At 72.6% G+C, this 55,226-nt stretch carries 51 protein-coding genes, 1 tRNA gene, 1 pseudogene and 1 riboswitch (2 of these 54 cut by a window edge); of the genes and pseudogenes, 29 read left to right on the top strand and 24 right to left on the bottom strand.

All coding sequences use genetic code 11. The annotated features are described in order from the left end of the window. The 3 genes from uxaC to ABCS02_RS04640 all read left to right on the top strand — a co-directional run. Positions 1-1,022, top strand: partial view of a glucuronate isomerase gene (uxaC, locus tag ABCS02_RS04650; RefSeq protein ID WP_345834426.1) — the 3' portion only. It extends 394 nt beyond the left edge of the window; only the last 1,022 of its 1,416 coding nucleotides appear in the window; its start codon lies beyond the left edge, outside the window; the stop codon is at positions 1,020-1,022. 111 nt (positions 1,023-1,133) lie between these two features. Then, complete coding sequence (gene gndA, locus ABCS02_RS04645) at positions 1,134-2,594, top strand: NADP-dependent phosphogluconate dehydrogenase (RefSeq protein WP_345834425.1); 1,461 nt, start codon at positions 1,134-1,136, stop codon at positions 2,592-2,594. Between the two features lie 117 nt (positions 2,595-2,711). Continuing rightward, positions 2,712-3,059, top strand: coding sequence for a hypothetical protein (locus ABCS02_RS04640; RefSeq protein ID WP_345834424.1), 348 nt, complete (start codon positions 2,712-2,714; stop codon positions 3,057-3,059). Between the two features lie 71 nt (positions 3,060-3,130). On the opposite strand, the gene ABCS02_RS04635 is transcribed toward ABCS02_RS04640, so the two are convergent. The 3 genes from ABCS02_RS04635 to ABCS02_RS04625 form a co-directional block, all read right to left on the bottom strand. Next, complete coding sequence (locus ABCS02_RS04635) at positions 3,131-4,108, bottom strand: ribose-phosphate diphosphokinase (RefSeq protein ID WP_345834423.1); 978 nt, start codon at positions 4,106-4,108, stop codon at positions 3,131-3,133. Beyond that, the gene (gene glmU / locus ABCS02_RS04630; protein ID WP_345834422.1) at positions 4,109-5,551 is read right to left on the bottom strand and encodes a bifunctional UDP-N-acetylglucosamine diphosphorylase/glucosamine-1-phosphate N-acetyltransferase GlmU; all 1,443 of its coding nucleotides are present in this window, start codon (positions 5,549-5,551) and stop codon (positions 4,109-4,111) included. It abuts the gene before it with no gap. 44 nt (positions 5,552-5,595) lie between these two features. Continuing rightward, positions 5,596-5,667: transfer RNA gene (locus ABCS02_RS04625), tRNA-Gln, on the bottom strand. 81 nt (positions 5,668-5,748) lie between these two features. Here ABCS02_RS04625 and ABCS02_RS04620 point away from each other — a divergent pair. The 3 genes from ABCS02_RS04620 (at position 5,749) to ABCS02_RS04610 (ending at position 10,060) form a co-directional block, all read left to right on the top strand. Next, on the top strand, positions 5,749-6,279 hold the full coding sequence (locus ABCS02_RS04620) for a MarR family transcriptional regulator (RefSeq protein WP_345834421.1): 531 nt from the start codon (positions 5,749-5,751) through the stop codon (positions 6,277-6,279). A 73-nt stretch (positions 6,280-6,352) separates the two neighbouring features. After that, on the top strand, positions 6,353-8,959 hold the full coding sequence (locus ABCS02_RS04615) for a glycosyltransferase (protein WP_345834420.1): 2,607 nt from the start codon (positions 6,353-6,355) through the stop codon (positions 8,957-8,959). Positions 8,960-9,016: 57 nt separating this feature from the next. After that, complete coding sequence (locus ABCS02_RS04610) at positions 9,017-10,060, top strand: hypothetical protein (protein ID WP_345834419.1); 1,044 nt, start codon at positions 9,017-9,019, stop codon at positions 10,058-10,060. 3 nt (positions 10,061-10,063) lie between these two features. On the opposite strand, the gene ABCS02_RS04605 is transcribed toward ABCS02_RS04610, so the two are convergent. Beyond that, positions 10,064-11,689, bottom strand: a complete 1,626-nt coding sequence (locus ABCS02_RS04605) for an acyl-CoA dehydrogenase family protein (protein WP_345834418.1) — start codon at positions 11,687-11,689, stop codon at positions 10,064-10,066. A gap of 47 nt (positions 11,690-11,736) precedes the next feature. Between ABCS02_RS04605 and ABCS02_RS04600 the strand changes: the two genes are divergently transcribed. Beyond that, complete coding sequence (locus tag ABCS02_RS04600) at positions 11,737-12,303, top strand: GNAT family N-acetyltransferase (RefSeq protein WP_345834417.1); 567 nt, start codon at positions 11,737-11,739, stop codon at positions 12,301-12,303. Positions 12,304-12,466: 163 nt separating this feature from the next. Here the strand turns inward: ABCS02_RS04600 and ABCS02_RS04595 are convergent, their stop codons facing one another. Next, complete coding sequence (locus ABCS02_RS04595; RefSeq protein ID WP_345834416.1) at positions 12,467-14,254, bottom strand: ABC-F family ATP-binding cassette domain-containing protein; 1,788 nt, start codon at positions 14,252-14,254, stop codon at positions 12,467-12,469. Positions 14,255-14,407: 153 nt separating this feature from the next. Here ABCS02_RS04595 and ABCS02_RS04590 point away from each other — a divergent pair, with 153 nt between their 5' ends. Then, complete coding sequence (locus ABCS02_RS04590; protein ID WP_345834415.1) at positions 14,408-17,263, top strand: LuxR C-terminal-related transcriptional regulator; 2,856 nt, start codon at positions 14,408-14,410, stop codon at positions 17,261-17,263. A gap of 267 nt (positions 17,264-17,530) precedes the next feature. On the opposite strand, the gene ABCS02_RS04585 is transcribed toward ABCS02_RS04590, so the two are convergent. The 4 genes from ABCS02_RS04585 to metG are packed head-to-tail and all read right to left on the bottom strand — an operon-like array spanning position 17,531 to position 21,877. Then, on the bottom strand, positions 17,531-18,475 hold the full coding sequence (locus ABCS02_RS04585) for a 4-(cytidine 5'-diphospho)-2-C-methyl-D-erythritol kinase (protein WP_345834414.1): 945 nt from the start codon (positions 18,473-18,475) through the stop codon (positions 17,531-17,533). Between the two features lie 44 nt (positions 18,476-18,519). After that, positions 18,520-19,365, bottom strand: a complete 846-nt coding sequence (rsmA, locus tag ABCS02_RS04580) for a 16S rRNA (adenine(1518)-N(6)/adenine(1519)-N(6))-dimethyltransferase RsmA (RefSeq protein WP_345834413.1) — start codon at positions 19,363-19,365, stop codon at positions 18,520-18,522. Then, entirely contained in the window at positions 19,362-20,291 is a 930-nt protein-coding gene (locus ABCS02_RS04575; protein WP_345834412.1) for a TatD family hydrolase, read from the bottom strand. Before ABCS02_RS04575 ends, rsmA begins: the two co-directional genes overlap by 4 nt. Next, positions 20,288-21,877, bottom strand: a complete 1,590-nt coding sequence (gene metG / locus ABCS02_RS04570; protein WP_345834411.1) for a methionine--tRNA ligase — start codon at positions 21,875-21,877, stop codon at positions 20,288-20,290. Before metG ends, ABCS02_RS04575 begins: the two co-directional genes overlap by 4 nt. A 134-nt stretch (positions 21,878-22,011) precedes the next feature. Between metG and ABCS02_RS04565 the strand changes: the two genes are divergently transcribed. After that, positions 22,012-22,305, top strand: a complete 294-nt coding sequence (locus ABCS02_RS04565; RefSeq protein ID WP_345834410.1) for a hypothetical protein — start codon at positions 22,012-22,014, stop codon at positions 22,303-22,305. Beyond that, entirely contained in the window at positions 22,302-22,697 is a 396-nt protein-coding gene (locus ABCS02_RS04560; RefSeq protein ID WP_345834409.1) for a PIN domain-containing protein, read from the top strand. The genes ABCS02_RS04565 and ABCS02_RS04560 overlap by 4 nt, the downstream gene beginning before the upstream one ends. A 50-nt stretch (positions 22,698-22,747) precedes the next feature. Here ABCS02_RS04560 and rsmI read toward each other — a convergent pair whose 3' ends face one another. After that, positions 22,748-23,569 carry a 16S rRNA (cytidine(1402)-2'-O)-methyltransferase gene (gene rsmI / locus ABCS02_RS04555; RefSeq protein ID WP_345834408.1) on the bottom strand — a complete coding sequence of 274 codons (822 nt, stop codon included), beginning with the start codon at positions 23,567-23,569 and terminating at the stop codon, positions 22,748-22,750. 25 nt (positions 23,570-23,594) lie between these two features. Between rsmI and ABCS02_RS04550 the strand changes: the two genes are divergently transcribed. The 3 genes from ABCS02_RS04550 to ABCS02_RS04540 all read left to right on the top strand — a co-directional run bounded on the left by ABCS02_RS04550 (position 23,595) and on the right by ABCS02_RS04540 (position 28,414). Then, a complete protein-coding gene (locus ABCS02_RS04550) occupies positions 23,595-25,220 on the top strand; it encodes a phospholipid carrier-dependent glycosyltransferase (RefSeq protein WP_345834407.1) in 1,626 nt (541 codons plus the stop codon). Between the two features lie 58 nt (positions 25,221-25,278). Then, positions 25,279-26,901 carry a S53 family peptidase gene (locus ABCS02_RS04545; protein WP_345834406.1) on the top strand — a complete coding sequence of 541 codons (1,623 nt, stop codon included), beginning with the start codon at positions 25,279-25,281 and terminating at the stop codon, positions 26,899-26,901. 472 nt (positions 26,902-27,373) lie between these two features. Further along, on the top strand, positions 27,374-28,414 hold the full coding sequence (locus tag ABCS02_RS04540) for a putative sulfate exporter family transporter (protein WP_345834405.1): 1,041 nt from the start codon (positions 27,374-27,376) through the stop codon (positions 28,412-28,414). 16 nt (positions 28,415-28,430) lie between these two features. Here the strand turns inward: ABCS02_RS04540 and ABCS02_RS04535 are convergent, their stop codons facing one another. Beyond that, complete coding sequence (locus ABCS02_RS04535) at positions 28,431-28,745, bottom strand: multidrug efflux SMR transporter (protein WP_345834404.1); 315 nt, start codon at positions 28,743-28,745, stop codon at positions 28,431-28,433. Between the two features lie 11 nt (positions 28,746-28,756). Continuing rightward, a riboswitch (guanidine-III (ykkC-III) riboswitch) is annotated at positions 28,757-28,821 on the bottom strand. 122 nt (positions 28,822-28,943) lie between these two features. Here ABCS02_RS04535 and ABCS02_RS04530 point away from each other — a divergent pair. Both ABCS02_RS04530 and ABCS02_RS04525 read left to right on the top strand, forming a co-directional pair. Next, positions 28,944-30,242 carry an O-acetylhomoserine aminocarboxypropyltransferase/cysteine synthase family protein gene (locus ABCS02_RS04530; RefSeq protein WP_345834403.1) on the top strand — a complete coding sequence of 433 codons (1,299 nt, stop codon included), beginning with the start codon at positions 28,944-28,946 and terminating at the stop codon, positions 30,240-30,242. After that, complete coding sequence (locus ABCS02_RS04525) at positions 30,239-30,856, top strand: CoA-binding protein (protein ID WP_345834402.1); 618 nt, start codon at positions 30,239-30,241, stop codon at positions 30,854-30,856. Before ABCS02_RS04530 ends, ABCS02_RS04525 begins: the two co-directional genes overlap by 4 nt. A 1-nt stretch (position 30,857) precedes the next feature. Here the strand turns inward: ABCS02_RS04525 and ABCS02_RS04520 are convergent, their stop codons facing one another. The 3 genes from ABCS02_RS04520 to ABCS02_RS04510 all read right to left on the bottom strand — a co-directional run bounded on the left by ABCS02_RS04520 (position 30,858) and on the right by ABCS02_RS04510 (position 32,354). After that, complete coding sequence (locus ABCS02_RS04520; RefSeq protein WP_345834401.1) at positions 30,858-31,370, bottom strand: type II toxin-antitoxin system VapC family toxin; 513 nt, start codon at positions 31,368-31,370, stop codon at positions 30,858-30,860. Then, on the bottom strand, positions 31,367-31,600 hold the full coding sequence (locus ABCS02_RS04515) for a hypothetical protein (protein ID WP_345834400.1): 234 nt from the start codon (positions 31,598-31,600) through the stop codon (positions 31,367-31,369). The genes ABCS02_RS04520 and ABCS02_RS04515 overlap by 4 nt, the downstream gene beginning before the upstream one ends. Positions 31,601-31,772: 172 nt before the next feature. Then, the gene (locus tag ABCS02_RS04510) at positions 31,773-32,354 is read right to left on the bottom strand and encodes a class I SAM-dependent methyltransferase (protein ID WP_345834399.1); all 582 of its coding nucleotides are present in this window, start codon (positions 32,352-32,354) and stop codon (positions 31,773-31,775) included. Between the two features lie 57 nt (positions 32,355-32,411). On the opposite strand from ABCS02_RS04510, the gene ABCS02_RS04505 reads away from it, so the two are divergent. Next, positions 32,412-35,702, top strand: a complete 3,291-nt coding sequence (locus ABCS02_RS04505; protein WP_345834398.1) for a BTAD domain-containing putative transcriptional regulator — start codon at positions 32,412-32,414, stop codon at positions 35,700-35,702. Between the two features lie 77 nt (positions 35,703-35,779). Here the strand turns inward: ABCS02_RS04505 and ABCS02_RS04500 are convergent, their stop codons facing one another. The 4 genes from ABCS02_RS04500 to ABCS02_RS04485 all read right to left on the bottom strand — a co-directional run bounded on the left by ABCS02_RS04500 (position 35,780) and on the right by ABCS02_RS04485 (position 38,562). Beyond that, positions 35,780-36,598 (bottom strand): ABC transporter permease, encoded by an 819-nt coding sequence (locus tag ABCS02_RS04500; protein ID WP_345834397.1) that lies wholly within the window; start codon positions 36,596-36,598, stop codon positions 35,780-35,782. Next, positions 36,595-37,608, bottom strand: coding sequence for an ATP-binding cassette domain-containing protein (locus tag ABCS02_RS04495; RefSeq protein ID WP_345834396.1), 1,014 nt, complete (start codon positions 37,606-37,608; stop codon positions 36,595-36,597). Before ABCS02_RS04495 ends, ABCS02_RS04500 begins: the two co-directional genes overlap by 4 nt. 209 nt (positions 37,609-37,817) lie before the next feature. Next, on the bottom strand, positions 37,818-38,327 hold the full coding sequence (locus ABCS02_RS04490) for a Clp protease N-terminal domain-containing protein (protein WP_345834395.1): 510 nt from the start codon (positions 38,325-38,327) through the stop codon (positions 37,818-37,820). Then, the gene (locus ABCS02_RS04485; RefSeq protein ID WP_345834394.1) at positions 38,320-38,562 is read right to left on the bottom strand and encodes a helix-turn-helix domain-containing protein; all 243 of its coding nucleotides are present in this window, start codon (positions 38,560-38,562) and stop codon (positions 38,320-38,322) included. Before ABCS02_RS04485 ends, ABCS02_RS04490 begins: the two co-directional genes overlap by 8 nt. Before the next feature lie 298 nt (positions 38,563-38,860). Here ABCS02_RS04485 and ABCS02_RS04480 point away from each other — a divergent pair, with 298 nt between their 5' ends. From ABCS02_RS04480 to ABCS02_RS04465, 4 genes are all read left to right on the top strand, one after another. Further along, positions 38,861-39,031: a hypothetical protein gene (locus ABCS02_RS04480; RefSeq protein WP_345834393.1), complete on the top strand. Its 171-nt coding sequence runs from the start codon at positions 38,861-38,863 to the stop codon at positions 39,029-39,031. Positions 39,032-39,107: 76 nt separating this feature from the next. Further along, complete coding sequence (locus ABCS02_RS04475; protein WP_345834392.1) at positions 39,108-40,493, top strand: L-serine ammonia-lyase; 1,386 nt, start codon at positions 39,108-39,110, stop codon at positions 40,491-40,493. A 68-nt stretch (positions 40,494-40,561) separates the two neighbouring features. After that, positions 40,562-41,524, top strand: coding sequence for a rhodanese-like domain-containing protein (locus ABCS02_RS04470; RefSeq protein ID WP_345834391.1), 963 nt, complete (start codon positions 40,562-40,564; stop codon positions 41,522-41,524). A gap of 75 nt (positions 41,525-41,599) precedes the next feature. Continuing rightward, the gene (locus ABCS02_RS04465; protein ID WP_345834390.1) at positions 41,600-42,088 is read left to right on the top strand and encodes a glutathione peroxidase; all 489 of its coding nucleotides are present in this window, start codon (positions 41,600-41,602) and stop codon (positions 42,086-42,088) included. A gap of 9 nt (positions 42,089-42,097) precedes the next feature. Here ABCS02_RS04465 and ABCS02_RS04460 read toward each other — a convergent pair whose 3' ends face one another. Then, the gene (locus tag ABCS02_RS04460) at positions 42,098-42,388 is read right to left on the bottom strand and encodes a hypothetical protein (RefSeq protein WP_345834389.1); all 291 of its coding nucleotides are present in this window, start codon (positions 42,386-42,388) and stop codon (positions 42,098-42,100) included. A gap of 72 nt (positions 42,389-42,460) precedes the next feature. Here ABCS02_RS04460 and ABCS02_RS04455 point away from each other — a divergent pair, with 72 nt between their 5' ends. Then, positions 42,461-42,877 carry a TraR/DksA C4-type zinc finger protein gene (locus ABCS02_RS04455; RefSeq protein ID WP_345834388.1) on the top strand — a complete coding sequence of 139 codons (417 nt, stop codon included), beginning with the start codon at positions 42,461-42,463 and terminating at the stop codon, positions 42,875-42,877. A 96-nt stretch (positions 42,878-42,973) separates the two neighbouring features. Here the strand turns inward: ABCS02_RS04455 and ABCS02_RS04450 are convergent, their stop codons facing one another. Further along, the gene (locus ABCS02_RS04450; RefSeq protein WP_345834387.1) at positions 42,974-45,937 is read right to left on the bottom strand and encodes an AAA family ATPase; all 2,964 of its coding nucleotides are present in this window, start codon (positions 45,935-45,937) and stop codon (positions 42,974-42,976) included. A 73-nt stretch (positions 45,938-46,010) separates the two neighbouring features. Continuing rightward, the gene (locus ABCS02_RS04445) at positions 46,011-46,280 is read right to left on the bottom strand and encodes a hypothetical protein (RefSeq protein WP_345834386.1); all 270 of its coding nucleotides are present in this window, start codon (positions 46,278-46,280) and stop codon (positions 46,011-46,013) included. Between the two features lie 174 nt (positions 46,281-46,454). Between ABCS02_RS04445 and ABCS02_RS04440 the strand changes: the two are divergent. Continuing rightward, positions 46,455-47,049, top strand: a pseudogene (locus tag ABCS02_RS04440) (NADPH-dependent FMN reductase). 5 nt (positions 47,050-47,054) lie between these two features. Then, entirely contained in the window at positions 47,055-47,480 is a 426-nt protein-coding gene (locus tag ABCS02_RS04435; protein ID WP_345834385.1) for a hypothetical protein, read from the top strand. Positions 47,481-47,486: 6 nt separating this feature from the next. Here the strand turns inward: ABCS02_RS04435 and ABCS02_RS04430 are convergent, their stop codons facing one another. Next, positions 47,487-48,518, bottom strand: a complete 1,032-nt coding sequence (locus ABCS02_RS04430; protein WP_345834384.1) for an aldo/keto reductase — start codon at positions 48,516-48,518, stop codon at positions 47,487-47,489. Between the two features lie 59 nt (positions 48,519-48,577). Here ABCS02_RS04430 and ABCS02_RS04425 point away from each other — a divergent pair, with 59 nt between their 5' ends. Next, positions 48,578-49,066 carry a metallophosphoesterase gene (locus ABCS02_RS04425; RefSeq protein ID WP_345835166.1) on the top strand — a complete coding sequence of 163 codons (489 nt, stop codon included), beginning with the start codon at positions 48,578-48,580 and terminating at the stop codon, positions 49,064-49,066. On the opposite strand, the gene ABCS02_RS04420 is transcribed toward ABCS02_RS04425, so the two are convergent. Further along, positions 49,063-50,568 (bottom strand): methyltransferase, encoded by a 1,506-nt coding sequence (locus ABCS02_RS04420; protein WP_345834383.1) that lies wholly within the window; start codon positions 50,566-50,568, stop codon positions 49,063-49,065. The two genes, ABCS02_RS04425 and ABCS02_RS04420, sit on opposite strands and share 4 nt — an antisense overlap. Positions 50,569-50,600: 32 nt before the next feature. Here ABCS02_RS04420 and ABCS02_RS04415 point away from each other — a divergent pair, with 32 nt between their 5' ends. The 4 genes from ABCS02_RS04415 (at position 50,601) to ABCS02_RS04400 (ending at position 53,170) form a co-directional block, all read left to right on the top strand. After that, on the top strand, positions 50,601-50,894 hold the full coding sequence (locus ABCS02_RS04415; RefSeq protein ID WP_345834382.1) for an acylphosphatase: 294 nt from the start codon (positions 50,601-50,603) through the stop codon (positions 50,892-50,894). 53 nt (positions 50,895-50,947) lie between these two features. After that, entirely contained in the window at positions 50,948-51,838 is an 891-nt protein-coding gene (locus ABCS02_RS04410) for an aminodeoxychorismate lyase (RefSeq protein WP_345834381.1), read from the top strand. A gap of 368 nt (positions 51,839-52,206) precedes the next feature. Continuing rightward, positions 52,207-52,542 (top strand): hypothetical protein, encoded by a 336-nt coding sequence (locus ABCS02_RS04405; RefSeq protein ID WP_345834380.1) that lies wholly within the window; start codon positions 52,207-52,209, stop codon positions 52,540-52,542. A gap of 13 nt (positions 52,543-52,555) precedes the next feature. Next, complete coding sequence (locus tag ABCS02_RS04400) at positions 52,556-53,170, top strand: dihydrofolate reductase family protein (RefSeq protein WP_345834379.1); 615 nt, start codon at positions 52,556-52,558, stop codon at positions 53,168-53,170. A 6-nt stretch (positions 53,171-53,176) separates the two neighbouring features. Here ABCS02_RS04400 and ABCS02_RS04395 read toward each other — a convergent pair whose 3' ends face one another. After that, positions 53,177-55,036, bottom strand: coding sequence for a thioredoxin domain-containing protein (locus ABCS02_RS04395; protein WP_345834378.1), 1,860 nt, complete (start codon positions 55,034-55,036; stop codon positions 53,177-53,179). 63 nt (positions 55,037-55,099) lie between these two features. Between ABCS02_RS04395 and ABCS02_RS04390 the strand changes: the two genes are divergently transcribed. Then, positions 55,100-55,226, top strand: the 5' portion of a protein-coding gene (locus ABCS02_RS04390) for an aldo/keto reductase (RefSeq protein ID WP_345834377.1). 707 nt of this gene lie beyond the right edge of the window; 127 of the gene's 834 nt are visible here — the first part of the coding sequence; it begins with the start codon at positions 55,100-55,102; the stop codon falls past the right edge of the window.

Below are 55,226 nucleotides of genomic sequence, written 5' to 3'. Positions count from 1 at the left end.
CGCAGAACGCCGACGCGCTCTACGACCAGCTGGCCGCCACCCTGGCGACGCCGGAGTTCCGCCCGCGCGCGCTGTTCGACCGGTTCCGGATCGCGGTGCTCGCGACCACGGACGATCCGGCGGATGATCTGGAGGCGCACGCGCGCCTCGCCGCCGACCCGACCTTCACCGGCCGGGTCGTCCCGACCTTCCGCGCCGACCGGTACATGCATCCGGACGAGCCCGGCTGGGCGGATCGGCTCGACCGCCTGGCCGCCCGCGCCGACGTCGACACGTCGAGCTACGCGGGGCTGCTGGAAGCGCTCCGCGTCCGTCGGGCCGCGTTCGCCGCCGCGGGCGGCACCGCCACCGACACCGGCGTGATCGACACCGGCAGCGAGCCGCTGGCCGAGGCGGAGGCCGCGCGCATCCACAGCGCCGCACTCGACGGCTCGGTCACCGCCGCCGAGGCCGTCGCCTACCGCCGCAATATGCTCTACCGGCTGGCCGAGATGGCCGCCGACGACGGCCTGGTCATGCAGCTCCACCCGGGAGTGCACCGCAACCACCACCGGCCCACGTTCGACGCGTACGGGCCGGACACCGGGCACGACCTGCCGGCGGTCGGGTCGTTCACCGAGCCGCTCACGCCGATCCTGCGCGACTTCGGCACCAACCCGACCTTCCGGCTGGTGCTGTTCACCGTGGACGAGACGACCTTCTCGCGCGAGATCGCGCCGCTCGCCGGCTTCTACCCGTCGGTCTACGCGGGCGCGCCGTGGTGGTTCCTCGACACCCCGGCGGCGATCCTCCGCTACCGGCGGGCGATCACCGACAGCGCGGGCTTCATCAAGACCAGCGGGTTCATCGACGACACCCGGGCGTTCTGCTCCATCCCCGCGCGGCACGACATGTCGCGCCGGGTGGACGCGTCCTTCCTGGCCTCCCTCGTCGTCACGCACCAGCTCGCCGAGGAGGACGCGTTCGCCCTCGCGCACCGGCTGGTGGACGACATCCCGCGCAGCACGTTCCGGCTGGGCTGAGGCCCCTGCCGCACCTCACAGCGCCGTGGGGGCGCTGTGCGTCACACAACGAATCACAGCGTGGCCGGACGGCTACGCTGGACGCAAACCATCTCAACGAAGGAGTCCTCCGTGCCCGAGAACCACGCACCGGCCAACATCGGAGTCGTCGGTCTGGCTGTGATGGGGTCGAACCTGGCCCGCAACCTCGCGTCGCGCGAGGGCAACACCGTCGCCGTCTTCAACCGGACCTACGCCCGCACCGAGGAGCTGGTGGACGCCCACCCCGAGGCCGGCTTCGTCTCCTCCGAGCAGATCGACGACTTCGTCGCGTCGCTCAGCAAGCCGCGCACCGCGATCATCATGGTCCAGGCCGGCCGCGGCACGGACGCCGTCATCGACCAGCTCGTGGAGCGGTTCGAGCCGGGCGACATCATCGTGGACGGCGGCAACGCGAACTTCCACGACACCATCGAGCGCGAGAAGCGCATCGCGCCGACCGGCATCCACTTCGTCGGCGCCGGCATCTCCGGCGGCGAGGAGGGCGCCCTCAACGGCCCCTCGATCATGCCGGGCGGCTCGGCGGAGTCGTACGAGACCCTGGGCCCGATCCTCGCCTCCATCGCCGCGGTCGCCGAGGGCGAGCCGTGCGTGACCCACGTCGGCACCGACGGCGCCGGGCACTTCGTGAAGATGATCCACAACGGCATCGAGTACGCCGACATGCAGCTCATCGCGGAGGCGTACGACCTGCTCCGCACGGTCGGCGGGCTGGAGCCGGCGCAGATCGCGGACGTGTTCTCCGAGTGGAACAAGGGCTACCTGGAGTCCTACCTGATCGAGATCACCGCCGAGGTGCTCCGCCAGGTGGACGCCGAGACCGGCCGCCCGTTCGTGGACATCGTCCTCGACCAGGCCGGCTCGAAGGGCACCGGCGTCTGGACCGTGCAGAACGCGCTCGATCTGGGCATCCCGGTCGGCGGCATCGCGGAGGCCGTGTTCGCCCGCGCCGTGTCCTCCAAGCCCGCGCAGCGCGCCGCGGTGCAGGCCACTATCCAGTCCCGGCCCGAGGTGCAGAAGGCGGAGGACGTGAAGGCGTTCGCCGACGACGTGTCGAAGGCGCTCTACGCCTCCAAGGTCGTCGCCTACGCGCAGGGCTTCGACGCGATCATCGCCGGCGCCGAGAAGTACGGCTGGAACATCAACAAGGACAAGATCGCCAAGATCTGGCGCGGCGGCTGCATCATCCGCGCCCAGTTCCTCAACCGCATCGCGGACGCCTACGACGAGAACCCCGACATCGCCACCCTGCTGGAGGCGCCGTACTTCGCGGACGCCGTGCGCGAGGGCGAGGCGGCCTGGCGTCGCATCGTCGCCACCGCCGCGCTCTCCGGCGTCCCGGTGCCCGGCTTCGGCTCCGCGCTGTCGTACTACGACTCGCTCGCCTCCACCCACCTCCCGGCCGCGCTCGTGCAGGGCCAGCGCGACTTCTTCGGCGCGCACACCTACAAGCGCGTCGACAAGGAAGGCACCTTCCACACGCTGTGGTCCGCCGACCGCACAGAAATCGAAACCGAAGGCTCCTCGCACTAACCCTCCCCACCCCCACCGCCGAAGGGCACGTTGTTGTCACTTTCCGGGCTCGGAAGTGACAACGACGTGCCCTTCGGTGTTGTTGCGTTCGGGGGACGCGCGCTTCAGACTCGTAGCGTGACGTTCGAGGACCACCCGGAGCTGACGGAGTACGACCCGTCGGACCGTCCGCTGCGCGGGCGGAGGCGGACCATCGCGACGCGCGTGTTCGTGGTCGTGGCGCTCACGGCGCTGCTGCTCCCCGGGATCATGCTGACGATCAGCATCCAGACCGACACCGCGAACTACACGTGCGACGTCTACACCCGGCACTACCAGCCGGACGCGGTGAGCTCGTCGGCCCGATTCGAGCTGTTCGCGCCTGCTGGTCCGGGATGGCAGTGCTACGCCCTGAACACCGAGGGCGACGCGACCTTCGTCGCCCCTCTCGGCCTCATCCCCTCCGCCCCGCACGCCCTCCCCTGAACGCCGAAGGGCACGTAAACGCCCCTAAAACAGCGTCTTAGGGGCGTTTACGTGCCCTTCGAGGGGAGAACTCAGGCGGCGCCGTCGAACATGGAGGTCACCGAGCCGTCGGTGAAGACCTCGCGGATCGCGTTCGCCAGCAGCGGCGCGATCGGCAGGACGGTGAGGCCCTCCCAGCGCTTGTGCTGCGGAAGCGGCAGCGTGTCGGTGACGACGACCGAGTCGATGGCCTCCGACTGCAGCAGCTCGACGGCGGGGTCGCTGAACACCGCGTGCGTCGCGGCGACCACGACGCCGATGGCGCCGCTGGCCTTCAGCGCCTCGGCGGCCTTCACGATCGTGCGGCCGGTGTCGATCAGGTCGTCCACCAGCAGGCAGACGCGGCCCTTCACGTCGCCGACGATCTCGTGCACCGAGACCTGGTTGGGCACCAGCGGGTCGCGGCGCTTGTGGATGATCGCGAGCGGCACGCCGAGCTTGTCGCTCCAGATGTCGGCCACGCGCACGCGACCCATGTCGGGCGAGACCACGGTCAGCGTCGACGGGTCGAGCTCGCGCTGCATGTGCTCGAGGAGCACCGGCATGGCGAAGAGGTGGTCGACCGGGCCGTCGAAGAAGCCCTGGATCTGCGCGGCGTGGAGGTCGACCGACATGATGCGGTCGGCGCCGGCGGCCTTGAAGAGGTCCGCGACCAGGCGGGCCGAGATCGGCTCGCGGCCGCGGCCCTTCTTGTCCTGGCGGGCGTACGGGTAGAACGGCGCGACGACGGTGATGCGCTTGGCGGAGGCGCGCTTGAGGGCGTCCACCATGATGAGCTGCTCCATGAGCCACTCGTTGATCGGGGAGGTGTGCGACTGGATCACGAAGGCGTCCGACCCGCGCACGCTCTCGTCGAACCGCGCGTAGATCTCGCCGTTCGCGAAGGTGCGGGCGTCGGTCGGCACCAGCTCACTGCCGAGGTGCTCGGCGATCTGCTCTGCGAGTTCGGGATGCGCACGCCCCGAGATCAGAACGAGTCGTTTCTGGCCGGTGGCAGTGATCCCTGACACTTACTCTCCGCTCTCTTCCGTCGCCCCGCTCTGTTCAGCGGCGCGCGCGGCTTCGGTGCCCGGCCGCTTCTCCGCGACCCAGCCTTCGATGTTGCGCTGCGGCGCGACGGTGATGGCGAGCGCCCCAGGTGGAACGTCCTTCCGGACGACCGTCCCGGCTCCGGTGTACGCTCCGTCACCCATCCTAACGGGCGCGACGAGCACGGTGTTCGTGCTGATCCGCACATGGGAGCCGATGGTCGTGCGGTGCTTGTTCACGCCGTCGTAGTTGGCCGTGATGACGCCCGCGCCGAGATTGCCCTTCTCCCCCACCTCGGCGTCGCCGACGTAGTTGAAGTGGGCCAGCTTGGTGCCCGCGCCGATCACGGCGTTCTTGGTCTCGGAGAACGTGCCGATCTTGCCGTTCGCGCCGAGGATGGTGCCGGGCCGGAGGTAGGAGAACGGGCCGACCGTCGCGCCGTCGCCGATCACGGCGAGGGTGGCGTCCGTGCGCTTGACCGTCGCGCCGGCGCCGACCTCGGTGTCGACCAGCGTGGTGTCCGGGCCGATCTCGGCGCCGGTGCGGACGACGGTCGCGCCGCGGAGCTGGGTGCCGGGGAGGATGGTGACGTCGGGCTCCAGGACGACCTTCACGTCGATCCAGGTGGTCGCCGGGTCCTGCACGGTGACGCCGGCGAGCTGCCAGGTGCGCACGACGAGCGCGTTGAGCCGGGCGGCCGCCTCGCTGAGCTGGGCGCGGTCGTTGATGCCCTCGACCAGCCACGACTCGGAGACCGGGAGGGCGTCGACGTCGAAGCCGGCCTCCCGCAGCAGGCCGATGACGTCGGTGATGTACTTCTCGCCCTGCGCGTTGTCGGTGGTCACGTTGGCGAGCATGTCGCGCAGCGCCGCGGCGCCGAAGACGTAGATGCCGGCGTTGATCTCGCCGATGGCGCGCTCGGCCTCGGTGGCGTCCTTGTGCTCCACGATCCGGTCGAGGTGGCCCTCCGGGGTGCGGACGATGCGGCCGTAGCCGGTGGCGTCGGCCGGGAACGACGACAGGATGGTCGCCGCAGCCCCGCCCGCGCGGTGCGCCGCGACCAGGCCGCGCAGCGTCTCGGCGTCGAGCAGCGGCACGTCGCCGTTGACCACGAGCACGTCGCCCGCGAAGCCCTCGGGGAGCGCGGCGACGGCCTGCTCGACCGCCCGGCCGGTGCCCGGCACCTCGTCCTGGTCGACGATGACCGCCTCCGGCAGGTCCGCCTCGATCACCTCGGCGAGCCGGTCGCGCTCGTGGCGCACGACGGCGACCACAGTGGCGGCGTCGAGCTCGCGGGCGGTCGCGAGCACGTGGCCGACGATCGGGAGGCCGCCGAGCGGGTGCAGCAGCTTGGGAGTGGCGGACTTCATCCGCGTGCCCTGGCCGGCGGCGAGGACGACGATGGCGAGATTCTGATCGGTCATGATTCTCCCGGCGGGTTAGAGACAGAGGTCGGGTCGAGACGTCGCTCCGCCTCCAGGACTCGAACCTGGACCTCACAGCTCCAAAGGCTGTCGTGCTGCCATTACACCAAGGCGGACCGCGCAACGCGCACACACAGTCTGCCAGACCCGGCGGATGCTGCCGCCGAGCGGAGGGCCGCGCCCAATAGCATGGAGGGATGGCGGAGGCACAGGACCCGGGCGCGCGCACCGGCGCGCGCGACGAGGTCGACCGCATCGTCGGCGCGTGGCTGCGCGAGCGCCCCGACCTCGACTTCTCGCCGCTGCAGGTGCTCTCCCGAGTCGACCGGCTCTCCCGGCACCTCGACCGCGCCCGCCGCGGCGCGTTCGACCGCTCCGACCTCGACTCGTGGGAGTTCGACGTGCTCTCGGCGCTGCGGCGCGCCGGCTCGCCGTTCCAGCTCAGCCCCAAGTCGCTCCTCCAGCAGACCCTGGTGTCGTCCGGCACGATGACCAACCGGATCGACCGCCTCGTCGCCCGCGGCCTGGTCGAGCGCCGCACCGACCCCAACGACGGCCGCGGCATCCTCGTGCAGATGACGACGCAGGGCCTGGCCCGCGTGGACGCCGCGATCACGCGCCTCGTGGACGCGGAGGCCGACCTCCTGGAGGCGCTCTCCCCGGTCGAGCAGGAGCGGCTGGCCGGCCTGCTGCGCAAGCTCAGCCTCGGCTTCGACGCCGGCGCGTGACCGCCCGCGCTCACCGCGCGGGCTTCACATCCTCTCAGGTGTCTACTATCCCGCTCTCATAAACTCGTCGGCGATGAGACTTTCCCTGAAGCGCCTCCCCTCCCGAGTGAAGCGCGCAGCCCGCTTCGAGATCCACGCGCACTGGCGCCGGCAGCCCCTCGTCCTCGGCTCCGTCTTCTACGAGTCGTTCTCCGGCAACGGGATGCTGGACAACCCGGAGGCCCTGTTCCGCGAGCTCCTGGCCGCGCCCGACCTGAAGCACCTCACCCACATCTGGGCGCTGTCCGACCTCCACCAGTACCGCGCGGCCGTCGAGGAGTTCGCCGACGACCCGCGCGTGACCTTCGTGCGCTACGGCTCGGCCGCCTACTACCGGGCGCTCGCGACGAGCCAGTACCTCGTCAACAACGCGACGTTCCCGTACGACTTCTCCAAGCGGCCGGGGCAGGTCTACCTCAACACGTGGCACGGTACCCCGCTCAAGCGGATGGGCTACGACATCGACGGCGGCGCGCTCGCGACCGCGAACATCGTCCGCAACTTCGTCCAGGCCGACTACCTGCTGGCGGCCAACGAGTTCATGACCGACCAGATGTACCGCACCGGGTACAAGCTCGACGGAATCTACCGCGGCACCATCGTCGAGGAGGGCTACCCGCGCCTCGACCGGCAGTTCCTGGACGACGCCCAGCGGGAGGACGTGCGCCGCCGCCTGATCGCGTCCGGCATCCCGCTCGGCGACCGCGAGGTCATCCTGTACGCGCCGACCTGGAAGGGGCAGGTCTTCGGCCGGCCCGAGGACGACCTCGACGCGCTGCTCTCCCACATCGCCCAGGTGGAGGAGCGCATCGACACCAGCCGGTACGCCGTGCTCGTGAAGACCCACCAGAGCGTGCACGCGCTGGCCGCCGACCGCCCCGAGCTCGCGCGGATGCTGGTGCCCAACGAGATCCCGACCAACCTCGTGCTCGGCGCCACCGACATCCTGGTGACCGACTACTCCAGCATCTTCTTCGACTTCCTCGCTACCGGACGCCCGATCCTGTTCTTCACCCCCGACCTCGCCGACTACGCCGGGACGCGCGGGCTGTACTTCGAGCCGGAGCAGTGGCCGGGCCCGGTGCTGATGTCGGCGCCCGAGCTGGGCGACGCCCTCGCTGCGGTGGCGGAGGACGGCGACCGGGTGCCCTCCGACTCGCGGGAGACGTACCTGGCGATGCAGCGCCGGTTCACCCCGTACGACGACGGCTCGGCCGCTGCGCGCGTCGTGGACATCGTGTTCCGCGGCGTGCGCGAGGGCTACCGGCTGCGCACCTCGCTGGACGACGACGGCCGCGAGAAGATCCTGCTGTACCTGGGCGGGATGCGCCCGAACGGCATCACGACCTCCGCGCTCAACCTGCTCAACAACCTGGACCACGAGCGCTACGACGTCTCGGCGTTCTTCGCGCAGAGCGGCTCGCAGGCGGCGATCGGGAAGCAGGAGCAGATCCACCCGGCGGTCCGCCAGTTTCCGCGGGTCGGCGGGATGAACGGCGCCAAGCTGCGGCACGTCGCCCGGCACCTCGACTTCCGGCGCGGGCGCACCGCGCAGCACGCCGAGACCGCCGCCCAGAACCAGCTCTGGGACGACGAGTGGTACCGCTGCTTCGGCGACAGCCGCTTCGACTACGTGGTCGACTTCTCCGGCTACGGGCCGTTCTGGGCGATCCTGCTGCTGCACTCACCCGACGCGCAGCGGGCGATCTGGCTGCACAACGACCTCGCCTCCGACGCGCACCGCGAGGTCAACGGCGAGAAGCGGATGCTGCACTCACTCACCCAGCTCTTCACCCTCTACGCGCAGTACGACCACCTGGTGTCGGTCTCCCCCACCCTGTCCGACGTGAACCGGGCGTCGCTGGCGGAGTTCGCTCCGCCGGAGAAGTTCCTGTCGGCCCTCAACACCGTGGACGCCGAGCACATCCTGCAGAACGCGAAGCGCGACCTCCGCCGGGAGGCGTTCGACGAGGAGGCCGGCAGCGTCCCCGACTGGGCGGAGACCCTGCTCGCGCCGGCCGACGACGTCACCACCTTCGTCAACGTGGGACGGCTCTCGCCGGAGAAGAACCAGGAGCGGCTGATCCGCGCCTTCGCGCAGGTCCACGCCGAGAACACGAAGACCCGGCTGGTCATCGTCGGCGCCGGCCCGCTGCAGGAGCACCTGGAGGCGGTCGTCGCCACGCTCGGCCTGCAGGGCTCCGTCTACCTGACCGGGATGCAGCGCAACCCGCACGCGATCATGGCGAAGGCGGACTGCTTCGTGCTGTCCAGCGACTACGAGGGCCAGCCGATGGTCATCCTGGAGGCGCTCGTCCTCGACCTCCCGATCGTGACGGTCGAGTTCGCGTCGGCGAAGAACGCCCTCCCGGCGGGCACCGGCCTGGTCGTCCCGCAGACGGTCGACGGCGTCGCGGACGGGATGCGCGCGTTCCTGCGCGGCGAGGTCCCGGCCCGTGCGTTCGACTGGGCGGGGTACAACCGCAAGGCCGTCGGCGAGTTCTACCGGGCGATCGGCGCGCAGCCGGTCGTGGCGGCGGCCGCGGAGGTGGAGGCGGCTGCGCCGTCGGCGGTGCCGCTGGACGCGCCGGGGCCCGGCAGTGCGGCCCCCGAGGCGACGGAGGCCGCGGCGGCGGAGTAGCCTCCACCCCAGAATCGGGGCGGGCGTTCAGCGTCCGCCTGCTCCTAAGCTGACGGGATGATCCTCGGTGTGCCGCTGCTCGTCGTCGCTGCGGCGCTGCTGCTCACCGCGATAGTGGTCGGCCGGCGGACCGCGGAACAGCCGCGCTCGCTCGTCGTCGAGTACCTGCCGCCGCGCGGCGCCCGGGTGATCGAGGACGCCCTCCTCGCGGGTCGGGAGAAGCGGGCGGTGGCGGCCGCGCTGCTCGACCTCGCCGTCCGCGGGCGCGTCCGGGTGCTCACGGAGACGGCGCCGAAGCGGAGGCGTCCCACGATCGCGATCGAGATCCCGCAGCCGGACGCGCTCGGACGCGACGACCTCGTCCTGATCGACGCCCTCTTCGCGTCGAGCCGTGGAAAACGCCGCCGGCTCTCGAAGCACAGGGACGAGACCGCTTTCCGGGTACGCGACCTCATCCGGACGCATGCCTCCCAGCTGCGCCGCGCGGGGCTGCTGGCAGCGGACAGCGTCGCCGGTCCGGTGCTGATGCAGACCGGCATGGTCGTCCTCCTGATCGCCGCGGCCGTCGCCCTGATCGCCTTCCTCGCCGGCGGCCTCCTCCTCGGCATCCTCGCGACGGCCGCCGTCGCCCTCCTGGTCGCCGAGATCGTCGTGGCCGCGCGGATCACCCCGCGCCGGTTCACGGCCGGCGCGACCGCGCGCCGGACGCACCTCGACGGCCTCCGCCAGTACATGCGGCTCGCGGAGGCCGACCGGCTCCGGACGCTCCAGTCCCCGCTCGGTGCCGTGGGGCTGCCCGCCGGACCGGAGGGCGACGCGGTGCGCCTGAAGCTGCACGAGCGGCTCCTCCCGTACGCCGTGATCTTCGGCATGGAGCGCGAGTGGACGAAGGTGATCGCCGTCGACTACGGCGCCCTCGACGCGGAGGTCCTCGCCGGGCTCGGCGGCGTCGCGCAGTCGGCCGCGGACATCCTCAACGCCGCGGGTGCGCTCGGGGACATCGTGGACATCGTCGACGCGATCGGGAGTGTGGTGGATGCCGCGGGAGCGGCGTTTGACGCGGCCGGACTGCTGGGCGGCCTGTTCGACTGGTCTCCCTGATGCTCAGGCGCGGGCGACGATCGCGGCCGCGTCCACCCCGGCCGGCAGCTCTCCGTAGAGCGACCCGCGATCCGGCCCGAGCCGTCCCGCGACGAAGGCGTCGGCGACCGCCGGCGGCGCGTGCCGGATGAGCAGCGACGCCTGCAACGCGACCGCGAGCGCGGCGACCAGGGTGCGCGCCGACGACTCGTCCGCCTCCGCCACCGCGCGGCGCAGCCGGTCGTGGTGCGCGTCGTACGCCGCGTGCGCCCCGCGCGCCGACGCGAGCTCGGCGTCGAACGCCTCAACGCTCGCCGGGTCGCGCCCGATGGCGCGCAGCACATCCAGCGCGATCACGTTGCCCGAGCCCTCCCAGATCGCCATCACCGGCTGCTCCCGATACCGCCGGGCCAGCGGGAACGCCTCGGTGTAGCCGTTGCCGCCCAGGCACTCCATCGCCTCGTAGGCGTGGCCGGGACCGCGCTTGCAGACCCAGTACTTGCTCACCGCGGTGGCCAGCCGGCGGAACGCGACCTCGGCCTCCGGAGCATCCTCGTCGTGCGCGCGAGCGAGCCGCAGCGAGACGGCCGTCGCGGCCTCCGACTCCAGCGCCAGGTCGGCGACCACGGCCGTCATCGCGGGCTGCTCGACCAGCCGGCGGCCGAACGCCGCGCGGTGCCGGACGTGCCACGCCGCCTCCGCGACGGCCTGCCGCATCCCCGCCGCGCTGCCGAGCACGCAGTCGAGCCGGGTGCGGTTCACCATCTCCAGGATGGTCCGCACGCCGCGGCCCTCCTCGCCCAGGAGGTAGCCGACCGTGTCCGCGAACTCGATCTCGCTGGAGGCGTTCGACCGGTTCCCGAGCTTGTCCTTCAGCCGCTGGATCAGGAAGACGTTGCGGGTGCCGTCCTCCAGCACCCGCGGCACGACGAAGCAGCTCAGACCGCCCGCGGTCTGCGCGAGCACCAGGAACGCGTCGGACATCGGCGCGGAGCAGAACCACTTGTGGCCGGTCAGCAGCCAGCGCCCGTCGCCGTCCGCGAGCGCCCGCGTGGTGTTGGCGCGCACGTCGGAGCCGCCCTGCTTCTCGGTCATCGCCATCCCGAACAGCGCGGAGGCCTTGCCTGCCGCGAGCCGACCGTCGTACTCGCGGGACAGCAGCCGCGGCACCCACTCGGCCGCGAGCTCCGGGGAGGCGGCGAGCGCGGGGACGGCCGCGTGCGACATCGAGACGGGACAGGCGTGCCCCGGCTCGACCTGCGCGAACAGCATGAAGGTCGCCGCGCGCGCGACGTTCGCCCCGGGGCGCGGCTCGGCCCAGGCGGAGGTGTGCGCCCCAGCGGCGACGGCTTCCCGGATGATGCGGTGGTAGCTCTCGTCGTACTCGACCTCGTCGATGCGGGCGCCCCATCGGTCGAAGGTCCGCAACTGCGGCTCGCGAACGTTCGCCCGCTCGGCGTCGGCCTGGAAATCCGCTGAGCCGACCAGCCGCCCGACCGCGCCGAGGTCGGATACGGCCCAGTCGGCGTCGTAGCGCTCGACGGCCTCTCGCAGCGGGAGGTTCGCGGCGAACTCGTCCAGGTCGACGCGCGGCGGGGCCTGGTTGAGGACGGCGTCAGCGTGCTGATTCACAACGGTGTGCGTCGGCATGCGGCGAGTCTAATCCGGGTGCGCCGGTCGCGATTACGCTCAACCGGGTGCACATCCCCACCACCCTCACCACCGACCGCCTCCTCCTGCGCCCGTGGCGCGAGGAGGACGCCGGCTTTGCCTTCGACCTCTACTCACGGTGGGAGGTCGCGCGCTTCCTCGGCCGCACTCCCGCCGTGATGACCGAGCAGGCGGAGGCGGAGCGGCGGATCGCGCGGCTGCGGGCTCTTGAGGACGACCTGCGCGTGTTCCGTGTCGTGGAGCTGGCCGGGACGCCGGTCGGCACGGTGATGCTGCAGCCCATCCCGGCCTCCGGGCCCGAGCCGCTGCGGCCGTCCGGGGACACCGAGATCGGCTGGCACTTTCACCCGGACCACTGGGGGCACGGCTACGCGGTTGAGGCGGCGCGCGCCCTGCTCGTGGCGGCGCTCGCCGACCTCCCGCGGGTGATCGCGGTCACCTACCCCGAGAACGCGGCGTCGCAGGGTGTCTGCGAGAGGATCGGGATGCGCCGGCTCGGCCCGACTGACGCGTATTACAACGTGCGGATGGAGCTGTTCGAGGCGTTGGCAACGGAGGAGATCCGGGCCGCCACGCCGCTGGAAGGCAGGTAAGGGAGGATATTCGGGGTCGGGGCCGCTGCATCTCCTCCGTTCGCGACGCCGCAGACCGCGTTGGCAGCGGAGGAGATCGGGGCCGGGGTGGGCGGGATGTCCTCCGGTAGCTGCTGCGGGGCGGGGCGGCGGGGTGGATGTCCTCCGTTGGCGGCAGCGGCGGTCAGGGCTCCAGCTGCTCGCTCAGCTCCAGCCAGCGGGTCTCCTGGTCGGCGATCTCGCCCTCCAGGGCGCGCAGCTCCTCGGTGAGGCGGCCGAGGCCCACGTAGTCGCTCTGGTCGTGGCGGGCGATCGACTCGTGGTGGGCGGCGACCTGGCCGGCCAGCTTGGTGAGGCGGCGGTCGATGGAGGCCAGCTCCTTCTCGGCCGTGCGCAGGGCGGCGCCGGACAGCGTGGGGGCCGAAGCAGAAGGCGAAGCAGAGACAGCCGGAACAGCAGGCGCCGCCTCGCGCTCGCGCCGCAGCCGCAGGTACTCGTCCACTCCGCCCGGCAGGTGCCGGAAGGCCCCGTCCAGCACCGCGTACTGCTGGTCGGTCACCCGCTCGACCAGGTACCGGTCGTGCGACACCACCAGCAGCGTGCCCGGCCAGCCGTCGAGGAGGTCCTCCATCGCGGCGAGCATGTCGGTGTCGAGGTCGTTGGTCGGCTCGTCCAGGATGAGGACGTTCGGCTCGTCCAGGAGGATCAGCAGCAGCTGGAGGCGGCGCTTCTGGCCGCCGGAGAGGTCCTTGACCGGCGTGGAGAGCTGCGCGTTGGTGAAGCCGAGGCGCTCCAGCATCTGGCCGGGCGAGACCTCCTTGCCGCCGGCGAGGTACGTCGTGCGCTTGTCGGCGACGACCGCGCTCACCCGGAGGTCGCGGACGGCCTCCAGCTCGTCCAGCTGCTGGGTGAGCGTCGCGATCTTGACCGTCTTGCCGCGCTTGACGCGGCCGGCGGTCGGCTCGACCGTGCCGGCGACGAGGCCGAGCAGCGTGGACTTGCCCGCTCCGTTGATCCCGAGGATGCCGGTGCGCTCGCCCGGCGCGATCCGCCATTCGACGTCGCGCAGCACGGTCTTCGGCGGGAACTCGACTGTGACGTCGATCAGGTCCACCACGTCCTTGCCGAGGCGGGCCGTCGCCAGCTTGGTGAGCTCGACGGTGTCGCGCGGGGCCGGCTCGTCGGCGATCAGCGTCGCCGCCGCGTCCATCCGGAACTTCGGCTTGGAGGTGCGTGCCGGCGCGCCGCGGCGCAGCCATGCCAGCTCCTTGCGCATCAGGTTCTGCCGCTTGGTCTCGGCGACCGCCGCCATCCGGTCGCGCTCGACGCGCTGGAGGATGTACGCCGCGTAGCCGCCCTCGAACGGCTCCACGATGCCGTCGTGGACCTCCCAGGTCGCCGTCGACACCTCGTCCAGGAACCAGCGGTCGTGCGTCACCACCACGAGAGCGCCGGAGGCCGCCGGCCAGCGCCGCTTCAGGTGGGCGGCGAGCCAGGCGACGCCCTCGATGTCGAGGTGGTTCGTCGGCTCGTCCAGGAAGAGGATGTCGTGGTCGTGCACGAGGAGGGCGGCGAGCGCGACCCGGCGGCGCTGGCCTCCGGAGAGCTCGCCGATCGTCGCCTCCCACGGCACGTCGGAGACGAGCCCGGCCAGCACGTCCCGCACGCGCGGGTCGCCGGCCCAGGTGTGCTCGTCGCGGTCGCCCACGATGGCGCGGCCGACGGTGAGCGCGTCCGGCAGCCGGTCGCGCTGGTCGAGCATCCCGACCGTCACGTCACGGCGGCGGGTGACCCGGCCGGAGTCGGGCTCGATGCGCCCGGCGAGCAGCGAGAGGAGGGTGGACTTGCCGTCGCCGTTGCGGCCGACGACGCCGATGCGGTCGCCCTCGGAGACGCCGAGCGTCAGCGAGTCGAAGACGACCTTGGTCGGGTATTCGAGGTGCAGCGACTCGGCGCCGAGGAGATGAGCCATGAGGTCCTCCAGCCTACCGTCGCGGGCCGGGACCGCCCTGCGCGGGGGCGCCGGCTCCCCCACCTTGGGGGAAACCGACCGAACACCCTGCTGTGGGATGATCGTGGGACCGGACTGCGCGTTCCCGACCCGCGCGGTCGATGGGGGCTGACCGTGACCGACGAGCTGGCGATCGTACGCCCACTCTTCGGACGCGACCGGGCGAGGGAGACCATCCTGCTCGTCGCCCACCGCGCGATCGACCGCGGCGGCGCCGTGCTCGTCACCGGCGAGGCGGGGCTGGGCAAGACCTCCCTGCTCGCCGACATCGCCGAGCGGCTGGACGGCTGGACCGTGCTGCGGGTGAGCGCCGACTCGTTCGAGTCCGACCTCGCGTACGCCACCGTCGAGACGCTGGTGCGGGGGCTGACCGCGCTGCGCGGTGCGGATGACGCCACGATCCGCCCTCCCGGCCCGGAGGACGACGCCCTCACCGTCGGGAGGCTGCTCCTCGACGCGATCGACGGGCTTACCGGGCCGGTGTGCCTCGTCGTGGACGACGCGCAGTGGGTGGACGAGCCCTCGGCGCGGGCGCTGCGCTTCGTGGTGCGGAGGCTGTCCGACCGCGGCTTCCTGTTCACCGCGGCCTCGCGCCCGCAGCCGAACAGCGTGACCGCCCTGTTCGACGACCTCGCGGCGACCTCGGTCAACCACGCCAGGATCGACCTCACCCCGCTCACCGTCTCCGACACGCAGGAGCTCGCCGAGCACCTCCTGGGCCATGCCATCTCGCGCCGCACGGCGACCCGGCTCACCGAGGCGACCCAGGGCTCCCCGCTGCTGCTGAGCGTGCTGCTCGGCCAGCTCCGCGACACGTTCGAGCAGGCGCTGCATCCCGCGGGCTGGGACCTCCCCGACACCGCGATCATGCCCCTCGCGTCGGCCATCTCCGCCGCGCTGGAGGGCGCCGACCCGTCCGTGCGGACCGCCGCCGAGTTCGTCGCCGTGCTGCGCGACCCGCTGCCGGCACCCGTCGTCGGCAGCATCGCCGCCCGCCTCGGCGCGAAACTCGACCTCCCCGGCGCCGTGACGCGCGGGCTCGTCCTCGGCCGCGCCCGCGACGGCGTGCTCTGGGTGGAGCCGGCGCACGCCCTGCTCGCCGACGCGCTCGCCGCCGAGCTGAACGTGGAGCGCCGGGTCGCCATCCACCGGGTCGCCGCCGAGGTGCTGGACGGCCACCGCGCGCTCCGCCACCGGGTGGAGGCCGCCGACACCGCCGACCCGCTGCTGGTCGACGAGCTGCTCACCGCCGCGCTGGCCGCCGCCGACCAGGGCCACGCAGAGCAGGCGATGAGCTACGCGCGCTCGGCGATGCACCTGGCCACCGACGGCGAGCTGGAGCGCGCGCTGATCGAGCTGGGGCTGCTCGCGATGCGGTTCCGCCTGCACGAGCAGATCCTGGAGCTGCGGCCGGCGATCGAGGCCCTGGCGCCGTCGCCCACGCGCGACGCGGTGCTGCTGGAGCTGCGCACCCTCTCCCGCGACGTGCCCGGCGCCCTGGAGCTGGCCCTGAAGCTGGAGGCCGCGCCCGCGACCACGCCGGACGAGCGCGCGATCCGCACCCACGTCGCCGAGGCGATCCCGAAGGTGCTGATGGCGATGGGCGACTTCGCCGGCGTCCTCGACCACCTGGAGACCGCCCGCGCGCACATCGCGGAGTGCCCGCGGCCCGAGGAGGTCGCCGACCCGGCACTGCGCTGGCTCGCCGAGCCCGACGAGCACCTGGTCCGGCTGCTCGGCTGGGCGCTCAACTCGGCCGCGCACGCGCGCCGGCCCGACCTGTTCGCGCCGCTCACGGCCGAGCTGGACGAGGTGCTGGCGCACCACGAGTCGCCCGCCGCCGTCGACGCGCTCGTCGCGCGCTCCCGGGTGTCCATCCTCGGCGGCGACGTCGAGCACGCCCGCGCCGATCTGGCCAGAGCGAACGAGCTTCTCCGCCGCTTCCCGTCGAGCTGGACCGCCGGCTTCGCCCGCACCATCTACGCGCACATCCTCTTCCTCGTCGGCGAGTGGGAGGAGTCGGTCACGCTGGCCGACACCGCCGTGGCGCTGGCCCTGGACGAGACCGACCTGTCCGGCTGGCCGATCGCCCTCTGGACCTCCGCCCTGGTCCGCGCCGGACGCGGGGAGGCCGACCCGGTGGGCGAGCGGCTGCGCTCGGCCGCGCGGGCCGACCCGCGGTTCACCGGCTCCTACGACGGCGACCTGCCGTTCCTCGCCAGGGCCGAGCTGGCCCGCGCCCTCGGCCGGCCGGAGGAGCAGCTCCGGGCGACGGTCGACGCCGAGGCAGCGGCGACGCGCGCCTCCACCCTCGGCTGGCTCACGTACCGCGTCGACGCGCTCGCGACGCTGGGCCGCGCGGCCGAGGCGCGCCTCGCCTACGAGCGCTGCGCCGCACCCGGATTGTGGCGGCCCTACTACGGCTCGCTGCGCTGGCTCGACGGCCGGGTGCTGGAGGCAGAGGGCCGGATCGCGGAGGCCGTGACTGCGTACCGCGAGGCCGCGCAGGAGTGCCGCTTCGCGTTCCCCGAGGCGGTCGCCGCGCTGGACGCCGGCCGACTGCTCGCGGCGGACGCCGACGCAGGCGACGACGCCGAGACCCTCCTGGAGGCCGCCGCCACGACCTTCCGCAGCCTCGGCGCCAGCAGCTACCTCGCCAGGGCCGCGCAGCACCTCGACGCGCTGCGCTCGGCCCTGAGCGGCACGGCCGACGGCGAGCGCGGCTCCGACGACGGCATCGGGGACCCGCTCGCCTCGCTCACGACGCGCGAGCGGCAGGTGGCCCACGCGCTGGCCGCCGGCATGACCAACAAGGAGATCGCGGAGCGGCTGTACGTCTCGGTCACGACCGTCAACTTCCACGTCCGCAACATCCTCGCGAAGCTCGGGATGCGCTCCCGCCGGGAGCTGCGCTCGCTCGCCCTCCCCCGTCGCCGGCCCGTCAGAAGCGACCGACCCGTCAAGAGTTGACGGTTTTGCGGTCCCCCACTATGAGGACACGCACCCCGCTCGCTAACGTGGTTCTCACCCGGGATGCCCGACCCGCACCCGCACGGATGCGACTCAGATCAACGAATCGTCTCAACCCGACGTGCGCTGCGGATCGGGCGTCCTCGGGCTCCGGCGCCCGCCCGAACGCGCGCCTGTGCGCCTCACCAGCGCCGAGTACACCTGGATCGCCGGGATGTGGCCCGACATGGCCCGGCTTCCAGGGTGCTCGGCGGGTCGGGCCGTGCCTCAGTCGCCGACGACCCGCGCCCCGTGCACGGGACCGGTCGCCCGCACCGCGCGGATGCGGGAGGCGCTCAGCGCGATCTGCAGATCGAGCGCGTTGTCGAGGTCAGCCGTCAGGAAGGCCACGGTCGGACCTGAGCCGGACACGATGCCCGCGAGCGCGCCGTTGAGCTCGCCGAGCTCCAGCACCTCCGCGATGCTCGGGGCCAGGTGGATCGCCGGCGCCTGGAGGTCGTTCGTGAGCGCCTCGGCCAGCATCGCCGGGTCGCCAGCGCGCAGCGCCTGCAGGATCTCCGCGTCGACGCTCGGGCTGCGCTCGGCCGGCGCGATCTCGCCGATGTGCCGCTGCCGGTGCCGATCGAGCTCGCTGTAGACGGCCGGAGTGCTGAGCTCGCCCTCCGGCAGCGCGAGCACCCACTGGAACTGCCCGGTGGCCAGCGCGGGGCTGAGCCGGTCGCCGCGGCCCGTGCCGATCGCCGTGCCCCCGACCATCGCGAAGGGGACGTCGGCGCCGAGCCGCGCGGCCAGGGCGAGCAGCTCCTCGCGGCCGAGCTCGGTGCCCCAGAGCGCGTCGCACGCGACCAGGGTCGCGGCGGCGTCGGCCGAACCGCCGCCCATGCCGCCCGCGATCGGGACGTGCTTGTCGATCTCCAGCCGGACGCCGCCGGTGTGGCCGGTCTTCTTGGCCAGCAGCTTGGCGGCCTTGATGGCGAGGTTCGTGCCGTCGGTCGCCAGGCCGCTCGTGTCGACGCTGCCCGAGAAGCTGACCGAGAAGTCGTCGGCCCGGTACGCGCGGACGTCCTCGTACAGCGACACGGCCTGGTAGGCGGTCGCGACGTCGTGGTAGCCGTCGTCGCGGACGGCGCCGACGCGCATGAACACGTTGATCTTGCCCGGCGCACGCACATGCACGGCATCCACGTCCCACCCCGTACCAGCCTCGACCATGCCTCAAACCTACACACCGCGGGGCCGCCGCGCGGACCACGCGATCAGGGGGTTCCGGCGAGTCTCACGAAGTCGTCGAGCTGGAGCTGCTCGCCCCGGAGCGAGGGGCTGATGCCGGCGGCCTCCAGCGCAGTCGCGGCGGACGTGGGGTCGCCGAAGACGACGGACAGCGACTGCCGGAGGGTCTTCCTACGCTGCTGGAAGGCGGCGTCCACGAGGGCGAACGTGCGGCGGCGGAGGCCCTCGTCGCCGCGCGGCTCCGCACGACGATCGAAGGCGACGAGCACCGAGTCCACGTTGGGCACCGGCCAGAAGATCTGCCGGCTGACGTTGCCCGCCGTGCGCCAGTCGCCGTACCAGGCGGCCTTGACGCTGGGCGCGCCGTAGACCTTGGAGCCGGGGCCGGCGGCGATGCGGTGGCCGACCTCCGCCTGCACCATGACCACTCCGGAGCGGAGGGTCGGGAAGGTCTCCAGGAAGTGCAGCAGCACGGGCACCGAGACGTTGTACGGGAGGTTGGCGACCAGCCGCGTCGGCTGCTCCGGCAGCTCCGTCACCGTGAGCGCGTCCTGGTGCACGACGGTCAGCCGCCCGGCCGCGGAGGGCGCGAGCTGCTCGACCGTGACCGGGAGCTGCGCGGCGAGACGGCGGTCGATCTCCACGGCGACGACGCGCGCGCCGGTCTCCAGCAGGCCGAGCGTGAGGGAGCCGAGACCGGGCCCGACTTCCACCACGACGTCACCCGCCTCCACCTCCGCCACGCGGACGATGCGGCGGACGGTGTTGCCGTCGATGACGAAGTTCTGGCCGAGCTTCTTGGTCGGGGTGACGTCGAGCAGCTCGGCGAGGTCGCGGATCTCGGCCGGCCCGAGCAGGCGCAGCTCGCTCACGCGATCGTCCCGATCGGGCCCGACGGCGGCTGCCCGACCGGCTCGCTGTCCCAGCGGCCGTAGACGAGCTCGGTGTTGGAGTTAATCTGCGCCGCGAGCGTGGAGGCGTCGGTCTCCAGGTACTCGGCCATCGCCCGCAAGGTGTGCGGGATCAGGTACGGCGCGTTCGGGCGGCCGCGGTACGGCATCGGGGTGAGGAACGGCGCGTCGGTCTCGACCATGATCAGGTGGCGCGGCGCGGCCCGAAGCGCCGCCCGGAGGTTCGGCGCGTTCTTGAACGTGATGTTCCCGGCGAAGGACATGAACCAGCCGTTGTCCGCGCAGATCTCGGCCAGCTCCACGTCGCCGGAGAAGCAGTGGAAGACGGTGCGCTCGGGCGCGCCGACCCGCTTCAGCGTCGAAACGACGGCGGCGTGCGCGTCCCGGTCGTGGATCTGGAGGGCGATGCCGTTCTGCTTCGCGATCTCGATGTGCGCCTCGAAGGACGCGAGCTGCGCGTCGCGGCGCGGCCCGGCCTCCGTGCGGAAGAAGTCGAGCCCGGTCTCCCCGGCGGCACGCACGCGCGGCCGCCCGGCCAGCTCGGCGATGACCGCGAGGGCGTCGTCCAGCTCGCCGCGCTCGGCGTAGTCGGGCGCGTCGTTGGGGTGGAGGGCGACGGCGGCCAGCATGCGCGGCTCGATCGCCGCCATCTCCGCCGACCAGCGGGAGGTCTCCACGTCGTTGCCGACCTGGACGACCCCGCGCACGCCGACGCTGGAGGCGCGGTCGAGCTGCTCGCGGTAGTCGAGCGGGTCGTTCCCGTCCGCGATCTCCAGGTGGGTGTGGTTGTCGTAGACGGGCACGACCAGCGCCTCCGGCAGCGGCGGGTACGCGAGGTCGCGACCGTCCGTGACGTGTCGCTGCCGGATGAACGCGGGGTCGGTCATGCCCCCTGCACCACGTCCGCCTCGATCCGCGGGAACAGCGCTTCGAGCCCGTTGACCTCGGTGCCGGCGGGGAGCTGCCCCCAGTCGCCGGCCTTCCGCAGCGGCTGCGCGTCCAGCGGGCCGAGCTCCGCGGTGACGCCGAGCGCGGTCCACAGCTTCGCCGTCGCCTTCGGGATCACCGGCGAGAGCAGCACCGCGAGCGCGCGGAGGCCCTCCGCCGCCGTGTAGAGCACCGTCTGCAGGCGCTCGCGCTTGGCGTCGTCCTTCGCCAGCGACCACGGCTCCTGGATCGTGATGTAGCCGTTGAGCTCGTCCACCACCGTCCACACCGCGGCGAGCGCGTCGTGGATCGCGAGCGTGCTCATCGCGGCGTCGGCGTCGGCCGTGGCCTTCGCGACGACCTGCTGCACGTGGAGGTCGGCCTCCTCGTAGCTCGCCGCCGGCGGCACGACGCCCTGGAAGTAGCGCGTGACCATCGCGACGACACGCGACGCCAGGTTGCCGAAGCCATTGGCGAGCTCCGCCTGGTAGCGCGCGGCGAGGTCCTCCCAGCTGAACGAGCCGTCCTGGCCGAAGTTGATCGCGCGCAGGAAGTAGTAGCGGAACGCGTCGGAGCCGAAGGTGTCGGTGATCTGTGTCGGCGCGATGCCGGTCAGCTTGGACTTGGACATCTTCTCGCCGCCGACCAGCAGCCAGCCGTGGCCGAACACGCGGTGCGGCACCTCCAGGCCCGCGGCCATCAGCATGGCGGGCCAGATGACGGCGTGGAAGCGGAGGATGTCCTTGCCGACCAGGTGCGTCGCCGGCCAGCGCCGCTCGAAGGTCTCGTCGTCCTGGCCGTAGCCGACCGCGGTCACGTAGTTGAGGAGCGCGTCGAACCACACGTAGACGACATGCGACTCGTCCCACGGCACCTTGATGCCCCAGTCGAAGCTCGACCGCGAGATGGACAGGTCGCTGAGCCCCTGACGGACGAACGACACGACCTCGTTGCGCGCCGACTCCGGCTGCACGAACTCCGGGCGGTCCTCGTAGAGGGCGAGCAGGCGGTCGGCGAAGTCGCTCATCCGGAAGAAGTAGTTCTTCTCCTGCAGCAGCTCCAGCGGCTTGGAGTGGATGGCGCAGACCTTCTGGCCCTCGTACTCCCCCGTGCCGTCCACGATCTCGCTCTGCGGCTTGAACTCCTCGCAGCCGACGCAGTACAGCGCCTCGTACTCGCCCGCGTAGATGAAGCCGTCGTCGTACAGCTTCTGCAGGAACTTCTGCACGTTCTTCTCGTGCCGCTCGTCGGTGGTGCGGATGAAGTCGTCGTTGGCGATGTCGATGGTCTTCAGCAGCGGCAGCCACTCGTTCGTCACCAGCCGGTCGGCCCACTCCTTCGGGGTGGTGCCGTTTGCGGTCGCGGTGCGCAGGATCTTCTGCCCGTGCTCGTCGGTGCCGGTGAGCAGCCAGGTGTCGTCGCCGGCCTGACGGTGCCAGCGCGCGAGGACATCCGCGGCGACCTCCGTGTAGGCGTGCCCGATGTGCGGGACGTCGTTGACGTAGAAGATCGGCGTGGTGATGTAGAACGCGGAGCCGTCGGACATGCTGACCATCCTACGGCCGCGCGCGACCCTCCTCGCCGTTGTTACCGACCGCCGGACGGTCGGTTGGAGACTTCCGGGCTATTTCGGAGCTGAAAGTTGTAACTTAGAGCCGACTGACACGAACGGAGCAGAAAATGACCCTCACCGCCGCCGAGATCGACCTGCTCCCGCATGTGCCGATAAGCACGTTCAAGGCCAATCCCGCTCACTACATCCACTCCGGCGCCGCTGTCACGACGCACGGACGTGTGAGCGCGGCATTCATTCCGGTCAGCGACGAGACGGGCCAGGAGCCCCAGGCCGCCCTCGAAGCCGCAAAGACCCGACTTCGGCTGCTCGCGCGGCTGTCCGATCCCGACGTCGTCGCCGACGAGCTCCGGCGTGTCAGCGCGGCGCGCAATGAGGAGACGGTCGGAGACGCGCGGTGACGATCCTCGGCATGCTCGACACCAGCATTCTGATCAGCGGGCTTCCGAGCGAGGTCATCGACGACATCGGCGCCTATCGTTCGTCCATGATCTGCCGAGGCGAGTTGGCGCAGGGACTGGTGGTGTTCCGCGGCGACCGCCGCCATCACGCCGCCGCGAGTCAACGCGAAGAGCTGATCCGGACGCTGGACGAACTCCCGGATTTCTGGCTGGACTTCGACCGTGCCGCATCGGACGGCTACGGCCCCCTCACGGCGCAGCCCCGAAAGGCGATCAGGCAGAAGGACGCACTGATCGCTGCGCACGCCTACGCCGTCGGGGTGCCCCTCCTGACGGGAGACGCCGGGTTCAGCCGGTTCCCCGACGTCGAAGTAGTCCTACTCCCGAACTGACCCCGCCGAGACGTGACTCGTTGCGGGAATCCGGCCCCGGATTCCCGCAGCTACGCACGTCTCGCGGCCAGGGCGGCCTGGTAGAGGTCGCGGCGGGAGAGGCCGGTGGCCTCGGCTACCTCGGCGGCGGCCTCTTTGAGGCGGGCGCCGTCGGCGACGAGGGCCTGCACCTGGGCGAGCGCGGTGGCGGGGTCGGCCTCCCGGGCCGGGGCGCCCGCGACGACCACGACGATCTCGCCGCGTGCGCCGTCGGCCGCCCATTCGGCCAGCTCGGCGAGCGTTCCGCGGCGGACCTCCTCGTGCAGTTTGGTCAGCTCTCGGCACACCACGGCGCGGCGGTCGGCGCCGAAGACGTCCGCCAAGTCAGTAAGGGAAGCGCCGAGCCGGTTGGGCGACTCGAAGAAGACCATCGTGCGCTGCTCCCCCGCGAGCGCCCGGAGCCCCGACGTGCGCTCGCCGTGCTTGCGCGGCAGGAAGCCCTCGAACGTGAAGCGGTCGGTCGGGAGGCCGGAGACGGCGAGCGCCGTCAGCACCGCGCTCGGACCGGGAACGACCGTCACGCCGACGCCGGCGGCGGCCGCGGCCTCCACCAGCGGGAAGCCGGGGTCGGAGACCGTGGGCATCCCGGCGTCGGAGAGCACCACCACGTCCTGGTCGCGGGCCAGCTCCACCAGCTCGGCGGCACGGTCGCGCTCGTTGTGCTCGTGCAGGGCGATCAGCCGCGGCCGGTTCTCGACGCCGAGGCCCGCCAGGAGGCGCTGCGTGACGCGGGTGTCCTCGGCGGCGACCACGGTCGCGGAGCCCAGCAGCTCGACCAGGCGGGCGGAGGCGTCGCCGAGGTTTCCGATCGGCGTCGCGGCGAGGATGATCATGGGTCCAGTATGTCAGGATGTCCTGGTGACCTCCCCCGACATCGCCGCGACCGGCGCCCTGCCGGCCACGCACGCCGCGCCGGCCCGCACCGGCAGCCGGCTCGACGACTGGTGGGCGCGCGTCCTGCGCACACCGCAGCGGCTGCAGCTCTGGTACTGGGGCGCGCCGATCGCGGTCACACTGCTCGCCGCCATCCTGCGGCTGTGGGACCTCGGCACCCCGCACGTGCTCGTCTTCGACGAGACCTTCTACGTCAAGGACGCCTGGAGCCTCTTCCACCTCGGCTACGAGGGGAGCTGGCCCGACAAGGCCGACCAGTCGTTCAACGCGGGCAACACGAACATCTTCGAGTCCTCGCCGTCGTTCGTCGCGCATCCGCCGCTCGGCAAATGGATCATCGCGCTCGGGATGGCCGCGACGGGAGCCGGCAACTCGTTCGGCTGGAGGCTGTCGACCGCTGTCGTCGGCATCCTCGCGGTGCTGATCGTGTTCCTGATCGCCCGGGCGATGTTCTCCTCCACGATCGTCGCCACGATCGCGGGCTTCCTGTTCGCGATCGACGGCCACGCCATCGTGATGAGCCGCGTCGCGCTGCTCGACAACATCGTGATGTTCTTCGCGCTGCTCGCGTTCGGCTGCATCCTGCTCGACCGGCGCTGGCACGCGAACCGGCTCGCCGCGAAGCTGCTCGCCGCCCGCAGCGCAGGGCGCGACCCCTCCTGGGGACCCGTGCTCTGGTGGCGCCCGTGGCTGATCGCCGCGGGCATCCTCACCGGGCTCTGCGCCGGCGTGAAGTGGAGCGGCTTCTACTTCCTCGCGTTCTTCGCCGTCTACATCGTCGTCGTGGACATCGTCGCCCGGCGCCGGGAGGGCGTCGCGTTCTACATCAGCGGCGCCCTGCTCAAGCAGGCGCCCGCGACATTCGTGCTGATGGTCCCGATCGCGTTCGTCTCCTACGTCGCGACCTGGACCGGATGGCTCGTGACGAAGGGCGGCTACTACCGCGAGTGGGCGCAGTCGGTGCACACGCAGTGGACGGGCGGCCTCTCCTGGGTGCCGCTGTGGTTCCAGAACCTCTGGCACTACCAGTCGGAGATGTACAACTACAGCATCAACCTCCACGTGCCGCACCCGTATCAGGCCAACCCGCTAACCTGGCTGTTCATGATCCGGCCGACGAGCATGTACTACACCGGCAACGCGTACGGCCAGGGAGGTTGCACCGCGCCGGGAGGCTGCTCGGCGGCGATCACGTCGCTCGGCAACCCGATCATCTGGTGGGCGGCCGCCGCCGCGGTGTTCTACCTGGTCTACCGGCTCGCCCGCTACCGCGAGTGGCAGGTCGGCGTCATCCTCACCGGGCTCGCCGCGGGGTATCTGCCGTGGCTGCTCTACATCAACCGCACGATCTTCCAGTTCTACGCGATCGCGTTCGAGCCGTACCTGATCCTGGCCCTCGCGGCGGTCATCGCTTTGGTGCTCGGCAAACGCACGGACCCGGAGCGGCGTCGGCGCACGGGGATCGCCTGGACGGCGGTGTTCCTCGGTCTGGCGACCGTCGTCTCGGCGTTCTTCTGGCCGATCTGGACGGCGCAACAGGTGCCGTTCTGGTTCTGGCAGATCCACATGTGGCTGCCGAGCTGGGTCTGAGTTCCCCGCTCGGAACGAGGGGATGCCACTGTCGGCTCCCGGTGGTAGACCGTTCAGTATGGATGCCGAAGAGCCGCTGAACCTCGTCCCCCTTCCCGGAAGCGAACGGCCCGAACGGCCGGGCTTCCAGACGCACGGAGCCCTCGCTCCCGACACGCCCGTCGAGGCGACGCTGATCCTGCGCCGCCGGGCGCCCCTTCCCGACGACGCCTTCACGTCGCACCTGACCACGCAGGAGCTCGGCGACCGCTACGGCGCCTCGCCGGAGGACCTCCAGCTCGTGACCTCCACCCTCAAGAGCCTCGGCGTGACGATCGACGAGGAGAACGCGGCCGAACGGCGCGTGCGCGTGTCCGGCCCGGTCTCCATCCTCGCCCGCGTGTTCGGCACCGACCTCGCCGAGGCCCGGCCGGCCGACGCCGGGGAGGACGCGCCGAGCTTCCGGCAGCGCTCCGGCGGCCTGAGCATCCCGGCCCAGCTCGACGGCGTCGTGACCGCGGTGCTCGGGCTCGACGACCGGCCGCAGGCGCGCGCCCAGTTCCGGCTGACTCCTGCCGCCGCGGTGACGACCAGCTACACGCCGCCCCAGCTCGGGAAGGTCTACGACTTCCCCGCGGGCACGGACGGCAGCGGCCAGACCATCGCCATCATCGAGCTGGGCGGCGGCTACGTGCAGGCCGACCTCGACACGTATTTCGCCGGCCTCGGCATCCCCTCGCCGTCCGTGACCGCCGTCGGCGTGGACGGCGCCGCGAACGTCCCCGGCCAGGACCCCAACGGGGCGGACGGGGAGGTCATGCTCGACATCGAGGTGGCCGGCGCCCTCGCCCCCGGCGCCACGCTGCTCGTGTACTTCGCACCCAACACCGACGCGGGCTTCCTGGATGCCGTGAGCACCGCCGCGCACGCGACCCCCACCCCCGCGGTGATCAGCGTGAGCTGGGGCCAGTCCGAGGACCAGTGGACCGCCCAGGCCCGCAACGCCTTCGACCAGGCCCTCCAGGACGCCGCCGCCCTCGGCGTGACCACGACCGTGGCGGCGGGCGACGACGGCAGCACCGACCGCGTCGGCGACGGCAAGGCGCACGTCGACTTCCCGGCCTCCTCCCCCCACGCCCTCGCCTGCGGGGGCACCCGGCTGGAGGCGGACCCGTCGACCGGCGCGGTCACCTCGGAGACGGTCTGGAACAACGGCACGGGCAACGGCGCGACCGGCGGCGGCGTGAGCGACGTCTTCGCGCTGCCGACGTGGCAGCAGAACGTCGGCGTGCCGCCCGCCCCCGCCGGGGCCCACGCGGGAGGCGCCCCCAAGCCCCACGCCGGGACCCACGCGGGAGGCGCCGCGAAAAAGGGCGGCCGCGGGGTGCCCGACGTGTCGGCCGTGGCCGACCCGCAGACCGGCTACCAGGTCCGCGTCGACGGGAAGGACATGGTCATCGGCGGCACCAGCGCGGTCGCGCCGCTGTGGGCCGCGCTGATCGCCCGGCTGGCGCAGTCCACCGGGACCCGCTTCGGCCTGGTGCAGCCGAAGTTGTACGACTCGATCCGAGCCGGACAGGTCGCCGCGGGGTTCCGGGACATCACGTCCGGAAACAACGGCGCCTACACCGCAGGGTCCGGCTGGGATGCCTGCACCGGCCTCGGCGTGCCCGACGGCGCCCGCCTCCTGTCGGCGCTCTGACCCGCTCGCACGAACCATCCGACAGAACACGCCGCGTCGCCCGGCAGCCACGCGGCGTGTTCTGTCAGGTAGATGCTCGGTCCCCACTGCCGCGCGGCAGCCGACGACCGTCGGCGCCCCTCGACCACCGACGGGGGACGCAACACGGCGTGACGGGTGCGGCAGAGCGGCATGTTGCGACCCCCGGTCGCTACTCGGTGCGCTCCGCGACAGCGGCGGCGGCGGCCGCCGCGACGCGGGGACGCGACACGCCGTGACGGGTGCGGAGACGCGGCGTGTTGCGACCCCCGGTCGCTACTCGGTGCGCTCCGCGACAGCGGCGGCGGCGGCCGCCGCGACGCGGGGTCGCGACACGCCGTGACGGGTACGGAGTAGCGGCGTGTTGCGACCCCTGTCGGCGACGGGACGGGACTCGCGAGCCGGCCGCCGGACGGGCCGTGTCAGGGCGGGGGTGCGGGGACGCAAGAATGGGATGGTGACCTCACCCGCCACTCCGCCCGCGCCCTCCCCCGCCCGCTCCTCGCTCGCGTGGCTGCCGGGCGTCGCCGTCGCGGCCCTCGCCGCCGCCGCGGCGTGGGGCATCCACTGGCTGGCGCCGGCGGTGCCGCTGCTCACGGCGGCGGTCGTGCTGGGGATCGTCGTCGGACAGATCCCGGCCGCGCGCGGCGCCCTCGGCGGGGTGCTTGCCCCCGGCCTCGCGGTGAGCGCGAAGCGGCTGATGCGGATCGGCGTCGTGCTGCTCGGCCTCAAGCTCAGCCTCGGCGACATCGCCGGGCTCGGCTGGGTCGCCATCCTGACGACCGTCGGGATCGTCGTGTTCAGCTTCGCCGGGACCTTCCTGATCGGCCGGCTCTTCCGCCTCCCGGAGCACCAGCCGCTGCTGATCGCGACCGGATTCTCGATCTGCGGCGCGTCCGCGATCGGCGCGATGAGCGGCGTCGTGAAGCCGAAGGACGAGGAGGCCGCCACCCCGGTCGCGCTGGTGACCCTGTGCGGAACGCTCGCGATCTTCGTGCTGCCGCTGCTCTGGCATCCCCTGGGCCTCTCCGGCGTGCAGTTCGGTCACTGGGTCGGCGGCGGCGTCCACGACGTCGGCCAGGTGGTCGCGACGGCGCAGATCGCGGGACCGGCCGCGCTATCCGTGGCGATTGTCGTCAAGCTCACCCGCGTCCTCATGCTCGCCCCGACCGTCGCGATCGCGGCGATCGTCGAGCGCCGTCGCCGGGTGGAGGGCGACCCGAGCGTCAAGCGCCCGGCGGTCGTCCCGCTGTTCGTCGCGGGCTTCATCGCCGCGGTGCTGATCCGCTCGTTCGTCCCGCTCCCGGCCGCAGTGACGGACGGCGCCGACACGCTGCAGACGATCCTGCTCGCGATGGCGCTCTTCGGCCTCGGGACGGCGGTCCGGCTGCGCACCCTCCTCGGAACGGGCTGGCGGGCGCTCGCGACGGGGCTGCTGTCGTGGGCCCTGATCGCGGCGCTGGCGCTCGGCGCGGTGTGGGTGTCGGCCGCCTGAGCGCTGATCCCGCGGGCTAGTGCACGAGCTTCAGCCCGACCACGCAGCCGACCAGGCCGAGGATGAGCAGGAGCTTCACGATCGAGAAGCCGTCGCCGCCGAAGACCATCGCGTAGAGCACGGTGAGCGCCGCGCCGATGCCGACCCAGACCGCGTAGGCCGTGCCGGTGGAGATCTCGCGCATCGCGTACGCGAGGCCGCCCATCGAGGCGAGGAGGCCGACGACGAACACCACGGACGGCCAGAGGCGGGTGAATCCGGCCGACTTCCCGAGGGCCGTCGCCCAGACGGCTTCGAGCACGCCGGAGAGGATGAGGACGATCCACGACACGATGACGACTCCTTGGCCAGTCTTGTCGCGTGCCGGGTACTGAACCGTCGTCCGGGATCGCGGTCGTGCGATCTCCTCCAGGGTAGCGACGCACCCTGAGCATGCCCGGTGCACGGCCGCCGCGCGGGCCTGATGCGGATGACCGCGTGTTACGGCGTCCGCCCGACCGGCTCCTGCGGCCTCGGGTAGCGTGGCGGCATGGCTGATCGCGAATATGGCTTCCGGACCCGTGCGATCCACGCGGGCAACATCCCCGACCCCGTGACCGGGGCGCGCGCATTGCCGATCTACCAGACCAGCGCGTTCGTGTTCGACGACACCGCGGACGCCGCCGCGCGGTTCGCCCTGCAGAAGTACGGCAACATCTACTCCCGGCTGGAGAATCCCACGGTCGCCGCGTTCGAGGAGCGCGTCGCGAGCCTGGAGGGCGGCATCGGCGCCGTCGCGACCGCGAGCGGGCTGAGCGCGCAATACATCACCTTCGCGTCGCTGGCCGGGGCCGGCGACCACATCGTGGCGTCGGCCAACCTCTACGGCGGCTCGATCACGCAGCTCGACGTGACGCTGCGCCGGTTCGGCTTGGACACGACGTTCGTGCAGAGCTCCGACCCGGCCGACTACGCGGCGGCGATCACCGACCGCACCAAGCTCGTGTTCGCCGAGACGATCGCCAACCCGTCCGGCGAGATCGCCGACATCGAGGGGCTGGCCGAGGTCGCCCACGCCGCCGGCGTCCCGCTGATCATCGACTCGACCATCGCCACGCCCTACCTGAACCGGCCGATCGAGTGGGGCGCGGACGTCGTCATCCACTCGGCGACGAAGTTCCTCGGCGGCCACGGGACGACGCTCGGCGGCGTGGTCGTGGAGAGCGGCCGCTTCGACTGGCACACGGAGAAGTTCCCGCTGTTCGGCCAGCCGGTGCCGTCGTACGGCGGACTGCAGTGGTCGGGCAACTTCGGCGAGTACGCCTTCCTCACCCGGCTCCGCGCCGAGCAGCTCCGCGACATCGGCCCGTCGCTCGCCCCGCACTCCGCGTTCCTGCTGGCACAGGGCGTCGAGACGCTGCCCTACCGGATCCAGGCGCACGTCGACAACGCCCGCGCGGTGGCGGAGTGGCTCGACCAGGACCCCCGGATCGAGAAGGTCTTCTGGGCCGGCCTCCCCGAGCATCCGCATCACGGGCGCGCGCAGAAGTACCTCCCGAAGGGCCCGGGCAGCGTGTTCTCGTTCGTCGTGAAGGGCGGACGCGAGGTCGGTCAGCGCCTGATCGAGTCGCTGAACCTCGCGAGCCACCTCGCGAACATCGGCGACGCGAAGACGCTCGTCATCCACCCCGCCTCCACGACGCACGCGCAGCTCACCGAGCAGCAGCTCCTCGACGCCGGTGTGCTCCCCGGCGTCGTGCGCATCAGCGTCGGCATCGAGGATGTGGACGACATCATCTACGATCTGGACCAAGCGCTCAGCGCAGCGGCGAAGGAGGCGGCAGCATGACGACCGCGAACGCGACGACGTCAGCGACGACCACGGGCGAGGCCGGCAGCGCCACCACGACCGAGGTCCAGCTCGTCAACGGCCTGAGCTGCTCCCTCCCGTCCGACTCGCCCCTCGCCAAGCTCCTGAAGTCGCAGCGCACCTGGACCGGCCCCGACGCCAAGGAGCGTCTCCGCATCCTCCGCGCCGCGAAGTCGGTCGCGATCGTCGGCGCGTCGGCGAACCCGGCGCGCTCCAGCTACTTCGTCGGGACGTACCTGCAGCAGTCGAGCGACTTCCGCGTGTACTTCGTGAACCCGAACGCCGACACGATCCTGGGGCAGAAGGCGTACCCGGATCTCGCCTCCCTTCCCGAGGTGCCGGACATCGTGGACGTGTTCCGCCGCGCGAGCGACATCCCCAGTGTGATGGACGAGGCCGTGGCCGTCGGCGCGCCGACCGTCTGGGTGCAGCTCGGCATCTGGAACCAGGAGGCCGCCGAGTACGGCGAGTCGCTCGGCCTCACGGTCGTGATGGACCGCTGCATCAAGATCGAGCACGCCCGCTTCCACGGCGGACTCCACCTGCTCGGTTTCGACACCGGTCAGATCACCGCCCGCAAGACGCTGCGCTGACCTATCGGTCGACTGCTTTCAGCCCACCTCCCTTCACCGCGGGCAGCGACTCCATCGCTCGCGTGAGCCGTTTGTCGGTCGTCACGAGCGGGGCCGTGAGCAGCTCGGACAGCGCGACGAACGTCGCGTCGAACCCGCTCAGGCTGCCCCGGAGATCCCACACGCGCTGCTCGACCGTCTCGAACGGCCACGGCTCGATGGGGAGCTCCAGGAGCTCGGCGTAGGCCATCGAGGCTTCGCCATCGCTCAGGTCGCCCCGCAGCCGCAGCTTGCGCAGGACGTTGGCCGCCTCGGCGAACATCAGATCGGGGGCGGCCAGGTCGCGGCCGCGCAGACGCTCGGCCACGGCACGGCCGTTCTCGCCGGGGTCGGTGAGGAGGTCGATGACGGCGCACGTGTCGACGATCACCGTCTCCGGAAGGCCGAGGTCGTGCGGGAATGGATCGGCGGACGCCGCCGAGGGGTGCGCGGTGAGGGCCGCCGTGCGTCGCACGGCGGCCGCCACCGCGGTCATTCGCGGCTCCGGGCGATCATGTCGGCCACGGCTTCGCGGTCGAGGGGCGGGAAGTGCTCCGCGCGGCGGCGGATGCTGTCGAGGACGTCGTCGACCGTGCGCTTGCCGGCGAGACGGGTGAGTTCATGCACGAGGTACTCCTGAAGTGATCGCCCCGAGCGCGCCGCACGCGCCGCGAGCTCGTCGCGGACCTCGTCCGGAACGGAGCGGATGGTGATTGAAATGGGCATGCATGCAGTTTAGCAGCGGGGGTGGCATTGTGCAGGTCTCCTTTTTTTTGGGGGTGGATGCGATGTGTCCATCCTGGGCGGGCGGAGGCCTGCGGAAACGGCTCGGGAGAAATCAGTGGAGAAGTCGCCGGGAGTCAGCGGCTGTGGAGGAGTTTTGAGCGCGTCCCGGCGATCACGCCCGCGCCACGATGTGGAACACGTGCCAGTGTTTCGGCCCCTCGAACGACATCCCGCGCCGGTCGTCCTCGACCAGCCGCAGGACCTCCAGCCCGGTGAGCATGGCCTCCACCCCCGCGCGGTCGTGGAAGTTCATCCCCGGCCGCCCGAACCACTCGTCGTGCGGCCCGAACAGCTCGCCCGCGAACACGCCGCCGGGCTCGATCGCGTCCCGGATGTCCGCCCACAGGTAGGGGAACCGCGTCGGGTCGCAGAACGGCAGCGCGAAACCGGCGTAGACGAGCTCGGCGCGCGGCAGCTCACCGAGCGCCTCGAAGGTGGCGCAGCGCGTCGACACGCGGCCGGAGGCCTCCGGGTCCAGCCCCGCGCGCACGCGCTCGTCCACCGCCGGGTCGGAGTCCACGGCCAGCACCTGCCAGCCGCGCTCGGCGAGGTCGCGCGTCTCGACTCCGTCGCCGCAGCCGAGGTCCACGGCGGTCCCCGCCGGCCCGTCCCACGCCGCGAGCGCCGACTCGAAGGTCGGCCGGACGCCGCGTCCGCCCTGCTTCTCGTAGAAGTGCGACCAGTCGAACGCCATGCCCGAAGCCTACGCGCGGCGCGGCACGGAACGCCCGGTCCTGGCTAAAATCGGCAGGTGGATTCCGCGCCCTCTCGTCCCCGCGTCGCCGTGCTCGGCCCGGTGCTCGTCGAGGACCGCACCGGCGCGCTCGCCGAGCCGTCCGGCACGCGCGGCAAGAGCCTCATCGTGGCGCTGGCGCTCGCCCCGGGCGGCCGCTCGGTCCCCGGGCTCGTCGACGACCTCTGGGACGACGCTCCCCCGCGGCAGGAGCGCGCGGCCCTGCAGACTCTGGTCTCCCGGGTGCGCACGAGCAGCGCCGACGGCATCCTGGAGTCCACGCCGAGCGGCTACGCGCTGGCCGTCGGCGCGCACGGCACCGACCTGGACCTCGCCGCGCACCACCTCGAACGGGCCCGCGGCGCTCTGGCCGCCGACGCGCACTGCGACGCGCTGCGCGAGGCGGATTCCGGCCTCGCGCTCTGGCGCGGCGAGCCGGGGCTGGAGCTGGCCGGCTCCCGTCTCGGCGAGGAGTTGGCGCGGACCGCCGCCGAGCTCCGCGCCGAACTGCTCGTCGCCCGCGCCCGCGCCGCCCGGGAGAGTGGCGACACCACGACAGCCCTCGCCGACCTCCACGAGCTGCTGCGCCTGCGACCTCTGGACGAGTCCCTGCACGCCGAGCGCATCCGCGCCCTCGCCGACGCCGGCCGCCGCAGCGACGCCCTGCTCGCGTACGCCGACCTGGCGGAGGCCCTGCGCGAACGCCTCGGCACGCGTCCCGGCGCTGAGCTGGTCGCCCTGAACGCCCGCCTGCTCGCCGAGGAGGACGAAGGCGAGGAGCACGACCGCGAGCCCGCCTCGCCGCGCCGGGTCCGGGTCGGACTGCGCACCGCGCCGAACGCCCTGGTGGGACGCGAGTACGATCTGGAGGCCGTGGAGGACCTGGTCGCCACCTCCCGCCTGACGACGATCCTCGGCGCCGGCGGCCTCGGCAAGACCCGGCTGGCCCACGAAGTCGGCCATCGCGCCATCCACACGCCCGCCGTCGTCCTGGTCGAGCTCGCCAGCGTGCGCACCGGCGCGGACGTCGAGCTGGCCTTCGCCACCACGCTCGGCATCCGGGAGGCCAGGACCGCGCGCCTGGCCGAGCCGGGAGCCCAGCTCGACCTGCGCTCGCGCATCCTCGGCCTGCTCTCCGAGCGCGAGACGCTGCTCATCGTCGACAACTGCGAGCACATCATCGACGCGGCCGCCGCCTACGTGGAGGACATCCTGTCGGCCACCCCGACAGTGCGCGTGCTCGCCACGAGCCGCGCCCCGCTCGCGATCGGCGCCGAGCGGGTCTACGCGCTCGGCCCGCTGCCCTCCGACGACGACGGCCCGGCGGTCGAGCTCTTCCGGGAGCGCGCCACGGCCGCGCGCCCGGGCGTCGTGCTGCCGCCGGAGGCCGTGGCCCGGCTGTGCGCGCGGCTCGACGGCCTCCCCCTCGCCATCGAGCTCGCCGCCGCACGCACGCGCTCGCTGTCGGTCGAGGAGATCGAGCGGCGGCTCGGCAACCGCTTCGCGCTGCTGACCGGCGGCGAGCGCACCGCGCCGGAACGCCACCGCACCCTGTTCGCGGTGATCGACTGGAGCTGGAACCTGCTGGCGGCGTCGGAGCAGGCCCTGATGCGCCGGCTCTCGGCCTTCCCCGACGGCTTCAGCGCCGAGGCCGCGGAGGCGGTCGCGGGAGCCGGAGCGGCGTCGGTGCTCGACGATCTCGACGCGCTCGTCGCCCAGTCGCTCGTGACCGTCTCGGAGGACCAGGACACCGGCATCCTGCGCTACCGGATGCTGGAGACCGTCCGCGAGTTCGGCGACCTGGAGCTGACCGCGGCCGGGGAGGCCGCCGACGTGCAGGCCGGAGTGGACGCCTGGGCGGTCGCCTTCGCGCGCGAGGCGATGGCCCACATGCACGGCCCGGACCAGGTGCCGACCTTCGCCCTCGTGACCGCCGAGCAGGACAACCTGGTCGCGGTGCTCCGCTCGGCGATCGACGGCGACCGGCCGGGGACGACGGCCGCGGTGTTCGCGGTGCTGGCGTACTACTGGTCCCTGCGCAGCACCCACACCGAGGTGCTGGGCTTCGGCGCTGCGGTGCTCGACGCGCTGGCCGGCTGGGAGCCGGAGGGCGACGACCGGGAGGCCGCGGCCGCCTGCTACGCGCTGATCGGCGGCACCTTCCTCTACGCGGGCCTGCGCACCGCGGTCCGCGCGATCTCGCGCCTGCGCCGGCTCCGCCGCGGCGCGCCCTTCGCCGACCCGCGGCTCGGCGCGATCGCGAGCCTGGTCCTCGCCGCCGGGCACGTGGAGCCCGGGATGCGCCTGCTCGCCGAGTTCAGCCGGTCGGCCGACCCGGAGCTCGCCGCGATGGGCAGCCTCCTGACCGCGCAGCTGCAGGAGAACGCGGGCGAACTGGACGACGCGCTCGCGAGCGCGACGCGGGCGCACGAGAAGGCGATCGAGGCGCAGGACACCTGGTCGCGGGCGTCGGCCGCGCAGAGCCTGGCCCAGCTCCACAGCCAGCTCGCGCACCCGCACGAGGCGCTCGCCTGGGCGGCGAGCGCCCACGAGGGCCTCGCGACGCTGCGCGCGGCGGGCGACCTCCGCCAGCTCGACTGGCTGATCGCGGTCAACTCGATCTCCGCCGGCGACGTGGACCGTGGGCGCGCCCTGCTGGAGGACTACCTCCACGAGGAGGTCGACCGCACCGGCTTCGACTACGTCGACTACTACGGGATCGGCTTCGCCGGCATGGCGGAGATCGCGCTGGCGGAGGGCGACTACGCGCGCGGTGTGCGCCTGTACGACGAGGCGATCGGCGTCTACACGGACGACACCGCCGTCGAGCGCGATGCGGTCGCGAACCCGTGGCTGACCATCCTGGGCGCTGCCCTGGTCGCCGCGCGGCTGCGGGCGCAGGAGGCCGGGATGCCGGACGACGACCCGCTCACCGGCACCGAGACCGCGGAGGCGGTCCGCCGGCTGCGGGTGCGCGTCCTGGTGAACGCCCGGCTGAGCCCGTCGTACCTCGACAAGCCCGTGATCGGCACCGGCCTCCTCGGTGTGGCGATCTGGATGCTCGACGCGGAGGTCGGCGCGGCCCACGGCGACGAGTGGGTCGACACGGGGCTGGAACTGTTCGCGCTGGCGGCGCGCGCGAACTCGCGGCAGGACATCGAGAGCCTCCACCGGCCGGCGCTCGCGGAGCGGGTGCGGCGGACGTGGGGCGAGGAGCGGTTGGCGGCGGCGCAGGCGGCCTCGGCGGCGATCGGGCGGGATGCGGCGGCGGTGCGGGGGTTGGAGTTGCTGGGGGAGATTCGGGTCTGACGGGCCCTTGCCATACATGAAGCGGCCGCCGCACCCCTCCGCAGGATACAACGGCCGCTGTCCGTACCTACGGGAGGCTACGCCTTCCGCATGTACGCCCGCACGGTGAGCGGGGCGAACACCGCGACGATCACGGCCGCGCCCAGCAGCGCCCACCAGCCGTCGACACCGAACGTGCCGTTGTTGGCGAGGTCGCGGACCGCCGTCACCAGGTGCGAGACCGGGTTGATGTTGACGAACCACTGCAGCCACTGCGGCAGCGTGTTCACCGGCACGAACGCGTTCGAGAAGAACGTCAGCGGGAAGAGCACCAGGAACGAGATGCCCTGCACCGACCCCGCCGTGCGCGCGATCACGCCGAAGAACGCGAAGATCCAGCTGATCGCCCAGGCGCAGACGATGACGAGGAGGCCGGCGAGGATCACGAAGCCGAGTCCCACGGCGGGCCGGTAGCCCATGAAGAAGCCGGTAACGAAGGTGATCGTGGTCGCGATCGCGTAGCGCAGCGTGTCGGCGAGCAGCGCCCCTGACAGCGGCGCGATCCGCGCGATCGGCATCGACTTGAACCGGTCGAACACGCCCTTGTCCATGTCCTCCCGGAGCTGCACGCCCGTCACCACCGAGGTCGTGATGACAGTCTGGGCGAGGATGCCGGGGATGAGGTAGGGCAGGTAGCCCGAGACGCTGCCGGTGATCGCGCCGCCGAACAGCAGGGCGAACATGATCGTGAAGATGATCGGCTGCAGCGTCACATCGAACAGCTGCTCCGGCGTCCGCTTGATCTTCAGAAGCCCGCGGTGGGCCATCGTGACGGTGTTGGCCAGGGTCTGGCGGAGGCTGACGTGGTTCTTCAGGTTCCGCTCGGCGGGCGGGGTGATGGTGGCGATGGCGCTCATGCCCGGACTCCTTCTGCTGCGGTGGCGTTCTCGGTCTCGGCGTCCGCGGTCGTCTCTTCTTCTTCGACCCCGTGGCCGGTCAGGGTGAGGAACACCTCTTCCAGCGTCGGCTTCTGCACCGACATCTCCTGGAGGTGGATGCCGGCCTCGCGGAACGTGACGAACAGGTCGGTGACGGCATCGGCGTCGCGCATGGGCGCGGTGAGCCGGGAGCCTTCGGGCGAGACGACGGCCTCCACGCCGAGCACGGTGGCGATGGCGCGGCGGGCGTCCTCGATGTCGGCGGCGTCGGCCAGGCGGAGCTGGAGGGAGGACTCCCCCACCGACGCCTTCAGCTCGTCGGCGGTGCCCTCGGCGACCACCCTGCCGCGGTCGATGACGGCGATGCGGTCGGCGAGCTGGTCGGCCTCGTCCAGGTACTGCGTGGTGAGCAGGACCGTGGAGCCGGTGGAGACCAGGCGGCGGATGGTGTCCCACATCTGCGCGCGGGTCCGCGGGTCGAGGCCCGTAGTCGGCTCGTCGAGGAAGATCAGCGGCGGCTGCGCGATCAGGCTGGCCGCAAGGTCGAGTCGCCGGCGCATGCCGCCGGAGAACTTCTTCAGCGGGCGCTTGGCGGCGTCGGACAGCCCGAACTCCTCCAGGAGCTCGGCGGTCTTGGCTTTCGCCTCCCCGCCGCTGAGCCCGAGCAGGCGCGCGAAGATCATGAGGTTCTCGTTGGCGGACAGGGTCTCGTCGACGGAGGCGAACTGGGCGGTCACGCCGAGGAGCTGGCGGACGATCTGCTGCTCCCTGCGGATGTCGTGCCCGAATACGAAGGCGTCGCCGTCGTCCGGGCGGAGCAGGGTGGCGAGCATGGAGATGGTGGTGGTCTTCCCGGCTCCGTTGGGGCCGAGGACGCCGTACACGGTGCCGGCGCGGACGTTCAGGTCGACGCCGTCGACCGCCCGGTTGTCGCCGAAGACCTTGACGAGCCCGTGAGCCTCGACGGCCCACTCGGTGCTGCGAGTCATGGTGGTCCTTCCTGGTGAGGTGGATGAGTCGATCGTGAGGGAGGACGCTTGCACGGCGCTTACGAGCGGCTTACAGCGGTGCGGAGTGGATGTAAGCGGACGGGCGCAGCGGGGGGAGGCGGCTCCGGGTGGCCGGCGCGGACGGCTGCGGACGGCGCGAGGAGGCGGAGCTGACGACGTGCGGGGGGATGCGGGAAGCGCTGCGCCGGTCAGCCCACGCCGCGCAGCGCTGCGACCACGGCCGGACGGTCCACGCCGGCCAGGGTCAGCGCGCGCGGCACCGTGCCGAGCTCGAGCCCGAAGATCGCCGTGACGAGGTCGGCCTCCCCCGAGCGCTGGCGGCGGTGCGCCGACGCGACGCGGTGGGCGCGGGTGAGCGCCTCCTTGGCCGACGCGCCCCAGCGCGGGCGGGCGACGCGGGGCGACGCGACGAGCCGCTCCTCCGGAGGCGGGGTGACGCCGGCGACGCGGAGGCTGGTCTCGCGTTCGGCGAGCAGCGCGGCCTCCAGCCCGGCGGGGTCGAGTCCGGCGGACGCGAGCACGTCGCGGACCGCGCCGCTGCCGTCACGGGAGAGCGCGAGCAGGAGGTGCTCGGCCTCCACCAGGGTGGCGTTGCGGCGCTGCGCCTCGGTGACCGAGGCGATCACCACTGAGCGCAGGGCTTTGGAGAGCGGCTGGCCGGGGGCGTTGTTGGCGGTTCCGGGAGGGATGTCAGACATTTCGTCTCCTGAGGGCTACGCCTGCGGCGGCGACGCGGCGCAGGTGCTTCTTGTGCACGGCCTGGCGGGTGACGCCGAGCGCGTCGGCGATCTGCGTCCAGCTCCAGCCGTCGCGGAGGGCGTGCTCGACCTCCGCGTCTTCGAGACGGTCGGCGAGCTCGCGGAGGGCGACGACGGCCGCGAGACCGTCGGCGACCCCGCCGAGCGGGTCCGGAGCCGGGGTGGGAGGGTTCATGAGAGCAACTTTAGTTGCTTAATCCGATTTGTCAACTTAAGTTGCGTAGCGAACGGAGGAGATCGAAGTCGCCACGCCGGCCCGTAGCAGCCAACGGAGGAGATCCCGCCGGGTGGGAGGCCGGAATCCTCCGTTGACGTTTTGGGAGCAGGAGGGGGGCGGCGGGAGGGGCGGCGTCCCTGCTGGGGCTAACGGAGGAGATTGCCCGGGATTGGACCCGGAACTCCTCCGAGAGCCGACATCCGGCACCCTCGGCGGGCAGAAGTCCTCCGTTCGCCGCGGGGCGTAGGGTGACCCCATGGACATCGGCGTCGGAACGACCGTCTGGCTCGGGGACCGCCCGGGCGTCGTGGTGGAGGGACCGGACGAGGGAGGTCAGTTCCTCATCGAGTACACGCCCGTCGAGGGCGGCCTGGACACCACCTGGTGCCCGCCGGGTGACGCCAGGGTGAGCGTTCGCGAAACCTGAGTTCTGCGCGGGATTTCTGCGCCAATGCGCACGTTCACGCGGGAATCCGGCACAATCTGCGACGTACACTGGAGAAGTGACTGCGTACGTCTCCGCCTTCGACCTGTTCTCGATCGGCATCGGGCCTTCGAGCTCGCACACCGTCGGACCCTTGCGGGCGGCGAAGGCGTTCGCCGACCGCCTCGTCGCGGACGGGCTCGTGGAGCACGTCGACCAGGTCACCTGCACCCTCTACGGCTCCCTCGGCTCTACCGGGATCGGGCACGGCACGCCGGACGCCGTGGTCGCCGGCCTCCGCGGCAACGAGCCGGAGAACTGCCGACCCGACGACGTCCGCGGCGCCTGGTCCGGGATCGGCGACGGCACGACGCTGCGCCTCGCGGGCGTGCACGACATCCCGCTGCGCAAGGACGACATCGACTTCGAGCCGCGCACGCGCCTCCCCGGCCACCCCAACGCGCTCACCCTGCGCGCCTGGGGCAGCAGCGCCGACGGGACGCGCCAGCCGCTCCCCCTCCTGGAGGAGACCTACTACTCGATCGGCGGCGGCTTCATCCGCCGCGACGGCGAGGAGGCCGAGCTCGCCGCACGCGCGGCGCACCCGCTGCCCTACGACTCGGCGGCGGAGTTGCTCGCCATCTGCGCGCGGCTCGACATCCCGATCTGCGAGGTGGCCCGGCGCAACGAGATCGCCCTGCACGGCGAGGACGCCACGGACGCGCGACTCGACCTGATCTGGGAGGCGATGGCGGAGTGCGTCGCGCGCGGTCTGGCCGGCGACGGGACCCTCCCCGGCGGCCTCGGCGTCAAGCGCCGCGCCGCTGCGATGCGCGAGCACCTGGAGAGCGTCCAGGACGACCCGGGCCGCGCGACGTCGCTGGAGTGGCTGCACGCCTTCGCACTGGCCGTGAACGAGGAGAACGCCTCGGGAGGCCGCGTGGTCACCGCGCCGACGAACGGCGCCGCGGGGATCGTGCCGGCGGTCGCGCACTACTACCTGCGCTTCGTGCCGGGCGCGACGCTCGACGGCATCCGCAAATACCTCCTGACCGCGACCGCGATCGGCTCGCTGTTCAAGGCGAACGCCTCCATCTCGGGCGCGGAGGGCGGCTGCCAGGCGGAGGTCGGCTCGGCGTGCGCGATGGCCGCCGGCGCGCTCTGCGCCGTCCTCGGCGGGACACCGACCCAGGTCGAGAACGCGGCGGAGATCGCGATGGAGCATCACCTCGGCCTCACCTGCGACCCGGTCGGAGGCCTCGTGCAGATCCCGTGCATCGAGCGGAACGCGATCGCGTCCTCCACCGCCGTCTCCGCGGCCCGCCTCGCCCTGCACGGCGACGGCTCGCACCTGGTCTCGCTGGACACGGTGATCGAGACGATGCGCCAGACCGGCCTGGACATGTCGACCAAGTACAAGGAGACCAGCGAGGGCGGCCTGGCGGTCAACGTCATCGAGTGCTGAGGCGCACACATTACAGATGGTTGCGCGCCTCGTAGGCGACGTCGGAGGCCCCCGTTAGCGTGGTGCGCATGACTCTTACGACCGCGCGTTCCGACGAGCCGACCGTCCCCGATCCCGCGAGCCTGGGCGATCTTCGCCGCGACGACGCGGAGGCCGCCGGCCGGAACGATGGCCGGGCCGCTGCGGTCGGCGCCGCGCTAGCCGGGCCGCTGGTGTCGACGCAGTGGCTGTGCGACCACCTCGGGTCGGACGGGCTCCTCGTGGTCGACGCCTCGGTCGTCGCGGTGAGCGGCGCCGACGGGCGTACGGAGTACGTCAGTGGGCTCGGGCGGCACAGCGAGGGGCACCTCCCCGGAGCGGTGTTCGCCGACCTGCTCCAGCAGTTCAGCGATCCGGCCGGGCCGTTCCCGTTCACGCGTCCGGGAGCGGAGGCGTTCGCCGCGGCCGCGGCGGCGCTGGGCGTGGACGCCGACACCACCGTCGTCGTCTACGACGGCGCGGTCGGGCAGTGGGCCGCGCGGCTGTGGTGGCTGTTCCGCTCGTTCGGACACGAGCGCGTCGCGGTGCTCGACGGCGGCGTGTCCAAGTGGCGGGAGGAGGGCCGTCCGCTCGACTCGGGGCCCGTCACGCCCCGGCCGGCCGACCGTTTCCTCGCCGCCGAGCTGCCGGGGTTCTGGAGCGACCGGGGCGATGTGGCGGCCCTCCTCGCGGGCGACCGGCCCGGGACGCTGGTCTGCGGCACTCCGCCGAAGGACTTCGCCGCCCGGCACATCCCGGGCAGCGTGAGCGCGCCCGCCGTACGGCTCGTCGACCGCGGGACCAACGCGTTCCTGCCGGCCGCGGGCCTGCGCGACCTGTTCGCTGACGTGCTCGCCTCGCCCGACCCGATCGTCGCGTACTGCGGCGGCGGGATCGCGGCGGCGGCCGACGCCCTCGCCCTGGCGCTGCTCGGCCGGGACGACGTGACCGTCTACGACGGGTCGCTGAACGAGTGGGCGTCCGATCCGGCGGCGCCGCTCGCGAGCGCCTGAGACGCAGTGCGCCGCATTCCTGGGTCTTCGCCCGAACGGCGCATACACACCCGTATCGGGACGTAGGCTCGATCCATGACCCTGATGGATATCCCGTTCCACACCATTGATGGAGCTCCGACCAGCCTCGCCGCCTTCTCGGGCAAGGTCATCCTCGTCGTCAACGTCGCCTCCCGTTGCGGCCTCAGCCCGCAGTACGAGAAGCTGGAGCAGCTGCAGGAGACCTACGGCGACCGCGGCTTCACGGTGGTCGGCTTCCCGAGCAACCAGTTCCTGCAGGAGCTCAGCTCGACCGAGGCGATCAAGGAGTACTGCTCGACGACGTGGGGCGTCACGTTCCCGATGATGGAGAAGGTGCGGCTGAACGGCCGCAACGCGCACCCGCTCTACAGCGAGCTGACCACGCACCCGGACATCGACGGCAAGGCCGGCAAGGTGAAGTGGAACTTCGAGAAGTTCGTCATCACGCCGGAGGGCGCGGTGCACCGGTTCCGGCCGCAGCTGGAGCCGGACGACCCGCGGATCGTCGGGCTCATCGAGGCGTCGCTGCCGGCGACGGTCTGAGCCGCGCGGTCACGCCCGGCGGAACCACCGGCCGCCGACGCGCTCGGTGAGTCGCCAGTCCCCGGTCTCCGCGAGCGAGCCGAGGACGGTCACCGCATGCTGGGCGACGCGCAGCGCGTCGCGCGCGCCGTCCGCGGTGAAACGCACGGTGATCCGCGCCTCCCGGCTGACGACATCGACGCTCGACGCCTCGACGGTCGTCAGCTCGGCCACCGCGGCGGCGGCAGCGGGCTCGATCTCGGTCGGGGCCACGTCGGGCCGCAGAAGACCCACAGGGATGATCACACGAAACGAAGGCACGCGCCGAGCCTACGTCGGATACCAGAACCCCGGCGTACGCTGACCGGCGGGGAATCGGAAGGGGGTGCGCGGATGCACACCGGATCACCGGACACACGAGAGCTCTACATCGTCCAGGACGTCGGACTGACCATCGACGAGCTGGAGGGCTTCGACAGGATGCTGGATGAGCGACGCCAGGGGGACGTCGCGGAGTCGCAGCGGCTCGCGGAGTCGCTGGGCTCGCTGCTGTCGTCGCGGTCGGAGTCGACCGCCGACGACGAGCACGACCCGGAGGGCCCGACGCTGAGCTCGGAGTGGAGCAGGCTGCACGCCCTCCGCGCGGAGACGGCGGCGGACATCGCGGCCGTGGACGCGGCACGCGAGCGCATCCGGCTGGGACGCTACGGCACGTGCGCGTCGTGCGGGCGCGCGATCGGGGTGCAGCGGCTGGAGGCCCGGCCGACGACGGAGCTGTGCATCGTGTGCGCGGTGGCGGCCGAGCGCTGAGCTGAGCCCGCGCCGCGGGTCGTCGAGGGGCACGTTGTTGTCACTTGTGGCGCGCGAAAGTGACAACAACGTGCCCCTCGCGGATGGGGGGCCGGGCTAGCGGGCGGGGCGCGACGCGCGGTAGACGGCCTCGGTGCGGCTTGCCGCGCCGACCTTGCGGAGGATGCTGGAGACGTGGACGCTCGCGGTCTTGGCGGAGATGAAGAGGACCTCGCCGATCTGCTTGTTGCTCAGGCCCTGCTCGATGAGGGCCAGGACCTGCTCCTCGCGCTCCGTGAGCGGGGCGCCGGGGCCGAGGGCAGCGGAACCTCCTGCCGCGCGGGCGCCGCGGGACGAGATCAGGGCCGCGGCGGCCTCGGTGAGGAGTCCGAAGCCTGAGCGTTCGGCCTCGTCGCGCGCGGCGACGGCCAGGCGTTCCGCGGCGGAGCGGTCTGCGGCGGCGCGGGCGACCCGCGCGGCGCGCACGAGGGCGTACGGGTGCAGGTGGGCGGGCGCGAGCGGCGATGCGGCCGCCTCGATGGCGGACTCCCAGGCCTCCCGGGCGCCGTCGAAGCGCTCGGCGGCGGCCGGGTCCGAATCCGTTGCGGCAGCTAGCGCGGTCGCGAGCTCGGCACGGATCACCGGGCCCCAGGCGACGGCGGTCGGCCAGTCCTCGATCGCGGTGAGCGCGGCGTCGAGGCGGGCGGCCTCCTCGGCGACGTCGACCGGGGTGTCGCGCTCGGCGCGCTCCTGCGGCGAGCGGAACGCCACATCCGCGAGGGCGCGAGCCGCGGCGGCCAGCACGGGGAGGTCGTAGGCGGGCAGCGGCCGGTGGGTCGAGGCGCGCACGGGCGCGGTGTGCTCCCAGGCGTCGAACGCGTCGCCGCGGGCGATCGCCACCTCGGCCGCGAGCCGCGCGACGCCGAGCTCGGACTGGACCTCCAGGTCGCCGAGCGTGCGCAGGCCGCTGTGCCAGCGCCGCAGCAGCGTCTCCGTCGTGTCGAGGTCGCCGCGCCACAGCGTGATCCACAGCTTCATCCGCTGCAGGTGCGCGCGGAAGGTCGGCGGCGGGTCGAGGGCGAGCGCCGGTTCGAGCAGCGACTCCGCCCGGTCGAGCTCGCCGAGCGCGAGCAGCGGCTCCACGGTGTTGGAGGACAGGATGACGCCGGTGGAGCGCTCGATCCCCCGCGCGCGTGCCTCGCGGACGCCCACCTCGGCGAGCCGCACGGCCTCCGCGTAGCGGCCGAGGTTGTTCATGGCGTCGGACGCGTTGACCGCGTAGCGCAGCTCGGCGGCGGAGTCGTGCTCGGCGAGCCGGCCCGCCTCGTCCAGCTCCGCCAGCCCGCGCTCCACGGAGCCCTGGGACACCAGGGAGCTGCCGAGGATGTTGTGCGCGACCGACCGCAGTGCGGGCGACCCGTCGCCGGCCTCCTCGATCGCCTGCGTCGCGACGGTCACCGCGTCGTCGAACCGGGCCGCGAGCATGTACCGGGCGGCCAGCTCGGCGAGCAGCTGGAGGCGGAGGCCGTCGCCCTCCGGCAGGGTGCCGGGCGGGACGACGTCGAGCGCGCTCTGCAGCAGCTCCTGGACGCCCATGCGGTTGAGGTTCTGCAGGTACTGCGCCTTATCGCGGAGCAGTCGCGCCTGCCGTGCGGGCGGGAGGTCGTCCGCCGTCTCGAGCGCCATGTTGACGAGGGCGAGCGCGCGCTCGTTGTCGCCCGCGTTGCGCAGCGCCGACGCGGTGCGGGACAACAGTTCCGTGCGGCCGCCGCCCTTCATCCACGGCGTGCTCAGCTCGTCGGCGTCCGGGACGCTGTCCCACAGTTCCAGGGCGCGGTCGCCCAGGGCCGCGGCCGTCATGTAGGCGTACGACATCCGCGCTTCGCTCATGGCCTCCAGCGACGTGATGAAGGCGCGCCGCAGGTCGTGCGCGGCGAGCCAGTGCGTGGAGAGCTGGGTCGCCGATCGCTGCGGGCTGGCCTCCAGCGCCTCCGCGAACCGCATGTGGAACCGGCCGCGCTCCCCCGGCAGCAGGTCGGCGTGGATCGCCTCGCGCACGAGCGCGTGCCGGAAGGTGTACTCGGTGGAGTCGGCCACCAGGACGTTGGCGACCACGGCCTCCCGTGCCGCCGCGTCGAGCTGGTCGGGCGTGCCGTCGTAGACCGCGCTGAGCAGCTCGTGGTCGACGCAGACGCCGCCGGCGGAGACGAGGCGGAGCAGCCGTTGCGCCGGGTCGCTGAGCTTCTCGAACCGGGCGAGCAGCAGCTCGCGCAGCGTCTCGGGCAGGTCTTCGCCGGTCGCGAGCCCGTCGATGCCGATCAGCTCCTCGACGAAGAACGGGACGCCCTCGCTCATCATGTAGACGCGGTCGACCGTCGCGGCGTCGGGCTCGCAGCCGAGCAGGTGCTCGATGAGCGCCTCCACCTGGCCGCGGCCGAGCCGGGCCAGCTCCCAGCGCGTGACGCGGCGGGTGCGCTCCAGCTCGGCGAGGTAGGCGCGCAGCGGGTGGCCGCGCGTGATCTCGTCGGTGCGGTAGCTCAGCAGGACGAGGAGGTGGCCGCGCTCGGCCATCCGGACGATGAACCGGAGCAGTTCGAGCGTCGCCGTGTCTGCCCAGTGGAGGTCCTCCACCGCCAGGACGAGCGGACGGTCGGCGGACAGCGTCTCGAACAGGACCGTGACGAGCTCGTACAGCCGTTCGGCGCCGGTGCGCGCCGGCACCGCGGAGTCGTCGGCCAGCTCCGGCAGCAGCACGGAGAGGACGCCCGCGCCGTGGCCGGCGGCCTCCAGCACCGCGTCGAGCCCGCGCAGCTCGATGAGCCGGCGCAGGATGGCGGCGAACGGCGCGTAGGGAGCCCCGTCGTTGCCGAGGTCGACGCACCGGCCGAGCAGCACCGTGGCGGACCCCTCGGCCTCCGCCAGGAACTCGGCGAGCAGCCGCGTCTTGCCGATGCCCGCCTCCCCGCCGATCACGACCGCGCGCAGGCCACCGTCGCGACGAACCCCGTCGAGCTCGTCGCGCAGCGCCTCGAGATCGGACTCGCGCCCGATCATCGTGGGGCTGGAGGCCGGTGATCGCATGGCCTCATCGTGCCACGGACCACCGACATCCGAACCCCTGTTCTGCCCTGCTTCGCCCACGGCAGAACGGTGGTCATCGCCCGGCGTGGGCGAGCTCCCGCCGCTCCTCGTTCGCGGCCTCGGGAACGGTCGCAGCCGGCGCCGCGACCGGCTCGGCCACGGCCTCCGTGACCGCCGGCGCCCCGTGCCGCGCCCGGCGCCCGGCCGCGCGCTCCGCCCGGCGCCCGGCCGCGCGCTCCGCCCGCTCCTCGCGGAGGCGGCGCACCAGCTCCCGGTCGTGCTCGGCCCGCTGGACATCCCCCGCGTACACCCGCGTGGCCACGAACTCGTCGGACAGCATCATGATCCCCACACCCTTCGTCGAACTGCTTTCGTCGATGACCTCAGACTCGTCGCTAAGGACCCCCTCCCACATCGGGAAGATGCCCTATTCCGGCGTCCGCAGGACTCAGATGGAGGCGCGGACGGCCTAGGCGCGGGACTCGACAGCGCACGAGGCCGGGGGCAAGCTGGCGGCATGGCAACGGTCAACGAGCTCCAACCGCCTTACCGGGTCGGCTACATCGTCGGCAGCATCTCGTCGGGGTCCATCAACCGCTCGGCTCTCGACGGCGCTCCTGAAGCTGGCGCCGGAGGAGCTGGTCTTCACCGACATCGGGATCGCGGACCTGCCGCTCTACAGCCGCGACTACGACGGGGACTTCCCGGAGGTCGTCCGCGACTTCAAGGCGGCGATCGCGGCGCAGCAGGCGCTGCTGTTCATCACGCCCGAGTACAACCGGTCCATCCCCGGCGCGCTGAAGAACGCGATCGACTGGGCGAGCCGGCCGCACGGCGAGAACGTGATCGCGCGCAAGGCCACGGCCGTCATCGGGGCGTCCACCGGCCCGATCGGAACCGCGGTGGCGCAGCAGCAGCTCCGCAGCGTGCTGAGCTTCCTCCAGGCGCCGCAGATGAACGCGCCGGAGGCCTACATCCAGCTCAAGCCCGGGCTGATCGACGACGACGGCACGGTCACGAACGAGGCGACGGAGGCGTTGCTCCGCCGGTTCATGGTGTCGTTCTTCGAGTTCATCGAGCGGGTGCTGACGGTCGTCCCCGGCCCGAGGTGAGCGGGGTGCTGCTGGAGGACCGCGAGGCCTCGCGGAGCCTGTCGCTGCGCGCACTGTCGCGCGACGGCGACGCGCTCACCGTGGAGGCCGTCGCGACGGACGGAGACCGCCGCTGGCGGCTGGCCGGGCCGCTGCTGCGCCGCGACGAGGCCGCCGAGCTCGGCGCGTGGCTCGCGGGTCTGCCCGGCGACCTGACGCTGGGCGCTGACGAGTGGACGACGCTGACGTTCGCGTCACCGGTGCTCTCGTTCGCGGGGCGGCGGGTGCCGGGCGGTGTGGTGGAGCTGCGGGTCTCGGTGCTGGGGATGGCCGAGGAGGGCGCCTCCGCGCAGCGCACGACCGGCGTGGTGCTCGGCCTCACGCTCCAGGCCGCCGCGGTGGAGCGGGCGGCCGTGGCCTTCGTCGCGGAGACCTCCGCGCTGCGCGGCTGACCCTGCTCAGCGGCCTCCCTCGCGCTTGCGGTGGCGCTGGGCGACCGCCTGCGGCCCGTACGGGTACACCTCGGTGCGCGGCGCGCTCGCGTCGTCCAGCCGGTAGAGGTGATCGTCGCTCAACTCCAGCTCGGCCGCCGCGAGGTTGTCGTCGAGCTGCTCCAGCGTGCGGGCGCCGAGGATCACGCTCGACACCGCCGGGCGGTCGACCAGCCACGCGAGAGCCACCTGCGACATGCTCGCGCCGGTCTCCTCCGCGACCGCCTGCACCGCGTCGATGACCTCCCAGGTGTGCGGGTCGGCGTTGCGGGCGTCGAACGCCTCCATCCCGCGCTTCGGATTCTCACCGAGGCGCGTCGCACCGGTGGGCGCCTGGTCGCGGCGGTACTTGCCGCTCAGCCAGCCGCCGGCCAGCGGCGACCAGGGCAGGAGGCCGATCCCGGAGTCCAGCGCGGCCGGGACGATCTCGTGCTCGATGCCGCGCACCAGGAGGCTGTACTGCGGCTGCAGCGTGACGGGCGCGACGAAGCCGTAGGCGTCCGCGACGGCGACGGCCTTGGTGAGCTGCCAGCCGAGGTAGTTCGAGAAGCCGTAGTAGCCGATCTTGCCCGCGGTCACCGCGTCGTCCAGGAAGCGCAGCGTCTCCTCCAGCGGCGTGAGGTAGTCCCAGGCGTGCATCTGGTAGAGGTCGATGTGGTCGACGTCGAGCCGGCGCAGCGAGGCGTCCAGGGCCTTGCGCAGGTGAGTGCGGGACAGGCCGAGGTCGTTGGAGCCCTCCCCCATCGGGAAGCGCGCCTTGGTGGCGATCACGAGCCGGTCGCGGGCGCCGTGCTTGCGGGAGAGCCAGCGGCCGATGATCGACTCCGACGTCCCCGCGCTGTACACGTCCGCGGTGTCGATGAGGGTGCCACCCGCCTCGACGTAGCGGTCCAGGATGGCGTGGGAGGTCGGCTCGTCGGCCTCCGCTCCGAAGGTCATCGTGCCGAGGGCGAAGGCGGACACGATGGTTCCGCTGTTTCCGAGGGTCCTGAGGTCCATGCCCCGACGCTATCCTCGTCGCGGCTTATCGCCTACCGTTTGCCGATGTGAAGCTGTTGATGCTGTCCGACACGCACGTCCCCCTCCGGGCGAAGGCGCTGCCGCCGCGGGTGCTGGCCGAGGTGGCGGCGGCGGACGCCGTCCTGCACGCCGGCGACTGGGTGGACGAGGCGACGCTCGACCTCCTGGAGGAGCGGTCGCGGCGGCTGATCGGGGTGTGGGGCAACAACGACGGCCCCGGCCTGCGGCGGCGGTTGCCGGAGGTCGCGCGGTTCGAGCTGGGCGGGCTGCGGTTCGCGATGGTCCACGAGACCGGGCCGGCGAAGGGGCGCGAGGAGCGCTGCGAGCGCGACTTCCCGGAGGCGGACGTGCTGGTGTTCGGGCACTCGCACATCCCGTGGGACACGGTCGCGCCGGGCGGGCTGCGCCTCCTGAACCCGGGCTCCCCCACCGACCGCCGCCGCCAGCCGGCGTGCACGTACCTGACCGCGACCGTCGCCGACGCCCGCCTCACCGACGTGCGCCTCGTCGCCCTCCTCCCGCGCTAAGGGAGCAGCAGCAGGCCGTCCGTGACCAGCGCGCGGACGGTAGGGAGGAGGTCGGCGCGCAGGGCGTCCTCGTCCACCTCCAGGAGTTGGGCGAGCGCGCCGACGATCGCGGTCACGCTGAGCTCGCCGTCGCACGCGCCGACCAGCGCGGCCAGCCCGGTGTCGGCCGCGACCACGCGCCCGAAGCCGCCGCCCTGGCGCAGCAGGATGGCCGTCGGCGAGTCCTCGCCGGGCCACAGGTGCCGTTCCTCCGTCACGTCGCCCGCGACCGTGAGCCGCAGCGCGCCGAAGGCGTCGTCGTCCAGCGCGGACTGCGCGTCGTGCGCCTCCAGGCACTCGCCCAAGTGGATGCCGAGACCGGCCTCGTTCGTGCCCAGACCCCCGTGCATCCGCTCGAACCGGCGCAGCGTCGGCACGCCCTCCGCCCGCCGCAGCAGCACGTAGCCGAAGCCGACCTCCCGCACCCCCCGCGCCTCGAAGTCGTCCAGCCAGGCGCCCAGCAGCGTGTCGAACACCGGTCCCGGGCGGGTGCCACCGTCGCGGATCCAGGTCTCGGCGTACTGGGCGGCGTCCTCGGTGTCGCGCTCGATCACCCACGCGTCGAGCGGCTGCGCGGAGTCGTCCACCCAGCCGCGCACGCGCTCCAGGGCGTCCGCCGTGCCGTGGTACTCCCAGTTGCCGAGGAGCTGCGCGACGCCGCCTGGGTTCAGGTGCGCGCCGCAGCCGGCGATGACGGCCGCGACCAGGCTGTCGCCGACCATCCCGCCGTCGCGGTACTCGTAGGCGGGCACGCCCTCGGTGCGCGGCGTGATCACGAACGGCGGGTTCGAGACGATGTGGTCGAAGGCCTCCCCCGCCACCGGGTCGAACAGGCTCCCGAGCCGGAACTCGATGCCCTCCACGCCGTTCAGCTCGGCGTTGAGCGCCGCGAGCCGGAGCGCGCGCTCGGAGATGTCCGTCGCGACGACGCGCTCGGCGTGCCGGGAGGCATGCAGGGCCTGGATGCCGCAGCCGGTGCCGAGGTCGAGCGCCGAGCGCACGGGGCGCTGCAGCATCAGGCCGCTGAGCGTCATGGAAGCGCCGCCGACGCCGAGCACATGGTCCTCGGGGAGGGCGCCGCCCAGCGCGAGCTCGCCGAGGTCGGAGACGATCCACCACTCGGCCGGCCCAAGGGCGTCCACGAACGCGTAGGGACGGAGGTCGACGGCCGGGGCGATCAGGTCGTCCTCCTGCCTGATCAGCCCGAGCTCCTCGGCGCCGTGCAGTCCCAGGGCGGGGAGGGCCGCCGTCGCAGCGGACCGTCCGACCGGCCGGCCGAGCACGAAAAGCGCGGCGAGCGTCGCCAGCGGGCCGGCGTCGCGCCGCGCGAGCGCCCGCTCGGCCGGGACCCGCTGCCCGCGGTGCAGTGCCTCCGCGGCCTCCTCGCCCCAGAGCGCGGTCAGGCCGTCGACGGTGAAGCCGGCGGCGGCGAGGTCGGAGCGGAGGGCGGCGATGGAGGTCACCGGTCAATTCAATCAGGAGCACAATGGGCGACGTGAGCCAGGAACAGACGACGATCCGCCGACGGGCGATCGTGACCGGGATGGTGCAGGGCGTCGGCTTCCGCTGGAGTGCGCGCGAGGAGGCGCACCAGCTGGGCGTGGCCGGCTGGGCGCGCAACCGCTCCGACGGCAGCGTGGAGGTCGAGGTGGAGGGGGACGCCGCGAGCGTCGAGCGGATGATCGACTGGCTGCGCGCCGGGCCGCCCGGGAGCGCGGTGGACGACGTGCGGGTGACGGAGGCGGCGCCGGACGGCGACGACGCCTTCCGCATCCGGCAGTCGGATTGACGCCGCGCATCCCCACCCCTGACTTCTGCGCCGCACCCGGGCACAATAGGCACATGACCCGCGCGACGCTGCTGACCATCACCGTGCCCACCGGAGAGCCCGCCGACGGCGACCCGGGCTTCGCCCTCGCCGACTTCGACGCCGCGCAGGTACGGATCACCGACCTCGGCGTGACCCGCGGCGACGGCGTCTTCGAGACCATCGCCGTCATCGACGGCCACCCGCAGGCGCTCGGCCCGCACCTCATGCGGCTCGCGCACTCCGCCGAGCTCCTCGACCTCCCGGAGCCCGCCGAGCACGTCTGGCACGAGGCGGTCCTCGCCGGCGTCGCCGACTACCAGTCGCGCAACGGCGAGGGCGGCGAGCTGTTCGCCAAGCTGATCTACACGCGCGGCGTGGAGGGCACGGGCCGGCCCAGCGGCTGGATCTTCGTGGACCAGGGCGAGGACTTCACGCAGCAGCGCCTCGGCCTCAAGGTCGTCACGCTCGACCGCGGCCTCCGGCACGACGTGGCCGAGACCTCCCCGTGGCTGCTCGCGGGCGCCAAGAGCCTGTCGTACGCCGTGAACCGCGCGGCCCAGCGGGAGGCGGCGCGCCGCGGCGCGGACGACGTGATCTTCATCAGCTCGGACGGCTACGCGCTGGAGGGGCCGACCTCCAACGTCATCGTGCTCGCCGACGGGGTGGTCCGCACGCCGCAGACCGACCAGGGCATCCTCGCCGGCACCACGCAGGCCGCGGTCTTCGCGTTCTTCGCCGAGCGCGGCTATCCGACCGAGTACCGCCACATCACGGCGGAGGAGCTGGCGGCGGCCGACGCCTTGTGGCTGGTCTCCAGCGTCCGGCAGGCCGGCCCGATCACCCACCTCGACGGCCGCGAGTACCCCGTCGACGTCGCCCTCACAGCCGACCTGAACCGCTACCTCCTCTCCCGCACCCACTGACCCTCCCGCACCTCGCGTGTCGCCAACGCAGGACTCCCGGCCCCCGCGCGCCCGGAACCCCTCCGTTGACTGTTCCGGCACGGCTCGTCGGCCCGGATCTCCTCCGTTGGCTGCGGTGCTGACAACGGAGGAGATCCGGGGCGACACACCGCGCCATGTCGGCTAACGGAGGAGACCTGGGGGCTGGGGACGCGAAACTCCTCCGTTGGCTGCGGGGGCGGGGCGGGTGGGGGCCGGTGGCCGGATGTTCACCGGCGCGTAGACGTCCCGTTACACCCCGATTCGCGGTGCTCGCGTTCGCCGCCTAGGCTGTACGACACCGTACCGGCGACGACGCCGGGACCACCGCCAGGGGAAAGGAGGTCGACGTGGACGAGCAGGTCCCGAGAAGCATCGAAGTGCTGCGCCAGCAGGCGCGCGACGAGCTCTCCGCCATCATCGAGCACCGCTGCCGTGCCGGCGAGGACCCCTGGCATTTCATCCCGGACCTGCCGAGCGTCGACGAGCAGGTGGTCATCTCCCTGCGGGCCGGAGCGATCGAGGAGTTCGACCTCGCCGAGGAGCAGTCGCGCGCGCACCATCCCGCCGCGGGCCGCGACACGTACACCCGGTTCGAGTTCGGCGTACTGCGCCGGATCGCGCTGGAGCACCCCGAATTGAGCGAAGCGGTCTGGGGGATGCTCGACAAGGTCGAGCGCGCGTAGTAGACCAGGCGGCATGGGGATCGTCACTGCCGATATCGCTGTCTCGCTCGACGGGTTCGCCGCGGGGCCCAACCAATCGCTGGAGAACGCGCTGGGCGAGCACGACGTCGAACGGCTGCACACCTGGATGTTCGAGAACGCCGACGCGCACGCGGAGGAGATCGCCGCGATCACCGCGGCGGGCGCGTACGTGATGGGCCGCAACATGTTCGGCCCGGTCCGCGGCGACTGGCCCGCCGAGGGCGACACGTTCGGCGACTGGCGAGGTTGGTGGGGCGACGATCCGCCGTACCACGCGCCGGTCTTCGTGCTGACCCACTACGAGCACGCGCCGATCCCGATGGAGGGCGGGACGACCTTCGAGTTCGTCACCGACGGCATCCACGCGGCGACCGACCTGGCCCGTGCGGCCGCCGGGGACGCCGATGTCGCGATCGCGGGCGGCGCCGAGACCCTCAACCAGGCGCTCTGGGCGGGCATCGTGGACGAGCTGCGGCTGCATGTGGTCCCGATCACGCTCGGCGCGGGCGAGCGGGTCTTCGACCGGGTGCCCCCTCTGCAGCTGGAGCTGCTGCGGTCGCGGGTGACGCCGGAGGTCGCGCACCTGACGTACCGCGTGGTCCGCTGAGCGCGCTCAGAGCCCGGCGGGCGTCGTGACCGGGAGCCGGCAGACGAAGTCGCGGCAGAGGTAGGCGGTCGGGAGGCCGTCGCGCGTGCCTCGCGCGGCGAACAGCTCGAAGCCCGCGTCAGCCAGCGCCTCGCCCTGAGGGGCGTCCACGAGGGCGACCAGGTCGGCGGGATGCCGGCGGGCGGCCGCGACCAGGCCCTCGGGATCCTCCGATCCGGCGCCCTCCGCGGGCTCGCTCACGACGACGAGTTGCTGAGGCTCGCCCTCCAGCCGCGACATCAGGGCCAGCGCGGCGCCGAACGCGCTCGGGACGGCGGCGGCCGGGCCGGCCACGAGCCGCATCGCCTCGCGGGCGGCGCGCTCGTAGCGGCGGCTCGCCGTCATCAGGAACAGCGTGTGCGCCGCCGCGGCCGTCGCGGTCAGGCCGGACGGGTACGCGCCCTCCGACGGGTCGACGCGCACGGCGAGGCCGGTCGATCGCAGCAGCGGGTCGCCGCCGCCCGGGACGCCGAACGGGCAGTCGCCGCCGTCCACGGCCTCCAGACAAAGATCCACCAGCTCCCGGGCCGTGACGGCAGCCTCCACGTCGCCGCTCGCCAGCGCTACCTCCAGCAGTCCGCCCGCGAGGCCGCCGTAGTCCTCCAGCGTCGCCACCGCCTCCGACACGGCACCGTCGACCGACGCGCGGCCGAGCGTGCCGTCCGGCCGCCGGTGGGTGTCGAGCACGGCGCGCGCCGCCTCCCCCGCCGCGACGATCCAGGCCGGCCGGTTCAGGATGCGCCCCGCGCGGGCGAGCGCGCCGATCGCGAAGCCGTTCCAGCCGGTGAGCACCTTCTCGTCCAGCGCGGGCGGCGTGAGCGTCGCGCGCTCGGCCGGCGGCACGCGGTAGTAGCCGCCCTCCACGCGCGCGCCGTCGATCACGCTCTCGGAGTCCTGCGCCGAGGCGAACGCGCCGCCGGGCCTCCGCAGCACGCCGAGCAGGAACGCGGCGACGCCGTCCGCCGTGCGCTCGGCCCACTCCTCGCCGGTCTGCGCCCACGCGGTCGCGTAGGCGTCGAGGAGCTGCGCGTTGTCGTACAGCATCCGCTCGTAGTGCGGGTCGCTCCAGTCGCGCCGGGTGGCGTAGCGGAAGAAGCCGCCGTCGACCGGGTCGCGCAGCGGGGAGTCCGCCATCCGGCGCAGCGTGCGGTGCGCGAGCGCGCGTCCGGCCGGCCGCTCCAGCAGGAAGCCGAGCACCGGCGCGACCGGGAACTTGGGCGCGCCACCGAACCCGCCGAACTGCGGGTCCTCCGTCTCGGCCAGCGCGTCGACGGCGGCGTCGAGGGCGCGGCCGTCCGGCAGCTCGGAGGCCGTGGTGGCACGTGCGGCGGCCGCGGCGAGCGCCTCCCCGACCTTGCCCGCGTCCGACTCGACCTCGGCGCGGCGCTCCGTCCACGCGTCCGCGACCGCGTCCAGGATCTGCGTGAACGACGGCCGGCCTCCCGACGCGACCGGCGGGAAGTAGGTGCCCGCGAAGAACGCCCGGCCCGACGAGGTGGCGAAGACGGTCAACGGCCAGCCGAGTCCCTCGGTGAACGCGCTCGCGGCGGACAGATAGGCGGCGTCGACGTCGGGATGCTCCTCCCGGTCGACCTTGATCGACACGAACCGCTCGTTCATCAGCGCGGCGACCGCCGGGTCGCTGAAGCTCTCCCGCGCCATCACGTGGCACCAGTGGCAGGTCGCGTAGCCGATCGAGACGATGACCGGCACGTCGCGGCGGCGCGCCTCGGCGAAGGCCTCCGGCCCCCACGGGAACCAGTCGACCGGGTTCTCCGCGTGCGCGCGCAGGTAGGGGCTGATCGCGCCCGCCAGCCGGTTCGTCATGCGCTCACCCTACGACCCCCGCGGCGGTCGGAGCGCGCGGCCGGGCTTGCTATCGTGGACGATATGGTTGCACACGCAAATACTCCGCTCCTGACCCTGAACAACGGCACCACCATCCCGCAGCTCGGCTTCGGCGCCTTCAAGGTCGACCCGGCCGAGACGACCCGCATCGTCACCGACGCGCTGGAGG

It is taken from the genome of Microbacterium sp. X-17 (genome assembly GCF_039615055.1).
Note: the sequence above shows the minus strand (reverse complement) of the source record. Positions and strands in the feature narration are given on the sequence as shown.

What these genes read in the sequence shown, in the direction of transcription:
- glmU (WP_345834422.1), bottom strand. Translation starts at nt 5,551, where the DNA reads ATGACCGATCAGAATCTCGCCATCGTCGTCCTCGCCGCCGGCCAGGGC.
- ABCS02_RS04620 (WP_345834421.1), top strand. Translation starts at nt 5,749, where the DNA reads ATGGCGGAGGCACAGGACCCGGGCGCGCGCACCGGCGCGCGCGACGAG.
- ABCS02_RS04615 (WP_345834420.1), top strand. Translation starts at nt 6,353, where the DNA reads ATGAGACTTTCCCTGAAGCGCCTCCCCTCCCGAGTGAAGCGCGCAGCC.
- ABCS02_RS04610 (WP_345834419.1), top strand. Translation starts at nt 9,017, where the DNA reads ATGATCCTCGGTGTGCCGCTGCTCGTCGTCGCTGCGGCGCTGCTGCTC.
- ABCS02_RS04605 (WP_345834418.1), bottom strand. Translation starts at nt 11,689, where the DNA reads ATGCCGACGCACACCGTTGTGAATCAGCACGCTGACGCCGTCCTCAAC.
- ABCS02_RS04595 (WP_345834416.1), bottom strand. Translation starts at nt 14,254, where the DNA reads ATGGCTCATCTCCTCGGCGCCGAGTCGCTGCACCTCGAATACCCGACC.
- ABCS02_RS04585 (WP_345834414.1), bottom strand. Translation starts at nt 18,475, where the DNA reads ATGGTCGAGGCTGGTACGGGGTGGGACGTGGATGCCGTGCATGTGCGT.
- ABCS02_RS04575 (WP_345834412.1), bottom strand. Translation starts at nt 20,291, where the DNA reads ATGACCGACCCCGCGTTCATCCGGCAGCGACACGTCACGGACGGTCGC.
- metG (WP_345834411.1), bottom strand. Translation starts at nt 21,877, where the DNA reads ATGTCCGACGGCTCCGCGTTCTACATCACCACGCCGATCTTCTACGTC.
- ABCS02_RS04565 (WP_345834410.1), top strand. Translation starts at nt 22,012, where the DNA reads ATGACCCTCACCGCCGCCGAGATCGACCTGCTCCCGCATGTGCCGATA.
- rsmI (WP_345834408.1), bottom strand. Translation starts at nt 23,569, where the DNA reads ATGATCATCCTCGCCGCGACGCCGATCGGAAACCTCGGCGACGCCTCC.
- ABCS02_RS04545 (WP_345834406.1), top strand. Translation starts at nt 25,279, where the DNA reads ATGGATGCCGAAGAGCCGCTGAACCTCGTCCCCCTTCCCGGAAGCGAA.
- ABCS02_RS04540 (WP_345834405.1), top strand. Translation starts at nt 27,374, where the DNA reads ATGGTGACCTCACCCGCCACTCCGCCCGCGCCCTCCCCCGCCCGCTCC.
- ABCS02_RS04530 (WP_345834403.1), top strand. Translation starts at nt 28,944, where the DNA reads ATGGCTGATCGCGAATATGGCTTCCGGACCCGTGCGATCCACGCGGGC.
- ABCS02_RS04525 (WP_345834402.1), top strand. Translation starts at nt 30,239, where the DNA reads ATGACGACCGCGAACGCGACGACGTCAGCGACGACCACGGGCGAGGCC.
- ABCS02_RS04520 (WP_345834401.1), bottom strand. Translation starts at nt 31,370, where the DNA reads ATGACCGCGGTGGCGGCCGCCGTGCGACGCACGGCGGCCCTCACCGCG.
- ABCS02_RS04515 (WP_345834400.1), bottom strand. Translation starts at nt 31,600, where the DNA reads ATGCCCATTTCAATCACCATCCGCTCCGTTCCGGACGAGGTCCGCGAC.
- ABCS02_RS04510 (WP_345834399.1), bottom strand. Translation starts at nt 32,354, where the DNA reads ATGGCGTTCGACTGGTCGCACTTCTACGAGAAGCAGGGCGGACGCGGC.
- ABCS02_RS04500 (WP_345834397.1), bottom strand. Translation starts at nt 36,598, where the DNA reads ATGAGCGCCATCGCCACCATCACCCCGCCCGCCGAGCGGAACCTGAAG.
- ABCS02_RS04495 (WP_345834396.1), bottom strand. Translation starts at nt 37,608, where the DNA reads ATGACTCGCAGCACCGAGTGGGCCGTCGAGGCTCACGGGCTCGTCAAG.
- ABCS02_RS04490 (WP_345834395.1), bottom strand. Translation starts at nt 38,327, where the DNA reads ATGTCTGACATCCCTCCCGGAACCGCCAACAACGCCCCCGGCCAGCCG.
- ABCS02_RS04485 (WP_345834394.1), bottom strand. Translation starts at nt 38,562, where the DNA reads ATGAACCCTCCCACCCCGGCTCCGGACCCGCTCGGCGGGGTCGCCGAC.
- ABCS02_RS04480 (WP_345834393.1), top strand. Translation starts at nt 38,861, where the DNA reads ATGGACATCGGCGTCGGAACGACCGTCTGGCTCGGGGACCGCCCGGGC.
- ABCS02_RS04470 (WP_345834391.1), top strand. Translation starts at nt 40,562, where the DNA reads ATGACTCTTACGACCGCGCGTTCCGACGAGCCGACCGTCCCCGATCCC.
- ABCS02_RS04465 (WP_345834390.1), top strand. Translation starts at nt 41,600, where the DNA reads ATGACCCTGATGGATATCCCGTTCCACACCATTGATGGAGCTCCGACC.
- ABCS02_RS04455 (WP_345834388.1), top strand. Translation starts at nt 42,461, where the DNA reads ATGCACACCGGATCACCGGACACACGAGAGCTCTACATCGTCCAGGAC.
- ABCS02_RS04450 (WP_345834387.1), bottom strand. Translation starts at nt 45,937, where the DNA reads ATGCGATCACCGGCCTCCAGCCCCACGATGATCGGGCGCGAGTCCGAT.
- ABCS02_RS04445 (WP_345834386.1), bottom strand. Translation starts at nt 46,280, where the DNA reads ATGATGCTGTCCGACGAGTTCGTGGCCACGCGGGTGTACGCGGGGGAT.
- ABCS02_RS04430 (WP_345834384.1), bottom strand. Translation starts at nt 48,518, where the DNA reads ATGGACCTCAGGACCCTCGGAAACAGCGGAACCATCGTGTCCGCCTTC.
- ABCS02_RS04425 (WP_345835166.1), top strand. Translation starts at nt 48,578, where the DNA reads ATGCTGTCCGACACGCACGTCCCCCTCCGGGCGAAGGCGCTGCCGCCG.
- ABCS02_RS04410 (WP_345834381.1), top strand. Translation starts at nt 50,948, where the DNA reads ATGACCCGCGCGACGCTGCTGACCATCACCGTGCCCACCGGAGAGCCC.
- ABCS02_RS04400 (WP_345834379.1), top strand. Translation starts at nt 52,556, where the DNA reads ATGGGGATCGTCACTGCCGATATCGCTGTCTCGCTCGACGGGTTCGCC.
- ABCS02_RS04395 (WP_345834378.1), bottom strand. Translation starts at nt 55,036, where the DNA reads ATGACGAACCGGCTGGCGGGCGCGATCAGCCCCTACCTGCGCGCGCAC.